The sequence below is a fragment of the Microbispora sp. KK1-11 genome (assembly GCF_006874435.1).
GTDB classification, from domain to species: Bacteria; Actinomycetota; Actinomycetes; order Streptosporangiales; family Streptosporangiaceae; genus Microbispora; species Microbispora catharanthi.
Genome location: NZ_VIRJ01000021.1, coordinates 57,672 through 114,076, shown reverse-complemented (window position 1 = coordinate 114,076; position 56,405 = coordinate 57,672). Strand labels below are relative to the sequence as shown.

The window sequence follows — 56,405 nt, the reverse complement described above, 5'->3', positions numbered from 1 at the left end:
CGTCGAAGTGCGGCGACGACGCGGACATCAGCTGGCCACCCCCCTCTCCTTCAGGGCCGTGCGAAGCGCGCGCAGGGCGTAAAAGAGCCTGGATTTCACGGTACCCGGTGGGATGCCCAGAACCTCGGCCGCTTGGCTTACCGTCCGGTCGCGTAAGTATGTCTCTTCGATAACTTCCCGGTGCTGAGTCGACAGGTGCCGCAGCGCGTCCGCGACCACGATGGCCGCCAGCGTCCGGTCCGAGCCGTCCGGCACGGCGATGCTGTCCTCTTCGGGAGCCTCCACCTCCCTCGGCCGTACGCCGCGCCTGCGGCGCCCGTCGATCACGATGCGGCGGGCGACGGTGAGGAGCCACGCCCACAGCAGGGGCGGCTCCCACGTCAGCTTCGCCGAGTTACGCCAGGCACGCACCAGCGTCTCCTGGACGACGTCCTCAGCCCATTGCAGGTCGTTGCCGGTCGTCTTGCGCACGTGACGCAGCAGCGGACCGCCGAACTCGCGGTACAGCTCCCGGATCAGGCGTTCGTCCCGATCAGGGTCGTCGTTGTCAGCGTCGTAGTCAGGGGGGTCAAGACGCACGAACCGGCTGTCGAGTTGTCGACGCACGGCCACATATTTGCACCAGGGTTACTCGTTCGTACACCACATCCGTAACTCCAGTCATTTCTGACTATTTCCTGAACCGCGCCCGAGGGGACCGCGTACCTCCGACCGAAGGTCACGAAAGGAGGCACGATGCGGTTCCGGTTTGGGGAACTCCTGGTGCTCGGCGTCTTCCTCTTCGCGGCGGCCGTCACGGTCGTCCTGGTCGTCCCCAGGAGCGCCTCGTCCCAGTCGGATTGGACGCGGTCGGGCTGGACGCAGACCCCCTACGGCCCGCTGGGCCCGGCCGACCGCGACCTGCTGGTCCGGGTGCGCTGGGCGGGGCTCTGGGAGATCCCCGCCGGCCGCTGGGCCCAGGACCGGGCCGGCAGCGACAAGGTCAAGGACGTCGGCAGGCACCTCGTGGAGGACCACACCAAGCTCGACGCGGCGGTCAGGGAACTCGCCGCCAAGCTCGCCGTCCCGCTGCCGGACCAGCCGAACCCGGACCAGCGCGGGTGGCTGGACGAGATGGCCGCCGCGCGCGGCGCCGGCTTCGACCGCGTCTTCGCCGCCCGCCTGCGCGACGCGCACGGCAAGGTGTTCACCTTCGTCTCCGCCGTACGCGCGGGCACCCGCAACAGCCTGATCCGCGACTTCGCCGGGCAGGCGGTCGACGTCGTGATGAAGCACATGACGCTGCTCGAAGGCACGGGTCTCGTCGACTACTCCGCCCTGCCCACTCCCACGGTTTAGAAGACACGGTCTAGAAGGCACTGTCTAAGGAGCATCCATGCGAAAACGGCTCGTGCTCGCGATGGCGGGCGTACTGATCGCAGGCTCGCTGACCTGTGTGGGCCGGCCCGCGTTCGCCGACCACTGCGATCCCTCCGTCCAGGGCGCGGAGTGCGAGGACGTCGGCCCGGCCCTGGAGGACTTCGTCGACATCCGGCAGGTCCCGCCGGGCGACACCGGCGTACGGGCCGGGCGCGGCTCGTTCACCTCGCGCTGCGGACGCAACGAGAACGGCCATCGCAACTCCGACAACCACATCGTCACGCCCGGGGTGCCGAACGGCGCGCACCACGTGCACGACTACGTCGGCAACCTCACCACCAACGGCTTCTCCACCGACGAGAGCCTCGCCGCGGGCGGCACCACCTGCCGGTTCGGCGACAGGTCGGCGTACTTCTGGCCCGTGCTGCGCAGCCGGACCGGCGTCGGCGCTCAGCCGACCGCCTCCCCCTCGTCCTCGCCCGACAGCACCGAGCAGTTCCGGACCGGGCAGAACCGCGGCAGGGGTACGGGGACCGGTACGGGCGCGGGGTCGGACGAGCCCGGCGGCGCGGCCGAGGGCAACGTCGGCACGATCCTCCTGGCCCGGTCGGTCACGCTGCAGTTCCGCGGCAACCCGGTCGGCAGGGTCGTGGCGATGCCCCGATTCCTCCGGATGATCACCGGCGACGCGAAGGCGGCCACCAACGGCGGCGCCAACGCCCGGGCGCGGTGGACCTGCACCGGCTTCACCAACCGGCTGACGAGCAGATATCCCCTCTGCCCCCGGGGCAGCCTGGTGCTGCGCGTGCTCGACTTCCCCAGCTGCTGGGACGGCCAGAACACCGACAGCGCCACCCACAGGACGCACGTCGTGTTCCCCGGCGCGAACGGCGCCTGTCCCGCGGGCACCCGGGCGATCCCGCAGCTGCGCATGACCCTGGCCTATGCGGTGCCGAGCGGGCCGTCGTTCGCGGTGGACAGCTTTCCCGAGCAACAGCACAACCCGATCACCGACCACGCCGACTTCGAGAACGTCATGCCCGACCGGCTGATGAGCACGGTCGTCTCCTGTGTGAACCGCGGCCTGCGCTGCTGAGCCGCGCTCCGCTCGTGCCGTTCCCCGTCCGGTCCTTCGCAGACCACCCCCGCCTGAGGACGGGGAGCGGCGCCCCCCACTTCGAGCCCGCATTGATCAGACGGAGGAATCATTGCCCAGCAGACGGGCTCCCCGGCACACCCGGCCGGATCCCGGCCTCGACCTCGAAAGGCGCGGTGTACGGATCGGCCTCGGCGCCGTGGTCACCCTGGCCATCACCGGGGGGCTCGCCGCCGGCCGGACTAGCGGCGGCGCGGTGTTCCTGGCCGACGCGCAGGCGTTCCTCACGTTGTACGCCGGGGTCTTCTCGCTCGTCGGCCTCACGACGACGGTCGCCCTCGGCCTGGCGGCGACCGACCGCGTCGTCCTGCCGATCTCCCAGCGGGTGCGCGTCCAGCTCGTGCACCGCGCCATGGCGCTGCTCGGCATCGGCTTCCTGATCGTCCACATCGGCATGAAGATCGCCGCCGGGCTGGTGCCGCCGTACGGCTCGGTGATCCCTTCCACCGATGTCTACGTGTCGCTGGGGGCCGTGGCCTCGGACCTTTTCGTCGTCATCGTCGCGACCGGCGTGATGCGCGGCAGGTTCGCCCAGGCGGAGCGGCCCTGGCTGTGGCGCGGACTGCACGACTTGGCCTACCTCGCCTGGCCGGTGGCGATCCTGCATGGCCTGACCGCCGGCCGGGCCGCCGCGCCCTGGGTGACCTTCAGCTACGTGGCCTGCCTGGCGGCGGTCGGCGCCGCCCTGCTGATCCGGCTCGCCGCCGCCACCCGGCCCGCCCGGCAGTCGGCGACCGGCGACTGGAACGCCGAGTGGGGCGCCGGCCGTACGTCCCGGGAGGACCTCGCGACGCCGCGGCCCGCCATACGCCGGCGGCAGGCGCCGCGTGAGGCCGCCGTCCTCGGGCGCACCGGCACCGATCCCCTCGACGTCCTCGACACACCTCCCACCCCCCAGGAACCCCGCCTCCGGAGGATCGTTTGATTCCCTACCGCGTCTCCCACGTCCGGCGGCTCGGCCCGGCCCGGCTCACCGCAGGGTTGGACGACCATCGCAGGCTCGACCTGAACGCGCACTACAAGTTCCACGACCGGCTCCCGAGCCAGACCGTGGACGCACTGATCTCCATGGCCGAGGAGGTGGACCTGCGGGGCCGGGGCGGGGCCGCGTTCCCGTTCGCGCGCAAGCTGCGCGCCGTGGCCTCCCGCACCCGCGACAGCGAGACGGCCGTGCTGGTGAACGCCGCCGAGGGCGAACCCGCCAGCCTGAAGGACAAGACCCTGCTCACCCGGGCGCCCCACCTCGTTCTGGAAGGCGCCCTGCTCGCGGCCAGCGCGCTCGGCTCACGGGAGGTGGTGATCGCGGTCGGCGCCGGCGAGCTGGCCGAGGCCTCGGTCACCGCCGCGGTGGCCGAGCGCGGCCTGACCGGCCTGGTCCGGGTCGCGGGCATCCAGGAGCGGTTCATCTCCGGGGAGGGCGGCGCGCTCGTCCGCGCGGTCAACGGCGAGGCGGGCCTGCCCCCGGGCCGTAAGGTCCGCTCCAGCGACAGCGGGGTGCGCGGGCTGCCCACACTGCTGTCGAACACCGAGACCTTCGCGCAGCTCGCCGTGCTCGCCGAGCTGGGGCCGGAGGAGTACGCCGCGGTGGGCACCGTCCAGGAGCCGGGGACGACCCTGCTCACGGTCGGCGGCTCGGTGACCACCCCCGCGGTCGTGGAGGTCGCGCCGGGCGTGCCGCTGGCCGACGTGCTGAACCTGTGCGAGGCGAAGATCGGCGACGGGCTGCTGCTCGGCGGCTACCACGGCACGTGGATGTCCGCCGAGGACGCGTACGGCGCGATCCTGTCCCGGCGCGGCGCGAAGGAGGCGGGCGGCGAGCTGGGCGCGGGCATCGTGGTGGTGCTGGGCGAGGACACCTGCCCGCTCGGCGAGACGGCGCGGGTGGCGAACTACCTCGCGGCGCAGTCGGCCGGGCAGTGCGGGCCGTGCCGCCTCGGCCTGCCGGACCTCGCGCGGGCCTGGCGCCGGCTCCAGGACGGCGACCCGGACGGCCCCGACCTCGTCCGCCGGGCCGCCGCCGCGGTGAAGGGCCGGGGCGCCTGCTTCCACCCGGACGGCTCGGCCAGGTTCGTGCTGTCGGCGCTGGACGCGTTCGCCGACGACGTGGAGGAGCACCGCTTCCACGGCGGTTGCGGGCGGGCGACGAAGGGCGTGCTGCCGCTGCCGATCGAGGACGCGCAGGACGCCAGGCTCGTCGTCGACTGGACCCGCTGCCAGGGCCACGGCCTGTGCGCGCACCTCGTGCCCGAGCTGGTCAAACTCGACCGCCACGGCTTTCCGGTGTTCATGGACACCGGGGTGCCCTCCTGGCTGCTGGGCGAGGCGCAGAAGGCCGTGGAGATGTGCCCCGCGCTGGCCCTCCGTGTAGGAACGAAGTGATGGGCTTGTAACCAACCGGACCGGTTCCATGAGCGTCTCAACGAGGTAGATCACCACCTCGGGAGTACGACCATGATCGACAGACGGAGTTTCCTTCGCGTTTCCGCCCTGGCCGGGGCCGCCGCTGTTTCCGGCACGGCTTTCGCCGCCGCGGGTCCCCGTCCCGCCGACTGGTCCGCGCTCGGGCGGGGGCTGGACGGCAAACTGATCCGCCCCGGCGACGCGTCGTACGACAACGCGCGCCACGTGTTCAACTCGGCCTTCGACTCCGCGCGCCCGGCCGGGGTGGCCTACTGCAAGACGGCGGCGGACGTGTCGGAGTGCCTGGCGTTCGCCCGCCGATACGGCGTGCCGGTGACCTCCCGGTCGGGCGGCCACAGCTACGCGGGCTGGTCCACGGGCAGCGGGCTCGTCATCGACGTGTCGCCGATGAGCGGCGTGTCCTACTCGGGCGGCCACGCCACGGTCGGCGCCGGGGCGCGCCTGGTCGACGTGTACGCCAAGCTGGCCGCGCACGGCGTGAGCATCCCCGCGGGCTCCTGCCCGACCGTCGGCGTGGCCGGGCTCACGCTGGGCGGCGGCATCGGCGTGGTGTCGCGGCAGTACGGCCTGACCTGCGACGTGCTGGAGTCCCTGAAGGTCGTCACGGCGGACGGGAAGGTGCTGACCTGCTCGCCGAGCTCGCACCCGGACCTCTACTGGGCCTCCAGGGGAGGCGGCGGCGGCAACTTCGGCGTGGCGACGTCGTTCACGTTCCGGACTCATCCGACGCGCACCGTGACCCTGTTCTTCCTGCACTGGCCCTGGTCGAAGGCCGCGGCCGTGCTGAAGGCATGGCAGGCGTGGGCGCCCTCCGCGCCCGACGCGATGTGGTCGAACTGCCACCTCGACCGCGACCCCTCGCTCGACGTGATGGTCGGCGGCCTCTACCTCGGCGGCAAGACGGCGTGCGAGAACCTGCTGCAGAAGCTCGTCGACCGCGTCGGCTCGGGTCCTTCGACCCGCTACGTGGCGACCTCCGCCTACGACCACGCGATGATGGTGGAGGCGGGCTGCGCGTCGATGTCGGTGGCCCAGTGCCACCGACCCGGCACGCTTCCCGGGCAGAACGCGAGCGGCAGGCTCGTCCGCGACTCGTTCTCGGCCAAGTCGCACTTCGCCTACACGCCGCTGTCGTCCGCCGGGATCAAGGCGCTGCTGGCCCAGGTCGCCGCGCCCGGGCGGCACTCCGTGATGCTCGACGCGCTCGGCGGCGCCGTCGCCAGGGTCCGCCCCGACGCCACCGCCTTCCCGCACCGCAAGGCGCTGTTCAGCGTGCAGTACTACTCCCACTTCTCCGGCGCCGCCGGCTGGGCCCGGACCGCCCACGCCGCCATGCGGCCGTACTTCGGCGACCACGCGTACGTGAACTACATCGATCCGGAGCTCAAGAACTGGCGGCAGCAGTACTACGGCGCCAACGCCGCCCGGCTGGCCCAGGTCAAGGCCGCTTACGACCCCGGCCGCCTGTTCCGCCTCCCCCAGGGTGTGTGACCGGTTGCCGAGCGAGGCGGGCTGCGCGAACCTCACGGTATGACCGAGGAGCGGCAGACGATGACCGGCGCCGACGGCGTGCCGGTGTTCAGCTACCTGGAAGGCGTCCGCGACGGCAGCCCCTGGGCGTACGCGATCGAGGACATCGGCCCGGGAGCCGCCGACGCGATCACGTCGCGGATGCCCGGTTGGGTGGTCTCCGCGCCGGCCGAGCTCGGCCGAGCCCTGCTCGACCGGGGCGCGCGGCTGCTGCGGCACATGAACGTCATGCTGTGCGATCTGGCGACCGCGCGGCCGGTCGCGGGCGCCGTTCCGGACGGCTTTCGGGTGGTGCCCTGTGACCGATCGCCCGCCGAGATCTTCCCCGCGTGGTTCGCGGCCTACCCGCCCGGCCATCCCGACTACCGCCCGCGTGACAGAGGGAAGGCCCTGGAGGAGGAGCTGGTTCCGCTCCTCGGCGGCGAGGAGATCGGCCCTCTGCTTCCCTGCAGCGTTCTCGCCGTACGGGATGAGGGAGAGGTCGTGGGGGGAGTTCTCGTCACCGGCTCGAACCGGGGACCGTGGATCGCGGACGTCTTCCGGCACCCGGACCGGTCGCCACGAGGTCTCGGCACGCTGATGCTGTCGACCGCCCTCGTCCGGGCCTCCGAGGGCGGGCTCACCACGATCGGCCTGGTGGTCACCGAGGGCAATCCCGCACGCCGCGTGTACGAGAGGCTCGGTTTCCAGGCGGTCGCCACCACCATGACGGTCATGACGTGACAGCTGAACCGGCACGCGCCGCCGCCTGGGCGGTGCCCGTGCCGTGTTCCCCGGGCCGTCCGGTCCGTACGCGGTGGGCACCGCCGTGATGCAGTGGACCGACGCCTCTCGCCCGGAGCCCGCCACCGATGAGCCCGGCGACCACCGCACGGTCGTGGTCCAGTTGTGGTACCCCGCGCCCAAGGGCACGGCCGGTCCCCGTGCCCGGTATCTCGGCCGCACCGAGCGGGAGGCGCGTACGGTCGCCGACGGCCTGACCGGCTACCTCGGCGTGCCCGCCTTCCTGCTCGACGACGCGGTCCGTGCCCGCGCCGGCGCCGTGTACGACGCGCCCGCGGCGCCCGGACGGTTCCCGATCGTGCTGTTGTCTCCCGGGCTGGAAGGCGTGCGCACCCAGAACACCGCGTGGGCGGAGGAACTGGCCGGCCACGGCTACGTCGTCGCGGCCCTCGACCACCCGTACGACTCCGCCGCCGTCGTGCTCGACGATGGACGGACGATCCGCACACGGGTCGTGGCCACCGGCGACGACGAGGAGGACAGACGGCTCGCGACCGGCTGGACGGCGGTCAGGGCCGCCGATCTCAGCTTCGTCCTCACCCAGCTCGGCCGCCTCGACAGGGGCGAGATCCGCGGCCCGCTGACCGGACGGCTCGACACAGCGCGGGCGGCGGCGACCGGGCACTCCATCGGCGGAGGCGCCGCGCTGCGGGCCGCCCGCCAGGACCCCCGGTTCGCGGCGGTGATCAACCTGGACGGCTACCCGTACGACCCCGCGCCCCGGCCCTACCATCAGCCGGTGCTCGCGCTCACCCATCCCGTCGACCCGGCCGACAACCCGTCGTACATCCCTCGTCTCACCCGGATCCTCTCGCTGAGCACGTCGGAGAGCTACCGGATCACGGTCCCCGGCACGGCGCACCTCACCTTCACCGACGCGCCGCTCTACCTGCCGCCGGTGCCGTCCGTTGTCGGCTCCCTGGGCCGCACCGGGGGCCTGTCCGTCACCACGGCGGCCACCAGGGTCTTCCTCGACGCCACCCTCCGTGACCAACCCGGCGACCTGTCCACGCTCCTGCGCCCGTACGGCGATCTCACCGTCCACCGGCCCGCGCGGAAGGGCGACACGGGGAGACCGTGACGGGAATGCCCCGGTGCTTCGCGGCCTCCTCGATGAGAACAAGATCTAAAGTCACCCGCCTCCCCGTTACTGATTGTGATAAGTAGATTGCCGACAGCAATCATCCGGGGGGAAGTCCATGAACGTATCTCGATCTCGCGCGTACCTCGCCTGCGGTGTCGCCGCCGCCGCGGCGGCCGTGGCGGGCCTGGCCCTGGTGGTCGCCCCTACGGTGGCCCAGGGCGCGTCGAGCGGCGGCGGCCAGAGCACCAGGCCGGTCGCCGACCCCTCGCCGAAGCAGCCGGGCGGCCACACCGTGCTGACGTGTGCGGTGAGCACCAACGGTCAGCCGATCACCGCCGACCCCGCGGTGGGCAAGGACGCCCGCACGGTCAGCGCCAACGGCGCCCTGACGCTCACCAACTGCGCCTCGCCCGACGGGAGCTTCCCCAACATCCGCTCGGGGACGGCCACCTTCAAGGGCACGGGGCAGGCGTCCTGCACGGGCGTCCAGAACGTCGCCGGCACGGGCACCATCACCTGGAAGGACGCCCAGGGTCAGACGCTGGGCACCTCCACGGTCCGCCCCAATCTCGACGGGATCAACGCGTACAACCCCGGCGACATGATGCTGGTCGGCGAGGTCACCGAAGGGAAGCTGAAGGGCAAGCGGATCGCCGGCAAGGCCGCTCCCACCTCGGACATCAGCCAGTGCTCGAGCAAGGGCGTGAGCAGTGTCCAGGGCAGCGGCACCGTCGCCTTCATCGCGGTGGACACGTCGAAGTAGCGAAGTCGGATGCCGTCGGATGAGCCCGTGCTGCGGGTGCGGGACGTGCGGAAGGGCTACCGGGGTGTCCCGGTGCTGCGTGGGGTGAATCTGGATCTGCCGCCCGGCCGGGTGGTGGGGATCGTCGGGGAGAACGGCGCGGGCAAGACCACGCTGCTGCGCGTCCTCGCCGGCGACCTGCGGCCGGACGGCGGGTCGGTGCGCCAGGGCGGGCGCATCGGTCACTGTCCACAGGAGACGGTGCTGCACGACGCGTTCACGGTCGAGCAGCACCTGCGGTTCTTCCAGGTCGCCTACGGCCTGGAGAGCCTGCGCAGGGCCGAGGAGCTGTTGGAGGCGCTGCGGTTCTCCGGCTCCCGCCGGGCCCGCCCCGCCACGCTCAGCGGCGGCACCCGCCAGAAGCTCAACCTCGTCCTTGCCCTGATGCACGACCCGGACGTGCTCCTGCTCGACGAGCCCTACCAGGGCTTCGACTGGGAGACCTACGTACGGTTCTGGGACCTGGCCGAGGAACTACGCGCGCGTGGCCGCTCGGTGCTGGTGGTCTCCCACCTCGCCTATGACGCGGCCCGCCTCGACACACTTCATCGGCTGGAGAGCGGCGTGCTGCGCGAGCAGGAACGCGTGAGCGCCGGGCCCGTTCACGAGGGGGCCGCCGGTGAGAGGGCCGCGGACAGGGCGGGTGCGCCGTGAGACGCCATTGGGCCTGCTACGCCACCGCCGTGCGCATGACGTTCGTGGAGCACCTGCGCAACCGGCTGGCATCAGTGATCATCGTGGTCTTCATCCCGATGTGGGCGATCCTCATCTACGCCCTGTCCCTGGAGATCCCGCTCCCGTTCTACGTCCGGGCCGCCGACCGGACCGTCACCGTGCCGGCCGGCGTCCTCAACCAGCTCGGCGGGGCGCTGCAGATCCTGGCGTTGATCACCGGGTTCATGATGTTCGTGACCACGATGAACTCGGCGTCCTTCGACCGCCGGCTGGTGCGGTCCGGTTTCCCCCACATGTGCCTGATCGCGGCGAAGCTCACCGCCCTTGTGGTGGTCGCGCTCTGCGTCGCGCTCTACGCCACCGGCCTGATCTGCCTGACCCACCCGACCGCGCAGCCCCTGCTGCTCGCGGCCGCCCTCGCCGGTGGGGCGCTGATCTACGGAGGGATCGGCATCGCGCTCGCCGCTGTGCTGACCAGCGACCTGGCCGGCTTGGTCCTCGTCACCGTGATCTGCTCGATCGACCTGGCCCTGCAGAGCCCCCTCGCCACCCCGGCCGCGGCCAGTGCCCTGGTGCGTTACCTGCCCGACTACGGCCCGATGCAGGCGGCGGTCGCGGCCGTGGCCATGGACACGGTGCCCTGGAACGCCGTCGGCCCCGCTGTGTGCTGGGCGCTGGGCACGGTGGTCCTCGGAATCTCCGCTTTCGCCGGCCGTACGCGCGCGCACCAGCCGGTGGGCGGTCCGGTGGCGGCGCATTCATGAGTCCCCGTCTGGAGTATCCGTGACATCTGAGAGCGTTTCTCGCGCCTTCCCCGCCCTGGAGTCCGACCTGGATCGGGTACGGGAGATCATCGGCATGGCGGACGTACCGAGCCGCTCGGAGCTGGCCCCGCTGACCAGGCAGCCGGCCGGTCACCGTCACCTGATCCGGCCCACCCTGGCGCTACTGTCGTACTACGTGCTCGCAGGGCCGGGGCGGGCCGCCGACGTCCGCGCAGTGAAGGCCGCGGCGGCCGTCGAACTGCTGCACATGGCATCGCTCTACCACGACGACGTCATCGACGACGCGCGGCAGCGCAGAGGCAGGCCGAGCGTCAACATCGTGTGGGGTGCGCGCCTGGCGGTCCTGGCCGGCGACCTCCTGTTCATCAGCGCCAGCCGGCTCCTCTCCGAGCTGGGCCGGCGTGAGGCCCTGATGGTCGCCGAGAGCGCCCAGCACACCTGCTCGGGCATGATCGCCGAGACCGCCGACCGCTTCCTGCTCTCCCGCACGGAGGATGCCTATCTGGAGGTGACCGGCGCCAAGACGGCCGAGTTACTGTCGCTGGCCTGCAGGCTGGGCGCCATGCAGGCCGGGCGGGACCCCGAGGCGGAGGAGAACCTGGCGCGGTTCGGCTGGCACCTCGGCCTGGCCTACCAGGTGCGCGACGACATCCTCGACCTGACCGCGACGACCGGGGAGCTCGGGAAACCGGCCAACTCCGACATCAGGGAAGGCGTCTACACGCTCCCCGTGATCAGGGCCCTGGGCCGCGAACCCGCGCTCGCCCGGCTGCTGCGCCGCGGCCTGACGGCGGCCGACGCCGAGCGCGCGCGGCAACTGGTCCTGTCCTGCGGAGCCGTGGAGGAAGCCCGGCAGGTCGCCGACGCGCAGATGGAGACGGCTCTCCGGCGACTCGACGGCCTCGGCGATCCGCGGTCACGGGAGGGACTGACCGGCTACGTGCGGTCGGTCATGAGCTCCGGCCGGCAGGCCGCCCCGGCGCCCGTAACCGTGCCCGCCCCCTCCCCCGCTCCCTCTCCCGTTCCGGCTTCCTCTGGGGCCGGTGTCCCGGCCGGGGAACGGGAGCGCGTACAGGAGCGATTGGACGCCTGGTTGCTGGACACCGGGCTGGCGGCCACGCCGGAGGAGGCCCGCCACCCGCGATGGAACGCCATGGCCTCGACCGCCGCGCGGTTCTGGCCGGACGCCGACGCCGAACAGGCCGAGACGCTGGCCCGGTGGATGCTGGTGATCGCCGTCGTCGACGACCTCTTCGACGAGCCGGGGATCGCCGACCCTGGCGAGATCGCCCGGCTGCGACACCGGCTCACCCTCCTCGTCCGCGAGCTCGACGACACCCCAACGACGGGCGGAGCGGTCGCCACGGCCATGGCCCAGGCATGGGAGCGGATCCGCCTGATCCAGCCCCGCTCATGGCGGACGCGCGCGCTCGGCCACCTCGAGGAATGGCTGGAGGCGGCCGAGCGGGAGGCATGCCACCGGCTCAGCGGGTTCATCCCCAGCCTGCGGGACCAGTTCGCGCTGCGCCTGGGAAGCTCAGGGGCGCCCGTCTTCCTGGACAGCTTCGAGATCACGTACGGCAGGGAGTTCGAGCCGGCGGTACGCGACCATCCGCTCTTCCGGCGGCTGCTGGACGTCGCCGTGGCGGCGGCGCTCGCGGAGAACGACCTGCGGACCCTGGACGAGGACGAGGCCGTCGGCGCGCCCTACAACCTGGTCAGGGTGCTCCGCCACGAGACCGGCTGCACCAGGCAGGAGGCGATCGACGAGGTGGCCCGCCAGGCCGAGGACGGCTTCGCCCAGGTGGAAGCGATACTCACCGCCGCACCCGCCATCCTGCGGCCCGCCGACGGCAGCGCGGCCTCCGTGACCGGGATGGGTCTCGTGCGCCTTGCCCGAGAGCGGCTGCCGAGCTGGCGCACCCTCCACGACATCGACCGCTACAGCCGCTCGTCCGCCGGCAGCGAGACGTACCTGACCCGGCTGCGCCGGGAGCTCCTGCTCGACCACGCCGAGACCGGCGTGGCGCGCTGACCCCGGCCCCCGCGCCGAGATGTCAGGCAGATCGGTCCGCGGCGAGGCGGTCGAGCCATTCGCCGAGCACATGGCGCTCGCCGTCGGTGAGTGTGGTGGCGTCCGGCAGCGCGGCGCGCAGCGCCATCGCCGCCGTGGCCGGGCCGGGGGTTTCGACCGCGGGGGCGTCGGTGGTGATGGCGGCTATCGCCGCGTCGCGGGCCAGCTCCGACAGGCGCGGGTCACGCCATTCCTCGGGCAGGGCGAGCAGCGTGAAGACCGTGCCGCAGCCCGCGGCGTGCACGAGGTCCGCCGCAAGGCGCTCGGCGACCCTCAACCGGCCGGCGGCGGCGATGGCGCGGATGCGCTCCCCCAGCATGCGGAAGGCGGCGACGGCGGCGGGCGACTGCCGTCCCGGCGTGGGGTCGCCGTACATGAGGGAGAACAACGCGGGGTTCGCCAGCCCGAAGCCGACGTGCAGGTCCCATCCGGCGTGCAACGCCTCGACCGGATCGTCGGCCTGCGGGCCGGCCTTCTTGTCCTGCAGATATGAGCTGAAGCCATACTCGGCGACCGCGTCGAGCAGGCCCTCCTTGTCGCCGAACAGCCGGTAGATCGTCGGCGCCTGGGTTCCCGCCGCGGCGGCCACCGCTCTGGTCGAGAGGGCGTCGCGCCCGCCGCTCGCGAGCAGCCGGGCCGCGACCGACACGATGTGGGCCCGCGTCCTGTCGCGGCCGCTCGCCGCCTCGCTCTCCGGATCGCTCATGCTTCCAACGATATCAGTTTGTTGCTATCGATGGTTTTCCGGTGTTAGCGTTCAGCCGATATCAGCGATAGCAAGGAGTGGATCGTGATCGTCATCACCGGAGCCACCGGCCGGCTCGGCCGCGGCGTCGTCGAGCGCCTGCTCGCACATCTGCCCGCCGACCGGATCGGCGTCGGCGTCCGCGACCCTCTCAAGGCCCAGGACCTCGTGGACCTCGGCGTACGCGTCCGGCAGGGCGACTTCGACGACCCCGCGAGCCTGGCGTACGCGTTCGAGGGCGCGTCACAGGTGTTGATCGTCTCGGGCCCGGCGGACGCCCGCCCGCACCGTACGGCGATCGAGGCCGCCACGGCCGCGGGCGCCGAGCGGGTCCTCTACACCAGCCACATGGGCGCGAACCCGGCCTCCCCCTTCCTGCCGATGCCGTCCCATGCCGAGACGGAGCAGGACCTGCGTGCATCCGGGGTCGCGTTCACCGCGCTGCGCAACGGCTTCTACGCGACCACCGCGGTCCATTTCGTGAGTCAGGCGCTGCGGAGCGGCACACTCGTTGCACCCGAGGACGGCCCGGTCTCCTGGACCGCCCACGCCGACCTCGCCGAGGCGGCCGCCGTCGCGCTGACGGAGGAGGGCCGGCTCGACGGGATCACCCCGCCGCTGACCGGTCCCGAGTCGCTCGACCTCGCAGACGTCGCCGCGATCGCCTCCGACCTGACGGGACGCGAGATCACCCGCGTCACCGTCCCGGACGACGAGTGGGTCGCGGGCATGGTGTCGCACGGCACGCCCGAGCAGCAGGCCCGGTTCTTGCTGGGCATGTTCGAGGCCAGCCGTCAGGGAGAGTTCGCCGAGGCCGGCCCCGCCCTCGGGGAGCTGCTCGGCCGTAAGCCGACCGCGTTGCGCGAACTGCTGGCGGCCACACTCCCGAGCTGATGCCCTTTCGCGCCTGATTTCGCCCGTTCGATTCGCGTGATCGTTACAGTACGTCGGACGGAGCGTTCCCAGGGAGTGCAGGCATGGGCAGGCGCAAGTACCGGAACGAACGTCGTCACTACAGATACATCGAGGCCGTGGTGCTCGACCGTGTTCTCGACGAGAACACGCAATCGGTGCTGCGAATGCTGCCCGGGCGGCCGATGGTGACGGCGGACCATTTCTCCGCATCCGTGGATTGGGACGACTACACGCAGGAGATGGAGAAATTCGTCGAGCAGACGTTCGACGCCTGGCTGTTCTTCGACAACGACGGTCCCCGTACGGTCGCCTTCCGGATTCCGAGCGAGGCGCTGCCGGCGCAGGCCGTCGCCCCGCACCTGCACGGCAACACACTCAAAGGCCTGCGCATGGAGACGAGCGACGACGACCTGCTCCTGTGGTTCAGCATGTACGCCGAGGACGCCGAGCTGTTCAACCTGCACGAGTCGGGCACGGGATGGCTTCAGGACATCCTTCCGGTCCGCGAGGAACTGATGTCGGGCAGGCTGGACGCGCTGGAGCTCGGGCGGGTGGTCGGCACCCACTGGGACGAGGTCGACCGCGACCTGTCCGCCGAATACGGGCTGTCGAAGGCGTCACGCGTCCTGGCGGCGTACCTGCTGGTCGCTCCCCGGGAACTGGCGCGCTTGGCGGCCGAGCGGGCGAAAGCGGGGCGCGGGGAGCTGCCCCCGGGGTGGCTGTCCACCTGTTCCGGTCTCGAACCGGTGGCCCGATGGGAGTTCGCCGCCGCCGATCCGCGCAAGTCCTTCCAGATCACCCTGGGCCGGCTGCCGAGCGGCTGCGAGTACGGCGACTGGTATGTGACGTCGTCGGAGCCTCGCGGAAGACCCCTGGCCTTCCGCACCGAGGACGACGCCCGTCGTGGCTACCACGACGAGGCGCTACGGCTGCAACGGCTCAACGACCCCGGCCGATGGCGGCAGCTGGACCACACCGTGTGAGCCGCTACGGGCACGGAACGAGGGCGCGGAAAGCAGAACGGCGCGGCAGCGGCCCGTGCCGCGATCCTCTCGGCCGGAGGCGACTGCACCGGCTATCAGACGACCGCCGTGAACTACGTGTACGTGACTCCTACCGGTAGCTGGCCCCGTTTTCCGGGCCGATTTCCATGTCCGGACATCCGGCGACCTCACCATGGCCAGATATAAAGTGTCATGAAAACATGTGAGGAGGCCGAAAATGCTGGTCGAATGGCTGGCAGCGGTGGCCGCGGCGGGCGGAACCGCGGTGGTGCAGGCCGCGGGCACGGACGTTTGGGTGAGCGTGCGGCAGCGGGTGGCGCATGTGCTCGGCCGCGACGATCCCGAACGTGAGCAGGCGGAATTGATGCGGCTGGATCAGACCGCGACGGATCTCGCCTCGCTCGCCCCGGGGGAAGCGGCGCTGATACGGGCCCGGCAGGAGGCGGCCTGGACGGCTCGATTCGAGATGCTGCTGGAGAGTCTCGGCGAGGCCGAACGCGAACGGATCGCCCACGAACTGAACGACATCGCCGACCAGGCTCGTCACGCGTCAGTGGGAGGAGTGTCGGGGAACACTTTCCACGGACCGACCGCGTTTCAGGTCGGGGACCACAACCGTCAGGACAACCACTTCGGGCCGGGGGCATGACCCGCGACGCCGAATCGGGAAGAGACGGAGTATCGGGAAACGTCTTCCACGGCCCGGCCCCCTTCCAACTCGGCGATCGCAACGTCCAGATCAACCACATCCACCACCCGGCGCCGCCGCGCCGCCCGCTGGTCCTCGCAGGCGCTGCGGTTACGACCCGGGAAGAACTGGCCGCCGCCATCCGCCGCGACTGGAGTGCCGCGAGGCGTCGGTTCTTCGAGGGCGCGGCCACGACCGGCGCACCCTCCGACGGCTGGCTCGGCCTTCTCACCTGGCTGCACGAGCTCGACGGTCTCACCGCCGACGACCTGACCGCCCAGATCGAACTCATCGACCATCGGCTCCGAGACGACGCACTCCCGGCTGACCTCAAACTGCTTCACCTGCTGGGCTGGCTCGATCCGGAGGGAGAAGCCGTCTGGCGAGGAACGGTCGTGACCCCGGAGTCGCTTTCCGAGGCGCTCAGGATCGGCCGCCTGCGCGAAAGCGGCCCCGAATGGGAGCTCTACCGCGACCTCTGCGAGGGCGGCTTGTTGGACGCCCTCTCCAGGTTCACCGTGCTGAGCGCGCTGCGCGGAACGCAGCGGGTCTGGGACGACGTCTGGGATTCGTGGCGGCAGTTGGCCGCCGAGGTTCCCGGACTGCCGCCCGAAGCCCGGGAATGGGCCGAGAGCGGGGCGCGCGGGCTGCTGCTGGCGGCCCTTCTGCCCTACTCGGAGAGCAGGACGTGGTTGCGTGCCGGCTGCGAGAGCGTGGAGCCACCCCCCACTGGTGAGATCGCGTGGTACGACTGGTTGCGCGCGCGGGACGGCGGCCCGGATACCCCTGTCGGGTGGCTTGTGCGCGCCGACTTCACAGCTTTCGCCGCCGCCCAGGCGGAACAGCAGCGTCGGCAGGCGGCAATCGACCGGCAGAACCAGCGGATGGTGACCGTGCTGGACTCCGCCTCCGCTCTGCGCGACCGGCAGTGGGCCGACTATGAGAGCGGGCGGCTCTCGCCTGCCGCCCGATTGGGGGCGGTCATCCGCGCGGCGCTGTGGCTCGGGGCCTGGGGCGCGGCCACGATCCCGCTGGCCTGGATCATCTGGGGCTGGGCTCGGCCGGACATCGCCGCGACGCTGTCCTGGTATCTCGTCGCGCTGACCCTGGCGGCATACGCGGGCCGGCTGCCAGGAGTCATACGGCTCGGCGCGGCGTACCAGCCTCCGCTGCGGCGCGTGCGCGAGTGGGCCGAGGAGGCCCGGGCCGACCGCGGAAGCGTTCGGAGAGGTGTGATCAGAGCCGCCGCCGTGGTCGGGTTCCTTCTGATTTTCGGCGTGCTCATTCACGACGTCGACTTCATCGTGACGACGGTTCTCTTCACGCCCTTGCTGGCCGTGGCGTTTTACTTTGCCCGCATCGGGGCGCTTCACGACTGGGCGGACGAGCATCAGGAACGACTGCGGGACTACCAGTCCAGGCGGCCCGGTTCCGGTGGCATCCCGCAGAGCATCGCCCAAGGCGTTCGGTCGCCGTCGCCCAGAGTCCGGGCCGAGGCCTACCAGGCGTGGGTACGACAGTTCACCGGCCTCGACCACGGCGGGAAAGGCGACGCCGACCGCTGAGCGGCTTCCCGGTGCCGGGCGATGGCCGGGCCCGGCGGCGGTCAATAGGATCCTTACTGATCTGTCGAGGGCATTTCCAGCGGGGGCGAATGATGTCGCATTCTGGGGCGAACGGCGGCAGCGAGGCGGGGGGCTTACGCGGTTTCGGTGACGGGCACGAGTCCGGCTCCGGGTGGCCGTCCGGCCCCCAGCACCCGGCCGACCTGCGGGCGGGTGACCCGGCCCAGGTGGGGCCTTACCGGCTGGTGCGCAGGCTGGGCGAGGGCGGGATGGGCACCGTCTACCTGGGCGAGGCGCCGGACGGCACCCGCGTGGCGGTCAAGCTGCTCCACCACACGATCGCCGCCGACCCCGACTTCCGCCGCCGGTTCCGCCGCGAGGTCGAGGCCGCCAAGCGAGTCGCCCGCTTCTGCACCGCCGCCGTCCTGGACGCAGAAGTCGACGGCGAGACCGTCTACCTCGTCACCGAGTACGTGCCCGGGCCGACCCTCAAAGAGGCCGTCGAACGGGACGGACCACTACGCGGCTCAAGCCTGGACGGACTGGCCGTCAGCATCGCCACCGCCCTGCGCGCCATCCACGCCGCCGGCATCATCCACCGCGACCTCAAGCCCGGCAACGTCCTGCTCTCCCCCATCGGCCCCAAAGTCATCGACTTCGGCGTCGCCCACCTGAACGACACCGCCACGCACAGCAGCGCGGTCGTCGGCACCCCCTCCTTCATGTCCCCCGAACAATTCGACGGCGGCCCCCTCACCCCCGCCTCCGACGTCTTCGCCTGGGCGAGCACGGTCGCGTACGCCGGCACGGGCCACGCCCCCTTCGGCAACGGGCCGCTGCCGGTCGTCATCAACCGGGTCATCAACGGCGAACCGGACCTGACCGGCCTCGACGGGCCACTGGGCACGCTCGTCGCTCGCGCCCTGGCCAAGAACCCGGCCGAACGCCCGACTGTGCAGGACATTCTCGACACGCTCACCGGTTCTCCCTCGATGGCCCCGCCGGTGTCCGGAGCGGAGGTGGTGTCGCGGGCATCAGCGGCGCCGGAGTGGTGGGTCAACACGCTGCCCGGAGGCGACAGACGCCGCCGCGGGCTGCTGACCGGGGTCGGGGCCGCAGTAGCCGGGCTGGCGGTGATCGCGACGGTGGTCGCCGTCTGGCCCTCCGACCACGACCCGCATGCCGCGGCGTCCACGACCTCCTCCGTCACCTCCACGCACTCGGCCGTGGTGGCCTCCGAGGGGCCTGCGCCCACCGCCTCGGCCGCGTCGCCGGCTCCTACGGGCAGTGGCGGCAACCCGCTGCGCGAGCCCGGCGTACGGTTCGCGTACCGGCCGGATTCCGAGGCGCAGCGCCAGGCGGGCATCTGGAACGCGCAGGGCAAGAAGACCGACGCCGCGCTGATGCGCGCCCTGGCCGCGGTGCCGCATCCCGTGAACTTGAACATGCCGGCCGCCGAGGCCGGGCGCACGGTCGTGTCCACCGTACGGGCGGCCTCCGCCCGTCACGCGGTTCCCGTGTTCGTTACCGATCACGTGCCGATGAAGGACTGCTCCCAATGGGGAGAGCCGGATGAGCGGTCCTACCGCGCCTGGATCGACCGGGTGGCGAAGGGAATCGGCAAGGCGCGGACGGTGGTCGTGCTGGAACCGAACAGCCTGACCAGACTCCCCGGCTCGAACAGCTGCTCGCAGGGGACCAAGGCGGGCGCGGCCGAGCGCTACCGTGAGCTCTCGTACGCGGTGAACCGCCTGGGCAAGCTCCCGCACACGGCCGTCTACCTCGACGGCGGCATCAAGGGCTGGCCCAGCCTCGTCGAGATCGCCGACCGGCTCGTGAAGGCCGGGGTGAAGCGAGCCGACGGCTTCTACCTGAACACGGCGGACTTCCAGGAGACCGACGAGCTCCTCAGGTATGGGGAGAGCCTGTCCCGTTGCCTCTACCTGAAGACGAGCAACGGCGGGAGCACCTGCACCGGTGCCGAGATCGACGCGGTGCCGGCCGGGACGCCCCTGACCCACTTCGTCATCGACACCAGCCGCAACGGCAAGGGCGTGTGGCAGCCGCCGGAGGGCAAGTACGCCGACCCGCAGATCTGGTGCAACCCCCCGGGCCGGGGCGTCGGCATCCGCCCGACCACCGACACGGGCAGCGAACTGGCCGACGCGTTCCTGTGGCTCCGCTCCCCCGAGCAGTCCAACGGCCAGTGCACGCGAGGCGGCAAGGGTCCCCAGGACCCCGTCTATCACCAGGTCGATCCCATCGGCGGCACCTGGTGGTCGGTGCTCGCCCTCGACCGCGCCCGCAACGCCGTCCCTCCACTGCGCTGAACTACGGCCATCGTGGGAGACGACCGCGGATGAGTAGATCCACGAACCGGGAGAATGCTGTCTAATGGCGACTTACGTGTTGATCCACGCTGCGGCGGTCGATTCCTGGTATTGGGGACCGCTCTCGGCCGCCCTGCGAGACCGGGGCCACGACGTGGTGGCACCGGACCTGCCGTGCGACGACGAGTCGGCCGGGCTCGCGGAGTACGCGGACACGGTGGTCGAGGCGATCGGCGGGCGCACCGATCTGGTCGTCGTCGCCCACTCGTTCGGTGGGTTCACCGGCCCGCTGGTGTGTGACCGGGTGCCTGCCGACCTGCTCGTGATGCTTCAGGCTCAGATCCCGGCTCCCGCCGAATCGCCCGGCGAATGGTGGGGCAACACCGGCTACTGGGCGGCACGGCAGGAAGCCGATCGGCGCCGAGGCGTCCCGGACGGCGCGGAGGAGGACACCTCCTCCCTCGTGCTGCACGACACCCCGACCGACCTGGCCGCCGAGTTCGTGGCCCGACACCAGCGGCACCAGGCGCCTACCCCGTTCGGCAAGCCGTGGCCGCTGGCCTCCTGGCCGGACGTGCCGACCAGGTTCCTGCTGGCCGCCGGCGACCGCTTCTTCCCGGCCGAGTTCATGCGCGGGATCGTCACCGACCGTCTCGGTTTCCAACCGGACGAAATGCCTGGTGACCACTGTCCGATGCTCGGTCACCCGAAGGAACTGGCCGACCGCCTTGAGGCGTACCGCACGGGGCTCTGAACAGTGCTGACTCGTCAGTCGCCGTTGGCCCTGCGGAGGCGGGCGCGGACCGTACGGCGAATCAGTGGGCCCATGTCCTTCAGGACGGCGACCAGGCCGGCGAGCTGCTCCATGCTCTCGAACGCGCGCTCCGCGCCGTCCTTGTCGACGCCGTCGTACAGTTCGAGGCCGACGAAGGCAGCCGCGGTGGCGCGGGCCAGCCCGGCGACGTCCACGAACTCCGCCAGCGGGGTGCCGGCCAGCACTCGGTTGAGGACGTCCTCAACCTCGGCGACCCACAAGGCGAGGCCCCCGGCGGTGGCGGGGGCGGCGTCTGCAGAGCGCCTTCGAGCAGCCGCGTCCGGGTGTCGCCCATCGTCTCCCCCTTCGTTCCTCTTCGCGGCTTCACCGTAGCGGCACGTGTTCGGCCATGGCCGCGCCCGGCGGCGGTCAATAAGATCCGTAGTGACCTGACCTTCCGGGCATCCCAGCGGGGGCGATGTGAACGGTGGCAGCGAGGCGGGGGGCTTACCCGGGCAGCATGAGTCCGGCCTGCGGGCAGGTGACCCGGCCCAGGTGGGGCCTTACCGGCTGCTGCGGAGGCTGGGCGAGGGCGGGATGGGCACCGTCTACCTGGGCGAGGCGCCCGACGGCACGCGGGTGGCGGTCAAGCTGCTCCACCATTCGATCGCCGCCGACCCCGACTTCCGCCGCCGGTTCCGGCGCGAGGTCGAGGCCGCCAAACGAGTCGCCCGCTTCTGCACCGCCGCCGTCCTAGACGCAGAAGTCGACGGCGAAACCGTCTACCTCGTCACCGAGTACGTGCCCGGGCCAACCCTCAAAGAGGCCGTCGAACGGGACGGACCACTACGCGGCTCCAGCCTCGACGGCCTCGCCGTCAGCATCGCCACCGCCCTGCGCGCCATCCACGCCGCCGGCATCATCCACCGCGACCTCAAACCCGGCAACGTCCTACTGTCCCCCATCGGCCCCAAAGTCATCGACTTCGGCATCGCTCACCTGTCAGACATGGCCGGACATATGAGCAGCGCCGTCGTCGGCACCCCCTCCTTCATGTCCCCCGAGCAGTTCGAGGGCGGCCTCCTCACACCCGCCTCCGACGTCTTCGCCTGGGCGAGCACGATCACCTATGCGGGCACCGGCCACGCCCCCTTCGGCCACGGATCGCTCCCCGTCGTGGTCAATCGAGTCGTCAACGGCGAACCCGACCTGACCGGCCTCGACGGCCCGCTGGGCACCCTGGTCGCCCGCGCCCTGGCCAAGAACCCCGCCGAACGGCCGACCGTACAGGACATTCTCGACACGCTCACCGGTTCCGCGGCACCGTCCGTCGCCACTCTGCCCGGGGGTGGCGGGAGACGCCGCCGCAGCCTGATGATCGGTACCGGGGCGGGCGCACTTGCCGTGGTCGCGGCGGTGGCCGCCACCTGGCTCGGCACCTCGTCGGGCCCGACCACGTCCGGCTCGTCCGCCACCTCGGCGGCCTCCGTCCCCACCGCTCTCCCGTCCGTGTCCGCCGCCGACACCCGTGGCAATCCGCTGCGCGAGCCCGGCGTACGGTTCGCGTACAAGCAGGAGCTCGACCCGCAGCGCCAGGCGGACCTCTGGGACGCGCAGGGCAGGAAAACCGACGCCGCGCTGATGCGCGCCCTGGCCGCAGTGCCGCATTCCGTGAACCTCAACATGCCGGTCGCCGAGGTGAAGGACACGGTCACATCCACCATGCGGCTCGCCGCGGCCCACGACGCCGTACCGGTGTTCCTCACGGATTACGTCCCGCTGCTGGACTGCTCCGATCGGGGGGCGCCGAACGAGCAGACGTACAAGGACTGGATCGACCGGATCGCGGCCGGCATCGGCGCCGGCCGGGCGGTCGTGGTGCTGGAACCCAACAGCCTGACCGAGCTGCCGGGCACCGGCGACTGCCCTTCGGGCGGGAAGGCGGGGATGGCCGAGCGCTACCACGAGCTGGGCTACGCGGTGGACCGCCTGGGGAAGCTCGCGCACACGGCCGTCTACCTCGACGGCGGCATCGAGGGGTGGCCCGACTTCGTCACGATGGCCGATCGGCTCGTGAACGCCGGGGTGGAGCGGGCCGACGGCTTCTATTTGAACAGCTCGGACTTCCAGCACACCGACAGCCTCCTCCGATACGGGGACAGGCTCTCCCGCTGCGTCTACCTGCTGAGCACCAAGGGCGGCGGCACCTGTGCGGACGCCGAGATCGACGCCGTGCCGGCCGACGCGCCGCTGACCCACTTCGTCATCGACACCAGCCGCAACGGCAAGGGCGTGTGGGATGCCCCCGAGGGCAAGTACGCCGATCCTCAACTGTGGTGCAACCCGCCAGGGCGGGGCGTCGGCCTGCGCCCGACCACCGACACCGGCAACGAGCTGGCTGACGCCTTCCTGTGGATCCGCCACCCCGGAGAGTCCAGCGGCCGGTGCCTCCGGGGCGGCCCCGGGCCGGAGGACCCGGTGTATCACCAGGTGGACCCGGTCGGCGGCACCTGGTGGCCCGCCCTCGCCCTCGAACGCGCCCGCAACGCCGTCCCCCCGCTGCGTTGATCTCAGACGCGTGCCTCTTCGCGCTGCGGCTTGACGGTGGCGGGCACGCCGTGCTCGACGACATCGACGTACCGGGCTTTGAACGCGCCCCAGTAGCCGAACATGGGCCCCAGCCTGTGGTGCGAGACCGTCACCCCGACGCGGAACTCGCCCGTCTCGTCGTCGTACGACTCCCTGACGACGGCCGTTCCCGACGATTCCGGGAAGACGGCACGAGAGTCGGCCTTCGTGCAGGCGGAAGCCGCCCGACCTGATGACCAGGCCGCCTTTCTCGTCCACCTGGAGATCCAGATCCACGGCCAGATGCCGGTGCGAGCCCAGGTAGTCGACGATGCCGTCCCTCTTGGAGTCGTACACCATCTGGGCGTCGAACCGCCTGGGGCGGCTTGGCATGTCGAAGGTGCGGACGAAGCTGACCGTCTCCCGCCCGTACGAGTCGACGTACGGGTAGTTCTCGATGGTGAACGGCACCTGCTGACCCTGCTCAGGGACCAGGATGTTGCGGGTTCCGCCGAGGGCGAGGAACGGCCGGCTGAAGCCCGCGTGCCAGATGTGCTCCATCACCCCCGTGCCCACACAGGCCCGACCGCCGTTGACGCTGACGCCGAAGCGGCGCCGCAGTTGAGGATGCAGCCGGTCGAAGTCGGCACCGAGGACGCGTTCGAAGATCGAGGTCATGGCATCTCCAGGTGGGTCAGGGGAGCTTTTGACGCCAGCCGATCGGGCGGACGGCGAAGGCATCGGCGGGCAGCGGGCGTCGACGGGAGCGGCGGCAGGAGGACGGCCGCCACTCCTATCAGGCAGGCGACGGCGGCCGGGGTGGTGGCGACGGTGATGGCGGTCGCGAGGGTGCGCAAGCAGAGCTCAGCGAGGGCCTGTCAGAGGGACCTCTCCGGCGTTTGGTCGGTCTCCAGCCAGAGACGGAGCCGATCGAAGGACCAGGCCGTCGCCCAGCCGATGAGTGGTCGGAACACGAGGTCAACGGCTTTACCCCAGCCGGGGCGGTAGCCGTACCGGGTGACGAAGCGGACGCCGTCATCGGTCGGTACGTATCGCCAGCAGCCGGAGCCGGAGCGGATCAGCGAGAGCGGATGATCCGAGGAAAACCGGAGCGCGGACGTCCTGCCCGCAGTGTCGTGACGGTCTCCGGTGGTGACACCGGTGCCGGTTATGACAAGCCCAGACAGGAGCCTGAAGGCGTACTGGAAGTACTGCGGCCCGTCGTCGGCACGCGGCAGATAATCGATGTCCGTGAACCGCAAATCCCACCGTTGATGCAGCTCAGGCCGCTGCGTCTGCCTCCAAGTGCGTCCGTGACCGCCCGAATGAAGCACGTGACATACACGAATCGAGCCACGCATGCTCTCCAACGCCTTGAGCGACCGCTTAAAATCGAGGATAGGCCGCTTTAAGCGAGCGCTCAAGGCGCGCATTGATGCGAGCCACTACGGCCGCGGGGTAGAGGAGTGCAAGCGAACGACCGGCGGCACAATGACCCCTCGCGTCACGACGGAAACGAGCATTACTTCCCATTTCAGCATATAATGTTACAAAGCGGGCACATCCCGGCCCTCACTGCGACCGGCCATGATGCCATCACCGATTCGTCCAGCTATCTTGATTGTGGCTCACCAAGTGGAGTTACGGCCCGGATCGCCCCTTATGTGTCATCTGTCCGGGTTGGACATCCGCCACGCAGCCTGATGCCGAGATAGAGATGCGCCACCGGAGATTCCATGGACGAGTTCGACGACAATTACGACACTTTCAAGGCTCTCCTGGACATCTACACGCCATCAGAGGCGATCAAGAGGCTTGAGCTCATGGGAGCCAGCACTGCCGTCATCCAGAAGATCCGGGAGCAACACGAGCGGCAGACGATTCGGATCAAGGAGCTCGAGGAGCCCCGCTCCATCGTCCTAGACAACCGGAATACCTGGTACACCGGGCCGTCGCCACATGACAAGTGCTGGCCAGCGATAGTCGGCCGGCTGGAGAGGTCCGGCTGGTCCGAATCGGCCATCAAAAGTCTCGACACCGCCTCGACCCGGATAGTCTCGCTGCTGCGCCACCCCAAGGAGAAGGAGTTCTCGACTCAAGGGCTCGTTGTCGGATACGTGCAGTCGGGCAAGACGACCAACTTCACGGCGGTAATGGCGAAGGCGGCCGACCGCGGATACAAGCTGTTCATCGTCCTCGCTGGCATTCACAACGGTCTTCGCCGACAGACTCAGGCCCGACTCGTCCAGCAGCTCGTGGAGCCCAACCCCACTCGCTGGCATCAGTTGACCGATCTTGATCGAGACTTCGTCCCGACCGCCAATGCCGCGTCGTTCTTTGGCAAGAACAACAAGGCGCATGTGCTCTGCGTTATCAAGAAGAACGCCACTGTCCTCCGCAAGTTCGCGAAGTGGCTCGAATCCGCATCGGACTATCTACAGGACTGCCCCGCGCTGGTCATCGATGACGAGGCCGACCAGGCGACGGTCGCCACCAAGACGATCAACCCGAGAATCAGGCAGATCCTCGGGCATCTGCCCAAGTCTGCATACGTGGGCTATACCGCCTCGCCTTTCGCAAATCTGCTCATCAACCCCAGCGCAAAGGATCTCTATCCAAAGGACTTCATTGTCAACCTGCCGAAGCCGGATGGGCACTTTGGCACCGAGGTGCTCTTCGGCAGGTACGCGCTCGACGGCGAGGATCCGGAGGACGTCGACGACGGCTACGACATGATCCGTAGGGTCCCAGACGAGGATGTAGAACGCGTGCGTCCACTCAAAAGGGCCGATGTCTACGGATTCACACCTAAGATCACCGAAACGTTACGCGATGCCATCCGTTACTTTTGGCTGGTCACGGCAGCCCGGCGGGTGCGCGGTGCCGGAACCCCCCACAGCACGATGCTCATTCATACAAGCGTGAACACTGCGGTTCACAACAGCTTCAAAATGCCTTTGACGCGCCTCCGCGACGACATGAGGACCGACCTCGATAATCTGGACGTTCTTCAAAATCTTCGGAACCTGTGGGACGCCGAGACGGCCCGGGTGCCGGCCGAAGACTTCGGCGAGGTCAAGATAGATTTTGACGAAATTCTTTCCCAGTTGCCCGGCGTCCTTGACGATTGTCGGATTGTCATGGACAACTCCAGCAGCGAGGACCGCCTCGACTACGAGAACGGCCCGGTCGTGGCAATCGCGGTCGGCGGCAACACGCTTTCACGCGGCCTGACATTGGAAGGCCTGTCAGTCAGCTACTTTGTGCGGGCGGTATCCGCGTACGACACTCTCCTACAAATGGGGCGCTGGTTCGGCTACCGCGACGGCTACGCCGACCTGCCCCGCATCTGGATGACGACAGAGCTCAGCGATTGGTTCCGGCACCTCGCAACGGTCGAGACAGAAATGCGACGGGACATCGACGTCTACATGACGGAGGACAAGAATCCCCTGACCTTCGCAGTGCGTCTTCGAACACACCCCGCACTCCGGGTCACCCAGGCGGCCAAGATGAAGGACGCGGTGAAGGCCGCCTCCGCGTACGGCGGTCAGCGCGTGCAGACACGGTACTTCCGCACCGATGGCCAGTGGCTTCTCGACAACCAGGAAGCCGCGAAGCGGCTCGTCGGCAAGGCGATGCAGCACGCAAGCCGATACGACGCGCGCCCGGAGGACGGTCGGTTCGTCTTCCGCAACGTCCCATATGACCTGGTCATCGAATTTCTTAGGAAATACCACTTCCACGAGAAGTCCATGGAATGCGACGCCAAGCTGCTCGTCGGCTACATCGAGAAGCGTGTCCAAAGTGCAGGTTCCCTTCGACGATGGAACGTCGCCATCGTGGGGAACCCGACGGGGAACAGCGACACTGCTTTCGAATTTTCCCCTGGGGTGGCAGTCCACCGGATCATCCGAGCACGACTACAGACTGAAGAGGTGGGCTACGCCGACATCAAGACGCTGATGAGCCGCCGGGATGCGGCCATCGACCTCGACGGCGAGACGAGCAACCTCACCGAGCAAGAGATCAAGTCAGAACGGCAGAAGCAACTACCCAATACGGGATTGCTGGTGCTCTACCCGATCGACAAGGTCTCGACCCCGCCCGAGCGGAAGAAGCAGCTCCGCAAACCGCTGAACGCCGACGAGCATGTGATCGGCGTCGGCCTGGTCTTTCCGCAACCTCACGGTGAGGACAGCACCGTTGAGTGGATCTCTGCGGACCTCTCGGGTGTCGAGATCGAAGAAGAGGACCTCAGCCCCATCGAGGCCGAGGAGTCCCCGTGAAGGACAGGCACCGCGAACTTATTGATCAACACTGGATAGCACTGGAGTCCCGGCAGGTCTCGAAAGAACGCAAAGTGCGAGTTTCTGAGCTTCCTCTCGGCAGCGACCAGGGCCGACTGTCAGCCGCAGTAGATCACGAGGGCCATCGTCACATTCTGGTTCCGATTAGTCCACAACAACCTGTACGCCGGGGGCTCGACGGGCCGGTCCTTATACTCCGGAAGCGCCCTCTCGAAGACGAGGACACCTATCAGACGTATGCCGACCTCTGCTGCCTGCGTCCAGATCTGAATGACCTATTCACGATGCTGTGCGCGGATGTGCTGGAGACGATCGCTGCGATGCCCGATAAACCGCTCAAGGCCCTCTACCGAGTGCTGGACCGGTGGAAGGCGCTGTTCCAGACCAAGGGCGCACCGCTCGGGGCCGACCAGCTCGCAGGGTTATACGGGGAGCTGAAGGTGCTCGTTCGGCTGTTCGAGAAGGATGGCAGCGCTCACCGGTTGTGGCATGGACCCCGTGGCCATCACCACGACTTCTCCGCAGGCGGCGCCGCAGTCGAAGTCAAGGCGTCGACCGCTGGCGAGGGTCGTCGAGTTCGTGTCCACGGACTTGAACAGTTAGATCCGCCAGTGGACGGAACTCTGCAACTCGTCTATTACAAGCTGGAGCGAGTATCCGATCAGGGCGAGAGCGTTCCCGAACTGGTCGACCGAGCGCTCAGGCTCTGCGACGACGAGGCCGCCTTACTCAGGCTGCTTGCCAACACCAACTATCGCTCCGCCGACACTGCCTTCTATCAGGACGTCCGCTTCTCCACTATCGAAGAGCGCTGGTACCAAGTAGGCATGGAGTTCCCCAAGCTCACAGGTAACGATCTCGCAGCGGCAGGCATCCCGATCAGGGTCAGGGACGTCACCTACACGATCGACCTCTCCAGTGAGCCGCCGACCCCCTTGGGACCAGAACAAGTGGAAGAACATCTCAACACGCTACTCCAGGAGTCCTCATGACGAAGGTGTCATGGTTCTCTCAGCCATTTCCCCCCGAAGGCGCGAGTGTGGCGGAGGGAATACGCAACCAGCTCGGTCGTCCTGAGCTTGACTTGCTGACGATCCTGATTCGGGAATCGGCGCAGAACAGCTGGGACGCCCGCTTGCGTCACCGTCCCCAACCAGTTGACTACGCGATCAGCATGTGGACCGTAAGTCCTGCACATGCAGGAGCGTGGCGCGAGTTGCTGTTGCAGAACGCTCCTCCCAATGAACATCTACCGATCCGTCAGTCGCTGAAGCCTGCGCTCATCAGGGTGATGGCGATATCAGACCGCGGTACCACCGGCCTCCGCGGTCCCACTCGTGCCGATAAGGCCGTGACCAAAGACCACGATTTCGTATCCTTCGTGCGTAATGTCGGAGAGCCGCGCGACACCGAGCTCGGCGGTGGTACCTACGGGTTCGGCAAGGGCATCTTCTACCTCATCTCCCGGCCTGGAACGGTCCTCTTACATACGCGTTGCGAAGTGGACGGCGGATATGAAACCCGGCTGATGGGCTGCGCGCTCTGGAACAGCTATGTGGCCGACGAGCCCGGCGGACCCACGCGATACACAGGCCGGCACTGGTGGGGCGATGTCAGCGGTGAAGTCGTCGAGCCTTTGGTCGGTGCAGAGGCCGACGACATGGCACGCCAGCTCGGTCTGAGACCATTCAGGCCAGAGGAGACCGGCACCACAGTCATCGTGATCGATCCGGACTTGAGCGGTCGTGAGCCGTCCGTGGTTGCCGCCTATCTCGCCGAGACCATTTCATGGCACCTATGGCCCAAGATGCTCGAAGCATCCGTTGGCGATGGCCTACCCGCGATGCGCTTCTCAGTGACTTGCGACGGACTTGACTATCCGGTTCCAGACCCGCACAAGACTAGGCCGCTCAACCTCTTCGTCGCTGCATATGAAGCCATGCACGGCCCCGATGGCAAGGTATTGGAGTGCTACAAGCCCAAAAAACGCCTAGGTAGGCTCGGCTTGGTTAAGCGGCCAGCACCCGCCCTGGAGGCCACCGATGCGTCGCGCATGGTGGAAATCGAAAACACCGTACATCACATATGCCTCATGCGTCCGGCCGAGCTCGTGGTGACGTACCGGCCGGGGCCGAAGCCCTCGAGCGAGTATCAGCACTATGCCGGTGTTTTCCGGGCCGATCCCGAAATGGACGAGACGTACGCGAGAGCGGAGCCCCCGACTCACGACGCCTGGAATCCCCAGTCCCTCGACTATCCGGAGAGCACCTTCGTTAACACGACGTTCCGTCGCATTGATGAAGCGCTGGCCGGACTACTCGATCTCGGCGGCGGGGTGCGGGGAGGTTCCGCCAAGATCGCTCTGGGAGCCGCCAGCACACGTTTCTCTTCGCTCATCGGCGGCGCATGGGGTGTGGGCGGTGCCACCGCGTACAGCAAACCCGGCAGCACCGATACGGGAACCGCGGGCGGTGAGGGCGGAGGGGGCATCGAGGGAGGCACTGCGGATCGGCCGGCGAACGACTCGACGACTCCCACCGGAGGAGCAGGTAAGGGAGGCGGAATGGGACCGAACCTCACGCGTCGACGCCGGCCGCGGGTCGAGTACATCGGGGACCCCTACCACGGTGAGCGGTTCGGTGCACCGGTGTTGATCCAGGAGTTCCGTCTACCTGTGCCCGGAAGCCAGCTGGTGCGTGTCGATCTAGCTGTGGCTTTAGTGGGCGCAAGCGGGCGTGAAACCGACCCACCGCTGAACGCGGAGATGCCCACTCTGATCGGGTGGGAGGACGCGAGAGGATCTTTACACGAGATTCCGTCCTGCCATATTACGGGCGGTGACGGCCTGATCTGGCGCGCGATAATACGTCCTGCACGAGACACGATGACAGAGATCGACATCATCACCGATCCCGTGCAGGCATCATGAGCCGCCGCGCCCTGCCCTACCGCCGTCCCTCCGAGGACGTCGTGCAAGCTGAGCCGTGGTTCCTGGTGACCGAGGACGGTGATATGCCGCTGCACGAGTCCTTGTCCGATTGGGATTACCAGACGGACCTACGACTGCGGCGCAAGGTCCAGGTCGACGTCGACCGAGCCCGAGCCGAGACAGGGCTCTCACCCGAGACTGCACTCACCTTGGCCATCGTCTGGACCGCCACGGGATCCAATCTGCGTGGCCCCGGAGCCCGTAGAAGAATCGAAGGCGGCGGGTTACAGCAAGTCGAGATCACGACTAACCTCCGTGGGTCCGATCTCGGCGGGGTACTCATGCTGGACACGGTCCTGGTGCTGCCGAAGGCTCTCACGGCAGGAGGGCCGTCGTCGCCTCGACGCGGCGGCTCCGTGCTCTGGAGCGACCGCAGATTTCTGCGCCTTCAGGGCGATGCGCCACAATTCCCGATGGCGGTGATCGACTTCGCAAAAACCTCCTTCCCTGAAAGCGCAGCCTGGCACCTCCAGATCGGCGGCACTCTGCACGGGGCAGCGATGGGCTCGTTGCTCTTGTTGGTGAACGAGAAGAACGCCGCCACGGCGACCGCATTCCAGAATGCGGCGAAGCCGCGGCCCGTCGACAAAGTCGTTCTATCGGCGGTCTATGCCGACGTCGCACGCGTAATGATCGAGCATGCGCTGCGGCATGAAGAGTTCGAAGACGAGGCGGTCTTCTCCGACGACACCTTGGGTTCCACGCTGCTGTCGCTGTTCCATCGCCTGTTCCCGGGCTCCTCTATAAACGATGTCCGACTCAGGTTCAACCACTCCCCCAGCCTCTTCTCTTCAGAATTGCAGGCTGCAGTCAAAATATTCGAGGATGTTTGATGGGCCTGCTCTACCCCCGACTCCTTGCTGGCCAGGCGGGGCCGTTGCACTACAGCTACCGCCACCTGCCTATTTCCGACCTTACGCAGCTCGCCGCCGTCAGTCATGAATCAGCCGTTTACGTCGCCACAGGAGGTGACCGAATCTCCGAGGCCAGGCTCCGCGAGCTGCGACAGTTGGTGGTGGACCTAGCGAAGAACTCAGGTTTCCCGCACGAATCAAATCGAGAACTCCGGGCGGCATTCGATGTGAGCCTCGCAGAGGTTCTGCATACCGAAATGGAGATCGTGCCCGCCGAGGCCGCCTCTGGGGACGTGTGGGCTTTCCTCGCCCTAGTGCTGCTTCCAGACGTGGCCTACTGGAGGTATCCGGCACCACCCGGGGACCGCGTCCTTGGCACCGACCTCACACGGCACGTATTCGGACGCATGTGGTGGCGTGCCCAGCTTGTGCGTTCTTCAGACGATCCTGAGCCTTATGCAGCCTTGAATATCCTCGGCGAGGCCGCATTCGACCAAATCTATGCGCGTCGGCGGGCGCTCGGTAACAGCCCTCACCTAGTCAAGGCCATCCTGCGCATTTGGAACGGACTCGACCTTCGCGGATTCGACGAACGCAAAACCTTGCAGGACTTCCTGAAAAGACTACTTCGGCTGGCTCCCTTCGTTCTCTTCGAGTGCCTCGACGAGCGATCACTGGATGCTGAGCTTCGCGCCGCCGCTAGGGAGAGCGTTACCGCGCTGCTCAGTACAACGAGTCTGACGGAGGACGAACGGCAGGCCAAGATAGCCGCGGTCTTCGGCGACTCCTCGAATGCGATGGGGGGCTGATCAGCGTCCTTTACCGAAAGCTCGAGAGGCCCGGATGGCTCGCACCACCTCCGCAACTCGATGTGCCGCCTCTACAGGATTCTCGTGCTCCCAAATCCTGATGACGGACCAGCCTGCCTCCCTGAGCATGCGATCGGTCTCCAGATCTCGCTCGCGGTTGCGGCGCACCTTCTCCGCCCAGTAATCGGCATTGGTCTTGGCCACACTGTGATGTGCAGGGCACCCGTGCCAAAAGCAGCCGTCGAGGAAGACCGCGACACGTATGCGGGGGAAGACCATGTCGGCCGTCCGTCTGACCGCGGGCAAGGGACGCGCGGCCACGTTGTAACGCAGGCCAAGAGCGTGAACTGCTCGTCGCAAAGCGAGCTCAGGCTTGGTATCGCGAGGCCGATTGGATCTCATGCTCGCCCGAGTGCCTTCACTCGAAGCCCAGGACTCTGCTCTCGACCCCATGAGGTACAAGGTACGCGGGAACCGATTGATCACCGACACATCCACTGTCCCGGGACCGCTCTCTCTACTGCCCTGGCCAGCCTCGTGCAAGAGCTGCCACCCAAGCACGGTCCCTTCAGCCCTTTGTCCTCGTGTAGCGCGGAACCCCGAGGAGCAACAGGTCGAACGTGGCTGCATGCTGTAGTGCCTCGGAGTCGGGACCGGCATGCTCGGCAGGCATGTCTCAGCGTGCAGCGTGCGGACGTGCGCAAAGAAAGAGTATGCTTTCGGACATCATGAAGATCCCTAACGGTTTGTCGACGGCGGGTACTCGCCAGCTCTACGCTCTGTGACATCGCCGGGCAGCCTGGAGATCATGTGTACGGGATCATCGATCTGTTCGCCGGCCCTGGCGGGCTCGACGTGGCAGCAACTTGGCTAGGCATTCCTGTCATCGGCATCGAGTGGGACCCAAACGCTTGCGCCACTCGACGCGCAGCTGGACTACTCACAGAACAGGGCGATGTACGCCACTTCGAGCCCAGTTGTTTCTCGAACGCCGATGTTCTAGCGGCCGGGCCGCCCTGCCAGACATTCACCGTTGCAGGATCCGGGCATGGACGCAAAGCCCTCGATGAAGTACTCCTTTTCGCTAAACGTATGGGAAACGGTGACGACGTCACCGAAGATCTAAAACAGATACCCGACGAGCGGACCGCTCTGGTATTGGAACCTTTACGATGGGCACTTCGAGCAATAAAGGCCGAAAACCCCTATCGGGCAATCGTCCTGGAGCAGGTTCCGGCCGTCTTGCCGGTATGGGAAGCCGTAGGAGAAATTCTCGATAAAGAGGGCTACTCTGTGGCGCACGGGGTGCTGCGAACAGAGCAATATGGAGTACCTCAGACACGTCGCCGAGCCGTGCTAATCGCACGCCTTGGCGCGGATGCGGCATTACCTACGCCTACTCATCGTCCATACAGGAAGGGAACGTCGCGCACCGAGGGAGCCGAGAACCTGCTCCCTTGGGTAGCTATGAACGACGTCTTGAACCGGCCAGACCCTTTCGTTGTCGTGTCTAATTATGGCACCGGCGGCGATCCGAAAGCTCGCGGCCGGCGCGCCTCCACCGAGCCATCCTTTACCGTGACTGGCAAAATATTTCGAAATCGCGTGGTGACACCTAGCGGCGAAAGGAGCCTCCCCCGCTTCTCCTATGCCGAGGCGGGGCGGCTCCAAACGTTTCCTGCCGACTATCCCTGGTTCGGTAATGACGTCGCCCAGCAGATCGGCAACGCCATCCCTCCCCTGCTTGCCATGCACGTGCTAGTCACGGCACTTGATATCGACGTGCAGATTCTCGAACGGCGGACCGCTCAGAATCTGCCGCTATGGGCTGAGACTAAAGTTCCACATTTCGACGTTACCTGCGAGTGATCGCCTCAGGCGGACCATCACCTTGCGATCGCCGCGGCGCCGTGGCCTGCGGCGATTGCGTCGACGTGGCGAGCGAGCTCGAAGTCCTTAGCTGTTAAGCGGTTTCCGGCGTCGTGTGTGGTGATGACGAAGCGGATTCGCTGCCAGGTGATGTGGATGTCGGGATGGTGGCCGATCTCTCGGGCCTTGGCGGCGACGTACATCGCCAAGTGAACACACTCGTGGTACGTGTGCCTGAACGTTCGGACGATGGTCTCACCCTGGCGTTCCCAGCCGGGCAACTCGCTCAGGTGAGCGGCTATCTCCTCTTCTGACAGCGGCTCAGGGGGCATCCGGCGTCTCCAAGTTCGACGAGGTCAGGCGAACCGGGCGACGATATCGGCCAGCTGGCGGCCGGGACCAGTGCTGGCCCAGGCGGTCGCGTGGCACGCGACCGCCTTGATCTCCTTGCGCAACCGGGCCGACCCGGTCCCATCGACGACGGACGCGGCAGCTGATGCGATCTGGACGACGCGTTCCGGCTCGGGGACGGCGGCCAGAGCGGCGGCCTGGCGGGCCCAGAACACGCCGTTGTCGCGGCGCGCCGATTCCGGAGCGGTGCCAAGAATCCGATCCCACAGGGCGACTGCCTCGCGATACGCGCCCAGCCGCAGATAAGCGGTCGCTCGTTGCACGTCAATGTATCCGAGAGTGCGATGGCAAGCGTTGCCCCAGGGATAGCCGTCGTCGACCCGGTCGACGAGCACCGCCGCCCGGTCCAACAACCGGTCGACGAGATCCTTGTCTTTGGCGGGCAGCATCGAGTGTCCGTGCGCCTGGTGGACCAGCGCGAGGATCCGTACCTTCGGGCACAGCTTGGCCTCGTCGGCCAGGGCCGCCTCCGTGTAGTCCACGACTGTACGCCCGTCGTAGAGATCGACCGCGAGCATCGCCTTATTCGTGAGCGCGTAGCTGATGAGCTGGGGGTCTTGCGATCGATGCGCCATGTCGAGGGCGACGGCCCGCCAGGCTCGGGCACGACCCAGGTCACCGGCGTCCTGATACAGCCAGCCGAGCAGTGCCGCGTACGCGACGCCGGCGCCCAGGAGGCCGCGGCGCACGGGCGCGTCTGCGGCTTGAGCGAGTTCCTTGATGAGCTCCGCCTGCGTCGCCACCGTCGGGATGAGGTGGCGAGGCCCCAGCCACATGTCCGCTTTGTAGTGGCCGGGAAGCTGTTCGAGGAAATACATGACGAGCTCCGGGGCTACAGGGGCGTTATAAGGGAGATGAGTGACGACGCCGGTTTGGCTCACGTCCAGGATGTCGTGGCGCTGCCAGGGGACGCCGAGATTGTCGTCAGTCTCCTGAGAACCGCGACCGTCATGCTCGCCGAACAAATCGGCCTCGGTGAGGCCGAAGGCTCGGGCGTACAGGACGCGGTAGGGGTCGCCGGGGCGGTTGTGGCCGGCCTCGTACGCCTTGATGCGGCGGACCATCGTCTCCCGGGAGGGCAGGCGGGGACGGACGTCCTCGTCGGCGGCGTCGACCAGGCGGCGGGCCATCTCACGCTGGCTCCACAGCCGGTTGCGCCGCTCGGCGCGCAGCCGTACGGCCCATGCCGGTAGGTCGTCGCTCATCGCCTGCACCTCTGCTCGGATCCGGGGGTGATCCCTGGGCGCCCTCAGTTTCCCTCATCCGCACCTGTGCCGGGAAGGTTACGCAGCGCTGTCATAGCAGGTGACACGGAACAGGGTCCGCGCCCGACAAGGACCCCTGATCAGGAATCGAGGTCCGAGCTGTGACGAACCGGAAGGGCACCGCACTTACCGAGGGCTGGCGGGTGATGACGAGCGATCACGGACGACTGTGGGCGACCCGCGAGCGGCCCTTCCCTGCGGCGGCCGAGGAGGCGGGGGCCGCCCGGACCGTCGACGGCGACGACCTGGCCGAGCTCTGCCGGGTCATCGCCGAGCAGGAAAGCCTGGCCACCCTTGCGTCAGCTCCTTGACAGCTGCCCGGGGTTGCATGTGGCTCCGGAGCAGGCGGGGCACATCGCGATCCGGTGGATGGGCGAGACCAGGCGCGGTGTCCGGGTCCGGGTTGTGGCGCACACCTGTGACTACTGCTCGCTGCTGGCGTACGAGCTGTGCGCGTCCGGGGGCTGCTGTTCATCCGCCGTACGGACCGAAGCGGCACAAAGCCGGAGGTCCGGGAGACCGAACGCCTGCCCGATGCGCGGGCGCGCCGGATGTGGATGGACCTGCTGCTCGGCAAGGCCCGATGAAGACGCCCGTCCGGCGAACCGTCCGGGGCGGGACCACCAACAGGAAGGAACTCGATGGACCTGTACGACCACGACCTCGCCGGAGTGCGCTTCCGGCGGCTGTGCGGCGGCAATCAGCAGGAGGAGGACATGGAGTCCTGCGTCGAGCTGGCCCCGATTCCGGGCGAGGCCGACGCCTTCGCCCTGCGTGACAGCAAGAACCCGGATGCCGGGACTCTCCGGTTCACCGGTGCCGAGCTTCGCGCGGCCGGCCTGACCACACTGTAGGAGCACGGTGGCCCCTGCCCGGTGATAGCAGGCAGGGGCCACCCCCACTGTACGGAGCGTCATGCACCTGCACTGCTACGTGTGGAGCGGGATCGGGGAAGAGCTGCGCAACGAGGCCGAGCGGCGACCGCCGCTGCCGCCCGCCGACCCCGGGCCGTTCACGAGCTCCCCGCTGCCGCCGATGCGGACGTGCGACTGGCTGCTGAAGCCGGCCCGCCGGATCGACGCCTCCCCGGCCTCGCTCGACGACGCGCTCGCCTGGCTGGCGGAGCGCCACCGGACAGCACAGGGCTCCTTCCTCCGCCCTGCCGACGAGGCCAGGATCGGGCTCGACTTCCGGCTGGAGACCGCCCGCGAGGCGCTCATCAACGGCGTGGACGTGCAGTGGGGCATCTGGCTGACCGGCGGCCGGTTCCTCACCTGCGGCGTGGTGTGCTGCTCCCCCAACCGCCACGCCGCCTACCGCTGCCCCGCCTCCTGACTCTTCTCATCAGTCCAGGACGAGGAATTGCCTGCCGTCGATCAGTTCGCGGACCGCGTCGAGGTGGCCGGCGTGGGTCGCCGTCTCGACGAGGACGTGGAGGATCGCCGCGCGCAGGTCGCGCGGCGGCCGGTCGTCGCGGTAGTCCGGCCACCAGCGCGGCGCCTGGTCCAGGCCGCTGGAGGCGATCACCTCGTCGGCGCGCGCCGTCTCCTCGCGGTAGAGGTCGAACACCTCCGAGGCGGGCCGGTCGCCGGGCACCTGCCACGCGTCCGCCGGGGTGGCGAGAGAGGCCACCGCGTCGGGATCGGCGCCGAAGACCGCCCGGAACCAGAAGCGCTCGACGTCGATGGCGAGATGGCGGACGAGGCCGGCCGGGGTCCACGCGGACGGAAGGACCGGGCGCCGGAGGTCGGCCTCGTCCAGGCCGTCCAGGATGTCGATGACGTGCCGCCGCTTCCAGTTCAGGTAGCCGAGGAGGGACGACACCTCATTCGATGCCGGTGACGGGCTCACGTTTGATCTCCCGGATGAAGGGCGTCCAGCAGTCGTTGAAGGGTCACGCGGTCGCCGGTGATCTCCAGCCGCTCTCCGACCTGGCCGGGTGGCGTTCCGTCGATCACCAGGGCCTTGAGGCCGGCGGGATCGGTCCGCAGGGCCGCGTCCCACCGATCCGGCTCGCCCCGGCGGATCGCGAGCTCGCCGGCGGACACGCGGAGGGTGAAGACGTCCCCGCCGACGTCGACCAGGAACGTGGCATCGAGGTCGCCAAGTCGAGCGGGTTCGAGGTGGCTCTTCACCGCGAGCATCAGCGAATCGGTCCCGAGGGGCGTCGTCGTCTCCTTCGGCGGGGAGTGACGGCCCCATCGGCCCAGGTGCACGAGGATCGGCTCCAGGTCGTGGCCCCACTCGGTGAGCTCGTAGACCCACGCGCGCGCCGGCGGGCCCAGCTTGCGCCGCCGGATCACCCCGCCCTCCTCCAGATCGCGCAGCCGCTGGGAGAGCATGGTGGGACTGGCGTTGGGCAGACCGCTCTGCAGGTCGCTGTAGCGCTTCGGGCCGAAGAGCAGATCCCGGACGATCATCAACGCCCAGCGCTCGCCGAGCAGGTCGAGAGCGCGCGCGGCGGCGCAGGGGTCGCCGTACGTGCGTGCCGTGGTCACGCGCTCATCCTATTCATCCCGGAGCAGATGCTTGCTTTCCCGTAGTCCGGTTACGGTCCCCCTTCAGCGTCAGCCGGGCAGCTGTGATACGCCTCGACGAGCCATTCGCCGTCGCGCCGCACGAGCGTCCAGGTCGCCAGCTCCCACCGGTCGGCCGGAGGCTCCGCCTCTCCCTCGAACGTGGTGACGCTCCGCGTGATCACGAGGGCCACGTCGGGGCCGAGGAACCGGACGCTCTCCGTCGTGTGGATGCGCCTGGACCCCTTGAGCGGCCCCGCGAAGGCGGCGCCCATGGCGGACCGGATGCCGTCCCTGCCCCGCAGGTGTACCCCGGGCAGGATCACGGTGGCGTCCTGGGCGTACCGGCCGGCGAACGCGCCGCCGTCGCCGTCCGACCACGCGGCCGACGTCGCCTCGAACAGGGCCCGTACGGCGCGCTCCTCGGCCGGCCCTGCGGCCGCCTCGTGAAGTTCGGAACTCATCTGGCCGCCTGCCCGAGGAACGCCGTGGCGTGGCGGCGGGCGAACTCGGCGAACCTCGTGGGCCGCACCCCGAAGGTCCGGTGGGTTTCCAGCCGCACGTGGGACTCGGGACGCCGCCCGCGCTCGGCGAACAGCTCCCGCAGGATCCGAATGGACGGTTCGGGCATCCCCGCCTCTGCGCACTCGCGCAGCTTGTCCTCCAGGGGCAGCTCCACGTGGCGGAAGGCGGTTCCCGTCGCCGCCGAGATGTGCTCGACGACCTCCTTCATCGTCAGCGCCTCCGGGCCGGTCATGTCGTACGCCCTGCCCTCGTGGCCGTCGGAGTTCAGCAGCGCGACCGCGACCTTCGCGACGTCCTCGATGGCAACGGGCGACAGCCTGCTGTCGCCGATGGACATGCGCAGCTCCCGCCGATGAGGATCCACACCCGTGAGGGTGCCGGGCAGGTAGAACTCCATGAACTGGCTCGGGCGCAGATGGGTCCAGGCCAGGCCGGAGGCCTCGAGGTGGCGCTCGATCTCCAGATGCTCGTGCGTCCCGATGAAGCTGTCGGGATCGAACCCGACGCCGGACTCCTTTCCGGAGTACTTCACGATGTGCGGCACGCCAGCGGCCTTGGCCGCGTCGATGAAGGTGCACTGCGTCTCCACCATCCGCTCCCTCGGCGAGGAGATCATGAGCACGCGCTCCACGCCGCGCAGGGCGGCCGTCAGGGTCTCGGGGCGCAGCATGTCGCCCTCGACCAGTTCCACGCCCGGCAGCCCGTGCAACTTCCGGGCCTTGTCCGGGTTTCTGACCAGCGCTCGGACGGGAGCGTTCTGCCGGGCGAACTCCTGGACGACGATCGATCCACTGAGCCCCGTCGCTCCGGTGACAAGAATCATGGATACGACGCTAGTACTGATTACTACGGAAAAACAAGTGACTTGTACTTGAGATGTAGCCTTCAGGCCCCGCCGGTCACCTTGATGGCCTGTCCGGTGATGCCGGTGTTGGCGGCCGAGCCCAGATAGACGACGGCGCCCGCGACCTCGGCGGCGTCGAGCAGGCGGCCGATCGGAGCCCGCGCGCTGTAGTGCCCGCCCGCCTGCTCGACCATCGCGACGTTGGTCTCGGTCCTGGTGAAGCCGGGCATGACGACGTTGGACAGGATGTCGCCGTCCTTCCCGAGCCCGAACGCGGCGGACCTGCTGAAACCGTGCAGTGCCGCCTTGGCCGCGCCGTAGTACTCCCCACCGGGCATGCCGTCGACCGCGATGCTCGACGAGATGTGCACCATCCGGCCCCATCCACGCTCCCGCATGGACGGGACGACCGCCCGGCTGAGCCGGAGCGCGCCCTCGACGTTGGCCCGGATCATCTTCTGCCATCTCTCGTCGGGCACGGCGTCGAAGGGGAGGTCCGCGTCCGGCTCGGTTGCGCCCCAGTGCACGGCGTTGTTGACGAGCACGTCGATCCGGCCGGACCACCTCAGCACGGTCTCGACCAGGCCGCGGGCCGCTTCGTCGTCGTCCAGCTCGTACGGAGTGACGAGCGAGCGCCCGCCGATCTCCTTGGCGAGCTGCTCCGCGCCCGCCTGCGAGTGGTGATAGGTGAGCACCACGTCGGCCCCTTCGGCGGCGAACCCGCGAGCGATCTCGCGGCCGATGCCGCCGGAGGCCCCCGTCACGATGACCGTACGGCCCCTGAGTCCCAGATCCATTTCAACGCTCCTTACGACTGTGGAAACAAAGAATCCGGCGACAGGGACCGCCGGAGGGAGGCCGGGCCGAGACTGGCCCCCGCAGGGCCACGCTCGGAGACGAGGCCGCTCGGTAGCCTGCGGATCGTGAGCGACAACACTCTGGGCGAGTTCCTGCGGGCCCGCCGCGAGGCCGTCACCCCCACCGAGGTCGGGCTGCCCGGCGGCGGCCGGCGCCGCACCCCCGGCCTTCGCCGTTCCGAGCTGGCCACGCTCGCCGGGATCAGCGTCGAATACCTCACCCGGCTCGAGCAGGGGCGTGATCGCCACCCCTCGGTGCCGGTGCTCGCCGCCCTCGCCGACGCGTTGCGCCTGTCCGCCGACGAGCGCCTCCATCTGCTCCATCACTTCAAGGCGGCCGATGGTGCCGGCCGGCTTGTCGGCCCGTGCCAGGGACCGCCCGCGCAGTCGGTCCGTCCCACCGTCCGGGCACTGCTCGACCGGCTCGAACCCGCCCCGGCACTGGTGGTCAACCGGCTCGGTGACGTGCTCGCCTACACGAACGGCTACGAGCGGCTCACCGGCCCCATCGGCTTGCTGGACCGCCGGCCGCCCAACCTGGTGCGGTACGTCTTCGCCGACCCCCGGGCCAGGGCCGCGTATCCCGAGTGGGACCGGGTCGCAGACGAGCGGCTCGCCGGGCTGAAACTGGGGGTCTCCCACGAGGACACGCACGTCGAGCACCTCGTCGACGAACTGACCCTCGCCGTCGGCGCCCCCTTCACCGACCGGTTGACGACTCCGCCCGGCCCGTCCAGGCGCACCGGCCTCGAACGGCTGGCGCATCCCGAGGCGGGCGAACTACGGCTGGCCTATGAGACCCTCGGCGTGTCCGACGACGACGGCCAGCTCCTGATCGCCTACCTCCCCGCGGACGACGCCACCGCCGCCAGGCTCGACCGCCTCACCGGACGCCGCCCCGGCGCCCTTCGCGCCGTCACGGGCTGATGATCTCAGCGCTAGTGTCGAAGTACATCGAGGGGAGGCGGCACGGTGAGCGCGCTTGAGGTACGACTGCGGCCGGTGACAGAGGACGATCTCGCCCTGTTCCGGCGTTTCGTCACGGAGCCGGGATTGATCGGCCTGGACTGGTCGGGGTTTCGCGACGCGCAGGCTCCTGCGCGGCGCTTCGCCGTCGACGGCTATCTGGGCGTGGACGACAGCAGGGTCATCGTCGAGGTCGACGGCACGGCCGCGGGCATGATGAGCTGGTCGGCCCGAGGGTTCGGGGTCTCCCGATACTGGGAGATAGGGATCGCTCTGCTGCCGGACTGGCGTGGCCGTGGCGTCGGCTGGCGCGCTCAGGCGATGCTGTGCGACTACCTGTTCACCCACACCCCGGTCGAGCGCATCCAGGCGTGCACCCATCCGGAGAACATCGCGGAACAGAAGTCGCTGGAGAAGGCCGGCTTCCGGCTGGAGGGCGTCCTACGCGCGGTGGAGTTCCTCCGCGGTCAGTGGCGCGACGGCTGGATGTACAGCAGGCTGCGCAGCGACCCTTACCCGCCGAATCCGTGAGCGGACCGGGCCTTATGCGGCGCGATGCTCGTCCACACGGCCGAGCCATTCGCTGATGAGCGCGGCGAACAGCCCGGTCTGCTCGTGCGGCAGCGCGTGGCCGGCCCGGTCCAGGACGGCGTACGTGGCACGCGGATAACGCTCCACCAGATCCCAGGCACCGGCGTACCCCACCGTGGCGTCCTGGCGCCCGGCGACGATCAGAGTCGGGCCGGTGTACGGAGACGCGTCCGCGGACGTGTCGCTCAGCCGCCATTGTTCGAACACCCGCCCAAGGCCGTCCCGGTCGACGAGGGGCAGGGCCGGAGCCACGTACTCCCGGAACCGTTGAAGAGTGGCAGGCGTCTGCACCACGAAGTAGTCCCGGAACTGGTCCTGCTCGGCCGGGCTCAGCGCATCGGCCACGTCGGCCGAGGCGTGCAGCACCTCGTGTGCGGGCACGTCACGCGACTCCTCGCCGAGGGGGCAGATCAGCGCCAGCCCCGCGACCTGGGCCGGGCGTCGGGCGGCGATGCCCCTCGCCAGGTACGCGCCGAACGACTGGCCGACGATCGCGAACCCCTCGTCACCGACGACGGCGTCGATCAGGCCGAGCAGGAGATCGAGCACGTCGTCGGAGCCGCGCAGCCGGTCGGGCACCGGAGTGCGCCCCATGCCGGGCAGGTCCGGGTAGACGCGCCGATAACCAGGCCGGTCGCGGAAGACCGGCTCCAGGGAACCGACCATCTCGCGATGGTCCACCCCCGCTCCGTGCAACGCCAGAACCGGAATCCCGTCGCCGTGCTCGACGAAATGCACCGATGTGCCGCCGATCTCTGCCTTCATGCCGACACCCTAATCAGAAAGCGAGCCATTGCTCTCGGGTGATCGCGTACTCGACCTCGCCGAGATCACTGCCGGGGAGCGGTTCTTCCCAGTCCATGTGGAACGTACGGACGTGCCGCATGCCGATTGCGGTCATCGTCGCGCGGGAGGCGGCGTTGACCGCCATGGTTTCGGCGAAAATGCGGGTCAGTCGAAGATCTTCGAATCCGTAGCGAAGGAGCTCGCGGGCTCCCTCGCTGCCCAAGCCTTTGCGCCAGTAGCGCCGCAGGAGCCGGTATCCGAGTTCGGCCTGTCCTTCGACCGGGCCTTGGTCGGCACGCGTGGGCGGCTCCAGAAGCCACCAGCCGACGAACTGCCCGTCCACGAAACCCACCCAGAAGCCGAGCCCCGCGACGGGGTCCGCGGCGGCGAGCCTCTGGCGATGCAGGGCCTCCACCTCCTCACGGGTACGTGCGCGGCCCGTGAGGTATCGCATGACCTCGGGATCTGCGTCGAGTTCGATCTCGTGCTCGAGGTGTTCGTCGGACAGCGGAACAAGCGTGATGCGGTCGGTACGCAGTATCGGCTGAGACATGGAGGCGATTGTCGCCCCTGAGCCGCTTGCCGGTCATTCGCTTTTCCGTGGCTGCGGTGACGGTTCAGAGCCAGCCGTGTTCGTCGGCTATCAGTGCGGCCTCGGCGCGGGTGGCGGCGCCGGTCTTGCCGATCGCCGCCGACAGGTGGTTGCGTACGGTCCCGGCGGACAGGTGCAGGCTCCGCGCTATCTCCGCCACGGTGCCGCCCTGCCGGGCCGCGCGCAGCACGTCGCGCTCCCGGGCGGTCAGCGGGCTCGACCCGCTGGCGAGCGACTCGGCGGCCAGGGCGGGATCGACCACGCGCAGGCCCGCGTGGACCCGGCGCACCGTGTCGACCAGGTGCTCAGGCGGCGCGTCCTTCACCACGAAGCCCGAGGCGCCGTTCTCCATCGCACGGGCGAAGTAGCCCGGCCGCCCGAAGGTCGTACAGATCACCACCCGGCAGGACGGGAGCGCGGCGCGCAGGTCGGCGGTGACCTCCAGCCCGTCCCTGCCCGGCATCTGCACGTCCAGCAACGCCACGTCCGGCCGGCTGCGCCGCGCCGCCTCGACGACCTCCTCGCCCGAGCCGACCTGGGCCACCACCTCGATGTCGGGCTCCAGCGAGAGCATCGCCGCCAGCGCGCCGCGTACGAGCGCCTGGTCGTCGGCGAGCAACACCCTGATCATGCGCGGCTCGCCCGCAGCCGGAAGCCGCCCGCGGGCAGCGGACCCGCCTCGATCCGCCCGCCGACGGCGCGCAGCCGTTCGGCCAGCCCGGACAGGCCGTTGCCCGGCTTCGCCGCGTGCTGCGCGGCCGTTTTCTGCCCCGTGCCGTTGTCGCGCACCTCCAGCCAGCCGTCTCCGAGCAGCACCTCGCATCGCGTCGCGCCGCTGTGCCGGATCACGTTGGTGACCCCCTCCCTCAGGACGTACGCGAAGGGCTCGGCCAGGTCGGCCGGGACACGGTCCGCGGACGACGGGAGAACGGCGCCGATCCCGGCGGCCCGGAGCGCGGCGCGGGCCCCCGCCAGCTCGACGGCGAGGGAGGGACGGCGGCGGCCGGACACGGTCAGGCGCACCTCGCTGTGCGCCTGCCGGGACAACCGCTCGACGTCGCGCAGCTCGGCCAGTGCGCGTTCCGGGTCGCCGCCGCTCTCCAGCACCCGGCGGGCCAGGCCGGTCTTCACCGTGATCGTGGTCAGGGTGTGCCCGAGCACGTCGTGGAGGTCCCTGGCCAGCCGGTCGCGCTCCGCCGCCGCGGCCAGCACCGCGATCTCCTCGCGGGCCTGGCCGAGCTGGACGACGAGCCGGATCAGCAGCGTCACGGCCACCGGGATCACGATCCCGGGGACGAGCCCGCCCGCGTGTCCCCAGTTGAAGGGACCGGGGGCGGCCCAGTGCGTGAGCACCTGAACCACCCAGGTCGCCAGCGCGAGCAGCACGCCCCAGCGGGCCGGGAGCAGCCAGGCCGCCACCGCGAGCACGAAGCCGAACACGCCGGCGTGGCCGAGGTAGAGCGGGCCGTTGCGCAGCAGAGCCGCCACGACCGCCAGCGCGAACAGCGTCCCGACGAGCAGGATCCGCCGCCGGGGCGGCAGGCGGACCCCGGCGACCATGGCGCCGAGCCAGCCCGCCGCGTACAGGAGCGTGACGGCCCCGATCGCGATCCGCACCGCCGGCGCCTCCGGCCAGGCCCCGTCCGGTCCCAGCGCCTCCCACAGCGGCCAGAGCAGGAAGAGCGACAACACGAGGACGCCGCGGACGTGAGCCGAACGGGACCCCGGCCGGGCCGGGTTCCACACCGGCCAGGCCGAACGCCCCCATACGCCCTGCTCGCCCACGTCAGTCACCCTAGGCCCGCGCGGTGGCGCGGCGATACCGGACGACCACGGCGGCGCCCAGCACGAGCGCGTACAACGCCAGGACCAGCGCGGCCTGCCAGTTGTCACCGCCGGGAGCGGTGGCGTGCCCGACCTGCGCGAGCCAGTAGCTCGGCAGGACCTTGGCCACCGTCGCGAGCGCCTGCGGGAACGTGCTCACCGGGATGAACAGCCCGCCGACGAAGCTGAGCAGCAGCACCACCGCCCCCTGGTACGCCTGCAGGTTCTGGGCGGTGGCGAACTGGCCGATCAGCAGGCCGAGCAGAGCGAACGGCACCGTGCCCGCCCACACGCCGAGCACGGCCACCGCCCACCCGCCGGCGGACAGGTGCACCCCGCTGACGAGCGCGGCGACCAGCGACACCCCGGCCACCGGCGGCAGCGCCACGACCATCGCCACCGACGCCTTGGCCAGCAGGTAGCCGCTTCCGCTGAGCGGGGTCAGCCGCAACTGGCGCTGCCAGCCGATGCCGCGCTCCACCGCCGTGCGGGCACCGACGTCGAGCGCCGCCTTCATCGCCCCGAACGCCGCCACGCCGCCCATGACGTACGACGCGGGAGCCCCCTGGTCGATGAAACGGTCGGCCATCAGCAGGTAGAGCCCCACCGGCAGGGCGACCGCGAACAACAGGAACTTGGCGTCCCGCAGGGTCCGCCTGGTCTCGAACCTGAGGTATCCGGTCATCGCACGGCCTCCGAAGCTCCGGTGAGGCGGAGGAAGGCGTCCTCCAGGCCCAGCGCGCCCACCTCGACGTCCCGCGCTTCGGGATAGCGCGTCAGCAGTTCGCGTACGACCAGGTCGGAGTCGGTGCAGCGCAGCTCGGCCCTGCCGTCGCGGACGAGCGCCGCCGTCACGCCCGGCAGTGCGCCCAGGTCCTCGGCGCGGGCGCCGGGCACGGTCGCCGTCACCGTACGGCCGGACACCTCGGCCATGACCGCGGACACCGGCCCGTCGGCCACGACGCGGCCCGCGTGCATCAGCACGACCCGGTCCGCATACGCCTCGGCCTCCTCCAGGTAGTGGGTGGAGAACAGGACGGTCCGGCCGGTCTCGGCCAAGGCGTGCATCGACTGCCAGAACTCCCGCCTGGCCGTCACGTCCATGGCCGCCGTCGGCTCGTCGAGCACCAGCAGGTCCGGGCCGGGCACCAGTGCCATGGCGAACCGGACTCGCTGCTTCTGGCCGCCGGACAGCAGCGCGGCCCGCCGGTCGGCGAGGTCGGCCACTCCGGCGCGGCTCAGCGCCTCCTCCACGGGCAGCGGCGCCCGGTGCAAGGAGGCGATCAGCGCCACCGTCTCTCGGACGGTCACGTCGTCGAGCAACGCGCCCTCCTGCGGCATCACGCCCACCAGCCCGCGCCGCACCGCCTCGTGGGGAGACGCGCCGAACACGGCGATCTCCCCGGCGTCCGGGCGGGCCAGCCCGACGACCATGTCGATGGTGGTGGATTTGCCCGCGCCGTTGGGGCCGAGCAGGGCCACCACCTCCCCCCTGTCCACCACCAGGTCGATGCCGTCGACCGCGCGGGTCTCGCCGTACGTCTTGCGCAGCCCCGCCACGGACAGAGCGGGGGCGCCTTCGTGAATGTCCATGCGACAAGCCTTCGCCACCGCCCCGGTGCGGACCTCCGCCGTCTGTCACGACCCGACCACGACAGATGTCACGGCCGCTAGATCGGATCTAGCGGGCCCTGCCCCGGATCTGGCGCCTCTTCCGTGAACGGCTGGACGGAATGGAGACGACAGATCATGCGAGACCTGGCGATAGAGACCTCGGGCCTGGTCAAGACATTCGGCAAGAACCGCGCGGTGGACGGGCTCGACCTCACGGTGCCCGCGGGCACGGTGTACGGCGTGCTCGGCCCCAACGGGGCGGGGAAGACCACCGCGGTCAAGATGCTGGCGACCCTGCTGCGCCCGGACGGCGGCGAGGCCAGGGTGTTCGGCCACGACGTGCTGCGCGAGCCCGACGCCGTACGCAGCCGGGTGAGCCTGACGGGTCAGTACGCCTCGGTGGACGAGGAGATGACCGGGATGGAGAACCTGGTCCTGCTCGGCAGGCTGCTGGGCCACCGGAAGGCCGCCGCCAGGGACAGGGCCATGCGGCTGCTTGAGGCGTTCGGACTGACCGAGGCCGCCGCCCGGCAGGTGAAGAACTACTCGGGCGGCATGCGCAGGAGGCTGGACATCGCGGCCAGCATCCTCAACACACCCGACCTGTTGTTCCTGGACGAGCCCACGACCGGCCTCGACCCGCGCAGCCGCAACCAGGTCTGGGACATCGTCAGGATCGTGGTCGCCCACGGCACGACCGTGCTGCTCACCACGCAGTATCTCGACGAGGCCGACCGGCTGGCCGGGCGCATCGCGGTCGTCGACCACGGCAGGGTCATCGCCGAGGGCACGCCGGGCGAGCTCAAGTCGTCGGTCGGCTCAGGCTCGGTGCACGTACGGCTGCGGGACGCCGCGCAACGGCCCGAGGCCGAGCGGGTGCTGGCAAGGGAGCTGAACACCCAGGTCCACCTGGAGGCCGATCCCCTGGCCCTGACCGCCCGCATCCCCGGAGATGACGCGGACGCCGGCGCGGAGCGGGCCTCGCGCGCCCTCGCCGCGCTGGCGGCGTCGGGCATCGTGGTGGACGACTTCTCCCTCGGTCAGCCCAGCCTCGACGAAGTCTTCCTGGCACTGACGGACAAGAAGATGGAGGAGATCGCGGCATGAGCGCCACGACCACCGAGACCGGCACGTCCTTCGTCCCCGCGGCCGACACGCTGGGCGCGGTGCTGGCCCCCGGGGCGCGTCCGTCGCGCCCCAGCGCCCTGTCGGCCTCGCTGACGTTCGGCTGGCGGGCGATGCTGAAGATCAAGCACGTGCCCGAGCAGCTGTTCGACGTCACCGCGTTCCCGATCATGATGACGTTGATGTTCACCTACCTGTTCGGCGGTGCGCTGGCGGGCTCGCCGACGGAGTATCTGCAGTTCCTGCTGCCGGGCATCATGGTGACGAGCGTCGTGATGATCACGATGTACACCGGGGTCGAGGTCAACAAGGACATCGAGAAGGGCGTCTTCGACCGCTTCCGTACGCTGCCGATCTGGCGGCCGTCGACCATGGTCGGCTACCTGCTCGGCGACGCGTTCCGCTACACGATGGCCGCGACGGTCATCCTCGTGGTCGGCCTGGTGCTGGGCTTCCGCCCGCAGGGCGGGGTCGCCGGCGTGCTGGCCGCGATCGCGCTGCTGGTGGGCTTCTCGTTCGCGTTCTCGTGGATCTGGACGATGTTCGGGCTGCTGCTGCGCAGCGAGAAGTCGGTGATGGGCGTCAGCATGCTGGTGCTGTTCCCGCTCACCTTCCTCAGCAACGTCTACGTGGACCCGCAGACCATGCCGGGCTGGCTGCAGGCGTTCGTCGGGATCAACCCCATCTCCCACCTGGTCACCGCGGCGCGTTCGCTGATGGCGGGCAGCCCCGATACCGGGGAGATCACCTGGGTGCTGGTCTGCGGCGCGGTGTCGATCGTGGTCTTCGGGGCGCTGACCATGCGCCTCTACAACCGCAAATAGGTCACAGGCGCCAGGTGATCCCATGGTCGGGCTGGTAACGGCAGGTGGCTCCCGTGGACACGGCGGCACGCAGATGGGCGGCCATCGCGGGATGAAGCCGGTCGAGCTTGCGCAGCACGTCGCGGATTCGGGCGGTGACCGCCTTGCGGGCGCGCTCGGCCTCGTCGCCGAGGCGGCGGTCACGCCCGCCGAGACCGGAGGCGGAGCGCAGCTCGGCCAGCAGGGCCGCCCGCTCCCTGTCGAACTCGGCCGCCCGGCCGTCGTCTCCCCGCTCGGCCGCCCGGTCGATCTCCTCGTCGAGCAGGGCGAGCCGGTGCCGGTATCGCGCCTTGGCCTCCTCGTCGAGGACGGCGTCGCCGCCCATCCCCCGGGCGGCGACGACGAGCTCCCCGCCCTCCGGGGCGAGCAGCCGTACGGCGGGCAGGTCGGCCCCGGGGTGGTGCAGCAGGCAGTGGAGGTCGCGCAGGCCCTTGGCGTCGGGCAGGTGAACGGTGTGGCCGCCGAACCCCAGGGTCCAGACCGCGCCGTCCCGCCGGAACTCGGCTCCGGGGCCGGGCGTACGGCTCCTTCGGACGCGCTCCAGAACGTGCCGCATGCCGAGCCGGCCCGCTTCGCCCTCCACGTCGTCCAGCAGCTTCCCGGCCTCCTCCGCGTCGCCCGGGCGGCCCCGGCGCAGCAGCGCCTCACCGAGATGCGCCCGCGCCTCGACGGACCACGGGCGGGCGAGAAGCAGCTCGGCGGAGTGCCAGGCGGCGGTGAACCCGTCGATCGCCTCGTCCCAGCGTTCCTGCGCCGCGTCGACGAGAGCACGCAGGAGGACCACCGGGCCGCCGATGTCCCAGCCGTACATCGACACCGCCCAGTTGCCGAGGTAGGGGTCGAGCTCGGCCCTGGCCTTCTCGCACAGCTCCGGGTCGCGCGACCACGCGGCGGCCATGGCCTGGAAACGCAGCCACAGGGGCTGTATCGAACGCCGCGGCTCGCCTCTGGCCATGGTGTCGCGCAGGTGGCGCAGTGCGGTCGCGCCGTCTCCCCTTCGCAGCGCGGTCATCGCCTCCAGCAGGCCCGGGCAGGGGTGCCGGCTCCTGCGCAGCGCACGGTGGATCTCGTCCAGGCCGTCGTCGCGGCCCTGGAGCATCCGCACCGCCCAGCGGTGGTGGTCCAGCATGTACGCGAAGTGGTCGTGCCCGTGCTCGAACCGGGCGAGCTCGTCGAGCAGGCTCTCCGCCTGGCCGAAGTCGCCCGTGAGCGCGGCGATGATGCTGCGGTCGCTGGCCGTGGCCATGTCGAGGCGCGGCAGGTCGGCGCTGCCGCCGAGCGCGACGAACTCACGGAACTGGCCGAGATACGCGGGGTCGCCCTGCTCGAGCAGAGCCACCCAGCGCAACGCGGCGGCGATGCTCTCCATCTCCACGTCGCCCGTACGGCGGGCCAGGGCCAGCAGCTCTCCGGTGAGCGCCACCCTCTCCGGCGCGGTGCCCAGGCCCCAGATGGCGTCGTGGAAGGCCCACAGGCTGAAGGCCAGCGCCTCGTCGTCCTCACCGCGCCGGGCGAGCAGCGCCACATGGATGGCCAGCTCCCGCGCGAGGTGGTCGAGGGAGAGCTCCTCGTCGGGGGGCCGGCCGTCCCGGACCAGATCGCCGTGCGCCTCCCGCAGCAGGTCAGCGACCAGCGGGCCGCCGTCGCCGCCGCAGGCCGCGTAGACCGACAGCGCCACCCGGGCGACCAGCTCGGGTTCGCCGGTCTCCCGCGCGACGGCGGCCGCCTCCTCGAACGTACGCCGGCCGTCGCGCTCGTCCCCGTGGTAGAGCTCGCGGCCGAGTTCGAGTGCGACCACGACACGCCGGCGCGGCTCGCCGGCGACGGCGGCCAGTTCGAGCGCCCTGCGATAGTGCCCGAGCGCCTCCTCGGCGGCCAGGCGTGCGGCGGCGTCACGGGCCGCGGCGAGCAGCCGGTCCACCGCGTGGGCCGGCTCGACGTGGTCACCGGCGAGGTAGGCGTGCCGGGCCACGTCGGCGGGGAGCACGTGCTCGGCGAGGCCGGGCGACCGGTCGACGGCGTGGACGACCGCGGCGTGCCGCCGGGACGCCGCCTTCTCGTCGAGAGACTCGTAGAGCGTCTGGCGGACCAGGTCGTGCGCGAACGCGAACTCCTCCCCGCCCTTCGCCGCCACGAGCCGGGCGGCCACCGCCTGGTCGAGCAGCCGTTCCACCTGGAGAACGGGAAGGGCGGCGACGGCGGCCAGCACCTGGCGATGGAACTCACGCCCGAGCACCGCGGCGGTGGCGAGAAGGTCCACGACCGGCGCGGGCAGCAGGGACAGCCGGCGCAGCAGGGTGTCGCGGACGCCGGGAGCGATCGTGCTGACGGAACCGCCGCTGCGCCACAGCCGCGCCGTCTGCTCCACGAAGAAGGGGTTGCCGCCGGTGCGCCGGTGCACCTCGGCGACGAGGTCGGCGGACGGATTCCGGCCGGCGGCGCGGGTCATCAGCGCGCCGACCTCCTCGCGTTCGAGCCCGGTCAGGGTGACCGTGGTCGCCCGCGCCACGAGCGGCAGCACGAGGGGCCGCAGCGGATGGTCCGCCGACTCCACCTCCACGTCGCGGTAGGTGCCCACCAGCAGCATCCGCTCGAACCAGGTGTGCTGGGCCGCGAACTCCAGCAGCCTGAGCGACGCGACGTCCGCCCAGTGGAGGTCTTCGAGCACCACCACCAGGGGACGGCTCTGCGACACGGCCACCAGGGCGCTCGTCACCGCGTCGTACAGCCGGAAGCCCTCGGCCGCGTCGGCGCTCGGCGACTCGCCGAGCAGCGCGGCCAGTCCGGCGCCCGCGGCGTCCTCGGCCGCCGCCCACTCTTCGGGCGCGGCGCACCGTCGCAGCCCGCGCAGGATCTGCACCCACGGCCAGTAGCCCGGGGCGCTGTCGGAGTCCCAGCACGATCCGCTGAGGACCAGCGCGCCCAGACGCCTGGCCTCCTCAACCGCGCTGGTGACAAGCGTGGTCTTGCCGATGCCGGCCTCACCGGCGACCAGCGTCAGGCCGCCGTGGCTGCCGACCGCCCGTGTGATCTCGGCGCGCAGCATCGCGGCAGGGTGCTCCCTGCCGATCAGCCCAGTGCCGATTGTGGTCGCGCCGTCGATTCGCATGCCGACTCGAAGGTATCCGCCCGCTCCGACAATTTCCGGCGTCCGGCACCGGTATGTGCTCAGCCGAAGAACTTGGTGAGGATCTGCGCCAGCGCCGCCGGCCGGTGCAGCACCCCGTGGTCCTCTCCGGGCATCACCAGGAGCTCGGCGCCGGGCACGGTCGCCGCGACGGCCTTCGTCCCCTCCGCCAGGTTCGGCGCGGTCTGGTCGCCGTAGACCGCCAGCACCGGCACACCGATCCCGGCGAGCCGGTCGTACGGCATCACCTGCCAGGGCGCGCTGACCAGCACGTCGTACGGCAGGCTGGGCGCCTTGTCGGCCAGGAACGCCCACTCCTCCCCGGCCTTCATCCCGGCGATCGCCTCGGCCGGGACCCCGACCCCCTCGTGGAGGAACAGCTCCACCGCACCGTCGCGGTCACCGGCGGCCACCAGGGCCTTGAGCCGGTCGTAGATGTCGGCCGCCGGCCTCGGCTGGTTCTCGTCGGCGCAGTACGGCGGCTCGTAGACGGCCACCCGGTCGATCGGCAGCCCGCGCATGGCCCCCTCAAGCACGAGGACGGCGCCGGAGGAGTGCCCGAACACCGAGGCCCGGCCGCCCACGTGCTCGATGACGGCCGCCAGGTCGTCGATCTCGTTGGCGACCTGGTAGTCGTCGCTCTTGTCGTCGCTGCCCACCCGGCCCCGCCGGTCGTAGGTCACGACGGTGAACGCCGACGCGAGTTCGGCGCCGAGCCCGGCCACCGTCGAACGGTCGTTGAAGGCGCCCCCGACGAGGATCACCGGCGCGCCCTGGCCGATCGCGTCGACGGCGAGGGTCGTGCCGTCCTTGGACGTGATGTTCTCGGTCATGTCTGTCAGCCTTTCAGGGGTTCACCGTCGTGTGAAGGTCATGTGGGTGACGCCGCTCGGGGTGGTCACGGACTCGATGCGGAAGCGCTTCTCGAGCCCTTCGAGCCCGTCCCACAGGCGTTCGCCACGGCCCAGGATGATCGGGACGACGGCGATGTGCATGTGGTCGATCAGGTCGGCGGCGAGGAACTGGCGGACGGTGCTCGGCCCGCCGCCGATCCGCACGTCGAGGTCGCCGGCGGCCTCGCGGGCCTGACGCAGCGCCTCCTCGGGGGTGGCGTCGACGAAGTGGAACGTGGTGCCGCCCTCCATCTCCACCGAGGGCCGGGGGTGGTGGGTCAGGACGAAGACGGGCGTGTGGAACGGCGGGTTCGGCCCCCACCAGCCGGTCCAGTCGTGGTTCTCCCACTGGCCGCGCTGAGGGCCGAACTTGTTGCGGCCCATGATCTCCGCGCCGATGCCCGCGTCCCACGTGCCGGTGACGGCGTCGTCGACCCCGGCGCTCCCGCCGGTCTTCCCCTGCATGGCGTGGAAGGTCCGGGTCGAGAAGAACCACTCGTGGAGCCGTCCGCCGGCGTGGCCGAACGGCTCGTCGAGGCTCTGCCCCTCGCCCGTGGCGAAGCCGTCCAGAGAGACGGAGAAATTGTGCACTCTGACACGAGACATTGCTGATCTCCCGTTTTCGGCCACTGCTTGCGGATTGCAACTACTGGGATTGAGCGTAGACTAGGTGATGGCAAAACGCAATCAGTTGGAGGTCGGTCATGCGAGACGAGCCGCGGTCGGGATGCGCGATCAACGCGGCGGTGGAGGCGTTCGGAGACAGATGGAGCCTCATCGTCCTGCGCGACGTGGTCTTCGGCGGGCGCCGGCACTTCCGTGACCTGCTCGCCAACTCCGACGAGGGGATCGCGTCGAACATCCTCAGCAGCCGCCTCAAGGCCCTCGTCGCGGGAGGCCTGCTGACGCATGAGGAAGCGGGACGAGGACGGCGAGGGACCTACAGCCTCACCGAGGCGGGCATCCAGACGGTCCCGGTCATGGTCGCGCTCGGCTCCTGGGGCCTGCGCCATCGGCCGACGACACCGGAGCTGACCATCCGGGCGCGACTGCTGGAGGAGGGCGGCCCGCCCCTCTGGGAGAACCTGATGGACGAACTACGCGAGGCGCACCTGGGCATCCCCCGCCCCGACCCCGATCGCCCGCGCGCCTCCCAACTGCTCCAGGAGGCGTACGAACGGGTCCTGGCGACGTCGTCGACAATGAACACGTGACATCCGAGGATCAGCAGCACCCGCGCGGCCGTGTCGTCGAACTCAGTCATGTGGTCAGGCACGGCATGATCACCTATCCGGGCCTGCCCGCCCCGGAGATCGGCGATCACCTGACGCGCGAGGACTCCCGGGGCCGTTACGCCCCGGGCACCGAGTTCCAGATCGGCCGCATCACGATGGTGGCGAACACCGGCACATACCTCGACACTCCGTTCCACCGGCTCGCGGAGGGCGAGGACCTGGCCCAGATCGACCTGTCCCGGCTGGTCGACGTCCCCGGTCTGCTGATCGACGTCTCCGGCTCCCCCCGGCGCGGCATCGGCGTCGACGCGTTCGAAGACCACGACGTCAGGGGGCGCGCGGTCCTGCTGCGTACGGGCTGGGACAGGCACTGGGGCAGCCCGGCCTACGGCGACCCGGAGCATCCCTTCCTGACGGCGGACGCGGCCGCCCTGCTCGCCGACCGGCAACCGGCCGTCGTCGGGATCGACAGTGTCAACATCGACGACATGGCCGACGGGCTCCGCCCGGCCCACACCGCCCTGCTCACCGCCGGCATTCCGATCATCGAGCACATGCGCGGGCTGGAACGGCTGCCGCACACCGGGTTCCGGCTCCACGCGGCGCCCGTCGCCGTGTCCGGCATGGGCACCTTCCCCGTCCGCGCGTACGCCCTCGTCCCCTGACCGCCTTACCCGTACGCGAGCTTCGCGGCTCCCAGGAACGGCAGCAGGCGTTCGGCCTCCTCCGTCACCGCGTTCGTCTCGGCCGTCCCCAACGGCCGGAACGGGACGAGGCGCAGGGTGCCGTCCTTGACCGACCAGCTGCCGTGGACGAACCCGTCCACGAGGAAGGTCGGCAGCACCATCGCCGCGCCCGGCATCACCCGCTTGCGGTCGGCGTCGCCGATCACGCGGGTCCGGTCGGCGTGGCCGAGCAGCAGGTTGTCGAAGGCGGGCAGGAACCGTACGGGAACCGGCGTTTCGGGGTCGGGCAGTTCCGGTGCGCTCTCCAGATCGAACAGCTCCCTGCCCTCGGCGTCGCGGTAGCGGCGCAACTCGCCGCGCATGGCGTCGACCACCTCGCGCAGCCGCGTCAGCCCCGACCACGCCTGCATGTCCATGACACCGGCCGGCCCGTAGGCCGCCAGATAGCGGCGGACGAGGTCCCGCACCGGAGCCGGTTCCATGGGTGCGCCGAGCCAGTCCTCGGCGCGGGTGACCGCGATGGCGTTCCGGGTGCCCCAGCGGCCCCACGTCGCGGTCTCGGGGGTGTGGACCAGCGGGGTCCTCAGCTCCACCTCCCCGGCCAGGATCCTCCCCTCCCGGCCGGGATAGCGCAGCGCCAGCAGCCGGGCCAGCTCCCGCCGGGGCAGCGTCCGGCCCGCCAGGATCCGCGCTCCCGCCGCCGTGAGCGCGTCGGTGTCGAGTCCCCCGCTCACCCGCCTGAAGTACGACGTGCTCGCCGTACGGTCGAGAACCGGTTGCAGCACGGGCCGGAACCGGCGGAAGTCGCCGGCCACGGCCAGGTGCTGCGTGCTGCGCAGCAGCGCCGAGCGGACCACCGCCCGCTCCTCCAGCAGGACGCTCAGCTGGGCCTGGGTGAAGCCGTGGATGCGGCTCCACAGCCCGACGTAGGGCCAGTTCGGCTCCTGGGCCTGCATCGCGACCAGATGCCCGATCACCTCCGGCGCGGTCCGGCCGGTGCGCTCCGTCAGGAACTGCCGTTGCAACAGCGCCCGGTTGAGCGCGCGCGGGGAAAGCACGCTCACGCCAGCCGCACCGCGACGTTGCCCCGATAAGAACCCCTGAGCATGGACAGGAACGCCCCCGGCACCTGCTCGATGCCGCCCTCGACGACCGTCTGCGGGAAGACGAAACGGCCTTCCTCCAACCAGCGCGCGAAGTGCTCGCGCCAGGCCGCGACCTGTTCCGGGGTGTGGTGGCAGGAGAACGGCAGCAGCTCGATGCCCCGGGCCTCGGCCGCCGCGCGGTCCGGCTCGGGGAAGCGGTCGGCGTCGCCGCCGAGCTGGTGGGACAGGGAGCCGCACAGCGCGAAGCGGGCACCGGGACGCGCCGCCTGGACCGCCGCGTCATACTGCTCGCCGCCCACGACGTCGAAGAAGACCGTGATGCCCTCGGGCGCGAGCTCCCGCAGCCGCTCGGCCACCGGACCTTCGTGGTAGTCGAAGGCGGCGTCATAGCCGAGCTCGTCGACCAGATAGGCGGCCTTCGCCGGGCTGCCCGCGCTGCCGATCACCCTGGCCGCGCCCCGGCACCTGGCGATCTGCCCGGCCAGCGAGCCGACCCCGCCGGCCGCGCCC

The 56,405-nt window shown here is 69.7% G+C and carries 58 protein-coding genes and 1 pseudogene (2 of these 59 cut by a window edge); 34 read left to right on the top strand and 25 right to left on the bottom strand.

The features are described from left to right. Together FLW16_RS27095 and FLW16_RS27090 are read right to left on the bottom strand one after the other, a co-directional pair. Positions 1-28, bottom strand: partial view of a zf-HC2 domain-containing protein gene (locus FLW16_RS27095; protein WP_142562962.1) — the 5' portion only. It extends 173 nt beyond the left edge of the window; the window shows 28 of its 201 coding nt (coding positions 1-28); its start codon is at positions 26-28; the stop codon falls past the left edge of the window. Next, positions 28-606: a sigma-70 family RNA polymerase sigma factor gene (locus FLW16_RS27090; protein ID WP_312847158.1), complete on the bottom strand. Its 579-nt coding sequence runs from the start codon at positions 604-606 to the stop codon at positions 28-30. Before FLW16_RS27090 ends, FLW16_RS27095 begins: the two co-directional genes overlap by 1 nt. A 129-nt stretch (positions 607-735) precedes the next feature. Here FLW16_RS27090 and FLW16_RS27085 point away from each other — a divergent pair, with 129 nt between their 5' ends. From FLW16_RS27085 to FLW16_RS27035, 11 genes are all read left to right on the top strand, one after another. After that, positions 736-1,338, top strand: a complete 603-nt coding sequence (locus FLW16_RS27085) for a DUF4142 domain-containing protein (protein WP_142562961.1) — start codon at positions 736-738, stop codon at positions 1,336-1,338. Positions 1,339-1,375: 37 nt separating this feature from the next. Next, a complete protein-coding gene (locus FLW16_RS27080) occupies positions 1,376-2,455 on the top strand; it encodes a DUF1996 domain-containing protein (protein ID WP_142562960.1) in 1,080 nt (359 codons plus the stop codon). A gap of 112 nt (positions 2,456-2,567) precedes the next feature. Beyond that, a complete protein-coding gene (locus FLW16_RS27075; protein WP_142562959.1) occupies positions 2,568-3,440 on the top strand; it encodes a hypothetical protein in 873 nt (290 codons plus the stop codon). After that, on the top strand, positions 3,437-4,894 hold the full coding sequence (locus FLW16_RS27070) for an NADH-quinone oxidoreductase subunit NuoF family protein (RefSeq protein WP_260615624.1): 1,458 nt from the start codon (positions 3,437-3,439) through the stop codon (positions 4,892-4,894). The genes FLW16_RS27075 and FLW16_RS27070 overlap by 4 nt, the downstream gene beginning before the upstream one ends. Before the next feature lie 72 nt (positions 4,895-4,966). Next, positions 4,967-6,427 (top strand): FAD-binding oxidoreductase, encoded by a 1,461-nt coding sequence (locus FLW16_RS27065; RefSeq protein ID WP_142562958.1) that lies wholly within the window; start codon positions 4,967-4,969, stop codon positions 6,425-6,427. Positions 6,428-6,466: 39 nt separating this feature from the next. Next, positions 6,467-7,189, top strand: a complete 723-nt coding sequence (locus FLW16_RS27060; RefSeq protein WP_142562957.1) for a GNAT family N-acetyltransferase — start codon at positions 6,467-6,469, stop codon at positions 7,187-7,189. A 43-nt stretch (positions 7,190-7,232) separates the two neighbouring features. Then, positions 7,233-8,330 carry a hypothetical protein gene (locus FLW16_RS27055; RefSeq protein ID WP_221891313.1) on the top strand — a complete coding sequence of 366 codons (1,098 nt, stop codon included), beginning with the start codon at positions 7,233-7,235 and terminating at the stop codon, positions 8,328-8,330. A 118-nt stretch (positions 8,331-8,448) separates the two neighbouring features. Beyond that, positions 8,449-9,096, top strand: a complete 648-nt coding sequence (locus FLW16_RS27050; protein WP_142562956.1) for a hypothetical protein — start codon at positions 8,449-8,451, stop codon at positions 9,094-9,096. Between the two features lie 9 nt (positions 9,097-9,105). Next, complete coding sequence (locus FLW16_RS27045) at positions 9,106-9,789, top strand: ABC transporter ATP-binding protein (RefSeq protein ID WP_142562955.1); 684 nt, start codon at positions 9,106-9,108, stop codon at positions 9,787-9,789. Further along, positions 9,786-10,574: an ABC transporter permease gene (locus tag FLW16_RS27040; RefSeq protein ID WP_142562954.1), complete on the top strand. Its 789-nt coding sequence runs from the start codon at positions 9,786-9,788 to the stop codon at positions 10,572-10,574. The genes FLW16_RS27045 and FLW16_RS27040 overlap by 4 nt, the downstream gene beginning before the upstream one ends. Positions 10,575-10,593: 19 nt before the next feature. Continuing rightward, positions 10,594-12,630 (top strand): polyprenyl synthetase family protein, encoded by a 2,037-nt coding sequence (locus FLW16_RS27035; RefSeq protein WP_142562953.1) that lies wholly within the window; start codon positions 10,594-10,596, stop codon positions 12,628-12,630. Between the two features lie 22 nt (positions 12,631-12,652). Here the strand turns inward: FLW16_RS27035 and FLW16_RS27030 are convergent, their stop codons facing one another. Further along, positions 12,653-13,375, bottom strand: coding sequence for a TetR/AcrR family transcriptional regulator (locus FLW16_RS27030; protein ID WP_142562952.1), 723 nt, complete (start codon positions 13,373-13,375; stop codon positions 12,653-12,655). 84 nt (positions 13,376-13,459) lie between these two features. Here FLW16_RS27030 and FLW16_RS27025 point away from each other — a divergent pair, with 84 nt between their 5' ends. The 6 genes from FLW16_RS27025 to FLW16_RS27000 all read left to right on the top strand — a co-directional run bounded on the left by FLW16_RS27025 (position 13,460) and on the right by FLW16_RS27000 (position 20,670). After that, complete coding sequence (locus tag FLW16_RS27025) at positions 13,460-14,308, top strand: NAD(P)H-binding protein (RefSeq protein WP_142562951.1); 849 nt, start codon at positions 13,460-13,462, stop codon at positions 14,306-14,308. Positions 14,309-14,391: 83 nt separating this feature from the next. Further along, positions 14,392-15,312 carry a hypothetical protein gene (locus tag FLW16_RS27020; RefSeq protein ID WP_142562950.1) on the top strand — a complete coding sequence of 307 codons (921 nt, stop codon included), beginning with the start codon at positions 14,392-14,394 and terminating at the stop codon, positions 15,310-15,312. A gap of 238 nt (positions 15,313-15,550) precedes the next feature. Continuing rightward, positions 15,551-15,982, top strand: coding sequence for a hypothetical protein (locus tag FLW16_RS27015; RefSeq protein ID WP_142562949.1), 432 nt, complete (start codon positions 15,551-15,553; stop codon positions 15,980-15,982). Beyond that, positions 15,979-17,586, top strand: a complete 1,608-nt coding sequence (locus FLW16_RS27010) for a tripartite tricarboxylate transporter TctB family protein (protein ID WP_142562948.1) — start codon at positions 15,979-15,981, stop codon at positions 17,584-17,586. The genes FLW16_RS27015 and FLW16_RS27010 overlap by 4 nt, the downstream gene beginning before the upstream one ends. 89 nt (positions 17,587-17,675) lie before the next feature. After that, a complete protein-coding gene (locus FLW16_RS27005; RefSeq protein WP_142562947.1) occupies positions 17,676-19,916 on the top strand; it encodes a glycoside hydrolase family 6 protein in 2,241 nt (746 codons plus the stop codon). A 76-nt stretch (positions 19,917-19,992) separates the two neighbouring features. Then, positions 19,993-20,670, top strand: a complete 678-nt coding sequence (locus FLW16_RS27000) for an alpha/beta fold hydrolase (RefSeq protein WP_260615621.1) — start codon at positions 19,993-19,995, stop codon at positions 20,668-20,670. Between the two features lie 14 nt (positions 20,671-20,684). Here the strand turns inward: FLW16_RS27000 and FLW16_RS26995 are convergent, their stop codons facing one another. Continuing rightward, positions 20,685-20,951 (bottom strand): hypothetical protein, encoded by a 267-nt coding sequence (locus FLW16_RS26995; protein ID WP_142562945.1) that lies wholly within the window; start codon positions 20,949-20,951, stop codon positions 20,685-20,687. A 274-nt stretch (positions 20,952-21,225) separates the two neighbouring features. On the opposite strand from FLW16_RS26995, the gene FLW16_RS26990 reads away from it, so the two are divergent. Further along, complete coding sequence (locus FLW16_RS26990) at positions 21,226-23,238, top strand: glycoside hydrolase family 6 protein (protein WP_142562944.1); 2,013 nt, start codon at positions 21,226-21,228, stop codon at positions 23,236-23,238. Positions 23,239-23,378: 140 nt separating this feature from the next. On the opposite strand, the pseudogene FLW16_RS26985 reads toward FLW16_RS26990, so the two are convergent. Further along, positions 23,379-23,916, bottom strand: a pseudogene (locus tag FLW16_RS26985) (DUF4166 domain-containing protein); the annotation flags it as partial. A 200-nt stretch (positions 23,917-24,116) separates the two neighbouring features. Continuing rightward, positions 24,117-24,500: a hypothetical protein gene (locus FLW16_RS45410; protein ID WP_260615620.1), complete on the bottom strand. Its 384-nt coding sequence runs from the start codon at positions 24,498-24,500 to the stop codon at positions 24,117-24,119. Between the two features lie 474 nt (positions 24,501-24,974). On the opposite strand from FLW16_RS45410, the gene FLW16_RS26975 reads away from it, so the two are divergent. Genes FLW16_RS26975 through FLW16_RS26955 form a run of 5 tightly spaced genes read left to right on the top strand, consistent with a single transcriptional unit; the run spans position 24,975 to position 32,200 of the window. After that, positions 24,975-27,527 carry a Z1 domain-containing protein gene (locus FLW16_RS26975; RefSeq protein WP_142562943.1) on the top strand — a complete coding sequence of 851 codons (2,553 nt, stop codon included), beginning with the start codon at positions 24,975-24,977 and terminating at the stop codon, positions 27,525-27,527. Next, entirely contained in the window at positions 27,524-28,540 is a 1,017-nt protein-coding gene (locus FLW16_RS26970) for a PD-(D/E)XK motif protein (protein WP_142562942.1), read from the top strand. The genes FLW16_RS26975 and FLW16_RS26970 overlap by 4 nt, the downstream gene beginning before the upstream one ends. Then, on the top strand, positions 28,537-30,477 hold the full coding sequence (locus tag FLW16_RS26965; protein WP_142562941.1) for a hypothetical protein: 1,941 nt from the start codon (positions 28,537-28,539) through the stop codon (positions 30,475-30,477). Before FLW16_RS26970 ends, FLW16_RS26965 begins: the two co-directional genes overlap by 4 nt. Beyond that, the gene (locus tag FLW16_RS45405; RefSeq protein WP_260615619.1) at positions 30,474-31,370 is read left to right on the top strand and encodes a hypothetical protein; all 897 of its coding nucleotides are present in this window, start codon (positions 30,474-30,476) and stop codon (positions 31,368-31,370) included. The genes FLW16_RS26965 and FLW16_RS45405 overlap by 4 nt, the downstream gene beginning before the upstream one ends. Beyond that, positions 31,370-32,200 carry a DUF6339 family protein gene (locus tag FLW16_RS26955; protein WP_142562940.1) on the top strand — a complete coding sequence of 277 codons (831 nt, stop codon included), beginning with the start codon at positions 31,370-31,372 and terminating at the stop codon, positions 32,198-32,200. The genes FLW16_RS45405 and FLW16_RS26955 overlap by 1 nt, the downstream gene beginning before the upstream one ends. Here the strand turns inward: FLW16_RS26955 and FLW16_RS26950 are convergent, their stop codons facing one another. Next, complete coding sequence (locus FLW16_RS26950; RefSeq protein WP_142563002.1) at positions 32,201-32,653, bottom strand: very short patch repair endonuclease; 453 nt, start codon at positions 32,651-32,653, stop codon at positions 32,201-32,203. A gap of 357 nt (positions 32,654-33,010) precedes the next feature. On the opposite strand from FLW16_RS26950, the gene FLW16_RS26945 reads away from it, so the two are divergent. Next, entirely contained in the window at positions 33,011-34,069 is a 1,059-nt protein-coding gene (locus tag FLW16_RS26945) for a DNA cytosine methyltransferase (protein WP_221891312.1), read from the top strand. A 17-nt stretch (positions 34,070-34,086) separates the two neighbouring features. On the opposite strand, the gene FLW16_RS26940 is transcribed toward FLW16_RS26945, so the two are convergent. Both FLW16_RS26940 and FLW16_RS26935 read right to left on the bottom strand, forming a co-directional pair. Further along, positions 34,087-34,401: a 4a-hydroxytetrahydrobiopterin dehydratase gene (locus FLW16_RS26940; protein WP_142562938.1), complete on the bottom strand. Its 315-nt coding sequence runs from the start codon at positions 34,399-34,401 to the stop codon at positions 34,087-34,089. Positions 34,402-34,425: 24 nt separating this feature from the next. Next, positions 34,426-35,694: a helix-turn-helix transcriptional regulator gene (locus FLW16_RS26935; protein WP_142562937.1), complete on the bottom strand. Its 1,269-nt coding sequence runs from the start codon at positions 35,692-35,694 to the stop codon at positions 34,426-34,428. A gap of 152 nt (positions 35,695-35,846) precedes the next feature. Between FLW16_RS26935 and FLW16_RS26930 the strand changes: the two genes are divergently transcribed. The 4 genes from FLW16_RS26930 to FLW16_RS26915 all read left to right on the top strand — a co-directional run bounded on the left by FLW16_RS26930 (position 35,847) and on the right by FLW16_RS26915 (position 37,080). Then, the gene (locus tag FLW16_RS26930; protein WP_142562936.1) at positions 35,847-36,056 is read left to right on the top strand and encodes a hypothetical protein; all 210 of its coding nucleotides are present in this window, start codon (positions 35,847-35,849) and stop codon (positions 36,054-36,056) included. Between the two features lie 138 nt (positions 36,057-36,194). Beyond that, a complete protein-coding gene (locus tag FLW16_RS45400; protein ID WP_260615618.1) occupies positions 36,195-36,332 on the top strand; it encodes a hypothetical protein in 138 nt (45 codons plus the stop codon). A 54-nt stretch (positions 36,333-36,386) separates the two neighbouring features. Then, a complete protein-coding gene (locus FLW16_RS45395) occupies positions 36,387-36,599 on the top strand; it encodes a DUF397 domain-containing protein (protein ID WP_142562935.1) in 213 nt (70 codons plus the stop codon). Positions 36,600-36,660: 61 nt separating this feature from the next. Further along, entirely contained in the window at positions 36,661-37,080 is a 420-nt protein-coding gene (locus FLW16_RS26915) for a hypothetical protein (protein WP_142562934.1), read from the top strand. A gap of 9 nt (positions 37,081-37,089) precedes the next feature. Here the strand turns inward: FLW16_RS26915 and FLW16_RS26910 are convergent, their stop codons facing one another. The 5 genes from FLW16_RS26910 to FLW16_RS26890 form a co-directional block, all read right to left on the bottom strand. Beyond that, entirely contained in the window at positions 37,090-37,569 is a 480-nt protein-coding gene (locus FLW16_RS26910; RefSeq protein ID WP_142562933.1) for a DinB family protein, read from the bottom strand. A gap of 23 nt (positions 37,570-37,592) precedes the next feature. Beyond that, the gene (locus FLW16_RS26905) at positions 37,593-38,243 is read right to left on the bottom strand and encodes a winged helix-turn-helix transcriptional regulator (RefSeq protein ID WP_142562932.1); all 651 of its coding nucleotides are present in this window, start codon (positions 38,241-38,243) and stop codon (positions 37,593-37,595) included. Positions 38,244-38,293: 50 nt separating this feature from the next. Beyond that, positions 38,294-38,725: an SgcJ/EcaC family oxidoreductase gene (locus FLW16_RS26900; protein WP_142562931.1), complete on the bottom strand. Its 432-nt coding sequence runs from the start codon at positions 38,723-38,725 to the stop codon at positions 38,294-38,296. Then, a complete protein-coding gene (locus FLW16_RS26895) occupies positions 38,722-39,609 on the bottom strand; it encodes an SDR family oxidoreductase (RefSeq protein WP_142562930.1) in 888 nt (295 codons plus the stop codon). Before FLW16_RS26895 ends, FLW16_RS26900 begins: the two co-directional genes overlap by 4 nt. Positions 39,610-39,671: 62 nt before the next feature. After that, entirely contained in the window at positions 39,672-40,427 is a 756-nt protein-coding gene (locus FLW16_RS26890; RefSeq protein ID WP_142562929.1) for an SDR family NAD(P)-dependent oxidoreductase, read from the bottom strand. A 126-nt stretch (positions 40,428-40,553) separates the two neighbouring features. On the opposite strand from FLW16_RS26890, the gene FLW16_RS26885 reads away from it, so the two are divergent. Together FLW16_RS26885 and FLW16_RS26880 are read left to right on the top strand one after the other, a co-directional pair. After that, positions 40,554-41,414 (top strand): helix-turn-helix domain-containing protein, encoded by an 861-nt coding sequence (locus tag FLW16_RS26885; protein ID WP_142562928.1) that lies wholly within the window; start codon positions 40,554-40,556, stop codon positions 41,412-41,414. A gap of 45 nt (positions 41,415-41,459) precedes the next feature. Beyond that, complete coding sequence (locus tag FLW16_RS26880) at positions 41,460-41,984, top strand: GNAT family N-acetyltransferase (protein WP_142562927.1); 525 nt, start codon at positions 41,460-41,462, stop codon at positions 41,982-41,984. A gap of 12 nt (positions 41,985-41,996) precedes the next feature. Here the strand turns inward: FLW16_RS26880 and FLW16_RS26875 are convergent, their stop codons facing one another. The 6 genes from FLW16_RS26875 to FLW16_RS26850 all read right to left on the bottom strand — a co-directional run bounded on the left by FLW16_RS26875 (position 41,997) and on the right by FLW16_RS26850 (position 46,839). Further along, positions 41,997-42,809, bottom strand: coding sequence for an alpha/beta fold hydrolase (locus FLW16_RS26875; protein WP_142562926.1), 813 nt, complete (start codon positions 42,807-42,809; stop codon positions 41,997-41,999). A 13-nt stretch (positions 42,810-42,822) separates the two neighbouring features. Beyond that, on the bottom strand, positions 42,823-43,383 hold the full coding sequence (locus FLW16_RS26870) for a GNAT family N-acetyltransferase (protein WP_142562925.1): 561 nt from the start codon (positions 43,381-43,383) through the stop codon (positions 42,823-42,825). A gap of 64 nt (positions 43,384-43,447) precedes the next feature. Continuing rightward, on the bottom strand, positions 43,448-44,053 hold the full coding sequence (locus tag FLW16_RS26865) for a response regulator transcription factor (protein ID WP_142562924.1): 606 nt from the start codon (positions 44,051-44,053) through the stop codon (positions 43,448-43,450). Beyond that, on the bottom strand, positions 44,050-45,207 hold the full coding sequence (locus FLW16_RS26860; RefSeq protein ID WP_142562923.1) for a sensor histidine kinase: 1,158 nt from the start codon (positions 45,205-45,207) through the stop codon (positions 44,050-44,052). The genes FLW16_RS26865 and FLW16_RS26860 overlap by 4 nt, the downstream gene beginning before the upstream one ends. Before the next feature lie 10 nt (positions 45,208-45,217). Further along, positions 45,218-45,931, bottom strand: coding sequence for an ABC transporter permease (locus FLW16_RS26855; RefSeq protein ID WP_142562922.1), 714 nt, complete (start codon positions 45,929-45,931; stop codon positions 45,218-45,220). Beyond that, entirely contained in the window at positions 45,928-46,839 is a 912-nt protein-coding gene (locus FLW16_RS26850; protein WP_142562921.1) for an ABC transporter ATP-binding protein, read from the bottom strand. Before FLW16_RS26850 ends, FLW16_RS26855 begins: the two co-directional genes overlap by 4 nt. 156 nt (positions 46,840-46,995) lie before the next feature. On the opposite strand from FLW16_RS26850, the gene FLW16_RS26845 reads away from it, so the two are divergent. Further along, positions 46,996-47,967: an ATP-binding cassette domain-containing protein gene (locus FLW16_RS26845; protein ID WP_142562920.1), complete on the top strand. Its 972-nt coding sequence runs from the start codon at positions 46,996-46,998 to the stop codon at positions 47,965-47,967. Beyond that, complete coding sequence (locus FLW16_RS26840) at positions 47,964-48,809, top strand: ABC transporter permease (protein WP_142562919.1); 846 nt, start codon at positions 47,964-47,966, stop codon at positions 48,807-48,809. The genes FLW16_RS26845 and FLW16_RS26840 overlap by 4 nt, the downstream gene beginning before the upstream one ends. A gap of 1 nt (position 48,810) precedes the next feature. Here the strand turns inward: FLW16_RS26840 and FLW16_RS26835 are convergent, their stop codons facing one another. The 3 genes from FLW16_RS26835 to FLW16_RS26825 are packed head-to-tail and all read right to left on the bottom strand — an operon-like array spanning position 48,811 to position 53,474. Continuing rightward, positions 48,811-51,957: an AAA family ATPase gene (locus tag FLW16_RS26835; RefSeq protein ID WP_142562918.1), complete on the bottom strand. Its 3,147-nt coding sequence runs from the start codon at positions 51,955-51,957 to the stop codon at positions 48,811-48,813. Positions 51,958-52,016: 59 nt separating this feature from the next. Beyond that, entirely contained in the window at positions 52,017-52,808 is a 792-nt protein-coding gene (locus FLW16_RS26830) for an alpha/beta fold hydrolase (RefSeq protein ID WP_142562917.1), read from the bottom strand. A 21-nt stretch (positions 52,809-52,829) separates the two neighbouring features. Further along, on the bottom strand, positions 52,830-53,474 hold the full coding sequence (locus tag FLW16_RS26825) for a dihydrofolate reductase family protein (RefSeq protein ID WP_142562916.1): 645 nt from the start codon (positions 53,472-53,474) through the stop codon (positions 52,830-52,832). A gap of 98 nt (positions 53,475-53,572) precedes the next feature. Between FLW16_RS26825 and FLW16_RS26820 the strand changes: the two genes are divergently transcribed. Next, positions 53,573-54,082, top strand: a complete 510-nt coding sequence (locus tag FLW16_RS26820; RefSeq protein ID WP_142562915.1) for a helix-turn-helix domain-containing protein — start codon at positions 53,573-53,575, stop codon at positions 54,080-54,082. Further along, positions 54,079-54,768 (top strand): cyclase family protein, encoded by a 690-nt coding sequence (locus FLW16_RS26815; RefSeq protein WP_260615617.1) that lies wholly within the window; start codon positions 54,079-54,081, stop codon positions 54,766-54,768. Before FLW16_RS26820 ends, FLW16_RS26815 begins: the two co-directional genes overlap by 4 nt. Before the next feature lie 5 nt (positions 54,769-54,773). Here the strand turns inward: FLW16_RS26815 and FLW16_RS26810 are convergent, their stop codons facing one another. Then, entirely contained in the window at positions 54,774-55,853 is a 1,080-nt protein-coding gene (locus FLW16_RS26810; protein WP_142562914.1) for a winged helix DNA-binding domain-containing protein, read from the bottom strand. Then, a protein-coding gene (locus FLW16_RS26805) for an NADP-dependent oxidoreductase (RefSeq protein ID WP_142562913.1) crosses the window boundary here: on the bottom strand, positions 55,850-56,405 show its 3' portion. The gene runs 434 nt beyond the window's last position; only the last 556 of its 990 coding nucleotides appear in the window; its start codon lies beyond the right edge, outside the window — the gene reads right to left on this strand; it ends in the stop codon at positions 55,850-55,852. The genes FLW16_RS26810 and FLW16_RS26805 overlap by 4 nt, the downstream gene beginning before the upstream one ends.

Coding starts and splice junctions, on each gene's coding strand:
- FLW16_RS26865 (WP_142562924.1), bottom strand. CDS start 44,053: ATGATCAGGGTGTTGCTCGCCGACGACCAGGCGCTCGTACGCGGCGCG.
- FLW16_RS27045 (WP_142562955.1), top strand. CDS start 9,106: ATGCCGTCGGATGAGCCCGTGCTGCGGGTGCGGGACGTGCGGAAGGGC.
- FLW16_RS45395 (WP_142562935.1), top strand. CDS start 36,387: ATGGACCTGTACGACCACGACCTCGCCGGAGTGCGCTTCCGGCGGCTG.
- FLW16_RS26950 (WP_142563002.1), bottom strand. CDS start 32,653: ATGGGGTCGAGAGCAGAGTCCTGGGCTTCGAGTGAAGGCACTCGGGCG.
- FLW16_RS26845 (WP_142562920.1), top strand. CDS start 46,996: ATGCGAGACCTGGCGATAGAGACCTCGGGCCTGGTCAAGACATTCGGC.
- FLW16_RS26895 (WP_142562930.1), bottom strand. CDS start 39,609: ATGATTCTTGTCACCGGAGCGACGGGGCTCAGTGGATCGATCGTCGTC.
- FLW16_RS26955 (WP_142562940.1), top strand. CDS start 31,370: ATGGGCCTGCTCTACCCCCGACTCCTTGCTGGCCAGGCGGGGCCGTTG.
- FLW16_RS26850 (WP_142562921.1), bottom strand. CDS start 46,839: ATGGACATTCACGAAGGCGCCCCCGCTCTGTCCGTGGCGGGGCTGCGC.
- FLW16_RS27085 (WP_142562961.1), top strand. CDS start 736: ATGCGGTTCCGGTTTGGGGAACTCCTGGTGCTCGGCGTCTTCCTCTTC.
- FLW16_RS27065 (WP_142562958.1), top strand. CDS start 4,967: ATGATCGACAGACGGAGTTTCCTTCGCGTTTCCGCCCTGGCCGGGGCC.
- FLW16_RS26940 (WP_142562938.1), bottom strand. CDS start 34,401: ATGCCCCCTGAGCCGCTGTCAGAAGAGGAGATAGCCGCTCACCTGAGC.
- FLW16_RS27030 (WP_142562952.1), bottom strand. CDS start 13,375: ATGAGCGATCCGGAGAGCGAGGCGGCGAGCGGCCGCGACAGGACGCGG.
- FLW16_RS26820 (WP_142562915.1), top strand. CDS start 53,573: ATGCGAGACGAGCCGCGGTCGGGATGCGCGATCAACGCGGCGGTGGAG.
- FLW16_RS45405 (WP_260615619.1), top strand. CDS start 30,474: ATGAGCCGCCGCGCCCTGCCCTACCGCCGTCCCTCCGAGGACGTCGTG.
- FLW16_RS27050 (WP_142562956.1), top strand. CDS start 8,449: ATGAACGTATCTCGATCTCGCGCGTACCTCGCCTGCGGTGTCGCCGCC.
- FLW16_RS27005 (WP_142562947.1), top strand. CDS start 17,676: ATGATGTCGCATTCTGGGGCGAACGGCGGCAGCGAGGCGGGGGGCTTA.
- FLW16_RS27015 (WP_142562949.1), top strand. CDS start 15,551: ATGCTGGTCGAATGGCTGGCAGCGGTGGCCGCGGCGGGCGGAACCGCG.
- FLW16_RS26915 (WP_142562934.1), top strand. CDS start 36,661: ATGCACCTGCACTGCTACGTGTGGAGCGGGATCGGGGAAGAGCTGCGC.
- FLW16_RS26890 (WP_142562929.1), bottom strand. CDS start 40,427: ATGGATCTGGGACTCAGGGGCCGTACGGTCATCGTGACGGGGGCCTCC.
- FLW16_RS26875 (WP_142562926.1), bottom strand. CDS start 42,809: ATGAAGGCAGAGATCGGCGGCACATCGGTGCATTTCGTCGAGCACGGC.
- FLW16_RS26965 (WP_142562941.1), top strand. CDS start 28,537: ATGACGAAGGTGTCATGGTTCTCTCAGCCATTTCCCCCCGAAGGCGCG.
- FLW16_RS26870 (WP_142562925.1), bottom strand. CDS start 43,383: ATGTCTCAGCCGATACTGCGTACCGACCGCATCACGCTTGTTCCGCTG.
- FLW16_RS26855 (WP_142562922.1), bottom strand. CDS start 45,931: ATGACCGGATACCTCAGGTTCGAGACCAGGCGGACCCTGCGGGACGCC.
- FLW16_RS27010 (WP_142562948.1), top strand. CDS start 15,979: ATGACCCGCGACGCCGAATCGGGAAGAGACGGAGTATCGGGAAACGTC.
- FLW16_RS26840 (WP_142562919.1), top strand. CDS start 47,964: ATGAGCGCCACGACCACCGAGACCGGCACGTCCTTCGTCCCCGCGGCC.
- FLW16_RS26835 (WP_142562918.1), bottom strand. CDS start 51,957: ATGCGAATCGACGGCGCGACCACAATCGGCACTGGGCTGATCGGCAGG.
- FLW16_RS27020 (WP_142562950.1), top strand. CDS start 14,392: ATGGGCAGGCGCAAGTACCGGAACGAACGTCGTCACTACAGATACATC.
- FLW16_RS26900 (WP_142562931.1), bottom strand. CDS start 38,725: ATGAGTTCCGAACTTCACGAGGCGGCCGCAGGGCCGGCCGAGGAGCGC.
- FLW16_RS27080 (WP_142562960.1), top strand. CDS start 1,376: ATGCGAAAACGGCTCGTGCTCGCGATGGCGGGCGTACTGATCGCAGGC.
- FLW16_RS26975 (WP_142562943.1), top strand. CDS start 24,975: ATGGACGAGTTCGACGACAATTACGACACTTTCAAGGCTCTCCTGGAC.
- FLW16_RS27060 (WP_142562957.1), top strand. CDS start 6,467: ATGACCGAGGAGCGGCAGACGATGACCGGCGCCGACGGCGTGCCGGTG.
- FLW16_RS26830 (WP_142562917.1), bottom strand. CDS start 52,808: ATGACCGAGAACATCACGTCCAAGGACGGCACGACCCTCGCCGTCGAC.
- FLW16_RS26825 (WP_142562916.1), bottom strand. CDS start 53,474: ATGTCTCGTGTCAGAGTGCACAATTTCTCCGTCTCTCTGGACGGCTTC.